We start from the raw sequence: 56,224 nt of genomic DNA, 5'->3' as shown, positions 1-56,224 counted from the left end.
CTGCGTCGACCGGTTGTCCCAGATCGCCACGCTGTTGCGCGTCCACCGCCACCGCACCTGGTACTCGGGGATGGAGGCCTGGCTCTGCAGGTAGCGCAGCAGTTCACCGGCTCCTGGCGCGTAATCGATTCCCCAGCGCACGTTCTCGGCGGTGTGGAAATTCGTCAGGTGGGTGGTGAACGAGTTGACGAACAGGATCTTCTCGCCCGTCTCGGGGTGCGTACGCACCACCGGATGCTCGGCGTCCGGGAAGCGTTCCTTCAGTTCGAGTCGCTGCTCGATCGGCAGCCGCGCTCCGAAGGTCGCCTCGATGCTGTGTCGCGCCCGCAGGCCCTCGATCTGCTCCTTGACGTGCTCGGGCAGCCGGTCGTAGGCCAGCGCCATGTTCACCCACATGGTGTCGCCGCCCACCTCCGGTCCCTCGATGCACCGCAGCACGCAGCCCATCGGCGGGTTCTCCCGCCACGTCGCGTCGCAGTGGTAGGCGTTCTCGAACCGCTCCGGCGGGCTGTCGAGGTCCTTGTAGATCCGCACCAGGCCCGGGTGATCCGGGTCGCTGCCGAGTGCGGGGTGGTCCTCGAGCGACCCGAACCGCTCGGCGAGGGCGACGTGCTCTGCCCGGCTCATGTTCTGGTCACGGAAGAACAGCACCTTGTGCTCGAGCAGCAGCGACTTCAGTTCCGCGAAGCGCTGGTCGTCGCGCGCGACATCGGCGAGATCGACGTTGTGGATCTCCGCGCCGATGCTGCAGGTCAGCGGTCGTGCATCCATCGCCGCGGCGGCGATGTCGGTTCGACCGGTCACGCGGTCGATGGTTGTGGTCATGACGCTCTCCTGTTCGTGTTTCGGGTTCAGACCGAGAAGACCGAAGAGCCGATGCTGATACCGGCCTCCAGGTCGCGATGAGCCTTCTCGGCGTCCTCGAGCCCGTAACGCTGGTTGATCTCGATCGAGATGCGGCCGGCTGCGACATGACCGAAGAGCTCACCCGCGAGCTCCGCCCGCTCGGCCGGATCGGCGATGTAGTCGGCGAGCGCGGGCCGGGTCACGAACAGCGACCCCTTGACCGCGAGCTGCATGGCATCGATCGGCGGGATCGGGCCGGAGGCGGTTCCGAAGGCCACCAGCAGACCCCGGCGGGCCAGCGAGTCGATCGAGGTCTGGAACGTGGACGCCCCGATGCTGTCGTAGACAACAGGCACGCCCGCCCCGCCGGTGAGCTCACGCACCCGCTCGGCGACGTTCTCCCGCGTGTAGACGATGACCTCTCCGCACCCGTGAGCACGCGCGACCGCCGCCTTCTCGTCGGTCGACACGGTGCCGATCACGTTGACGCCCAGCAACTTCGCCCACTGGCAGAAGATCAGCCCGACGCCACCCGCGGCCGCGTGCAGCAGCACCGTGTCGCCTGCCTTCAGCGGGTGGATCCGGCGCAGCAGGTACGAGGTGGTGAGGCCGCGCATGGTCATCGCGGCCGCGGTCTCGAACTCGATCCCATCCGGAAGTGCGATGAGGTGTGCGGCGGGCATCACGCGCTCGGTGCTGTACGCACCGAGCGGGCTACCCGTGTACGTGACGCGGTCACCCTCCTGGAAGTCGGTGACACCGGCACCGACCGCCTCCACCACGCCCGCACCCTCCACACCCATGCCTGCGGGCAGCGGCGCGGGATACATCCCCGTACGGAAGTAGGTGTCGGCGAAGTTCAGGCCGACCGCCCCGTGGCGGATCCGCACCTCACCCGGCCCCGGGTCGCCGACCTCAACGGATTCCCACCGCAGAACCTCCGGGCCGCCGGTTTCGTAGAAGCGGATCGCCTTTGCCATTGCCTTCTCCTTGATCGTGATTCCACCCCTGGTCGGGCATCTCGCTGCGCTGTGGCGCAGCGGTCGATGTGCCCTTCGCGGGGCCCGCAACCGGAGGCGATCGACGCATCCGGTGTGACTCAGCTGACACAACAGTAGCCACGCGATGGGGTTCACACTTATCCTGACGGGACATATTTGTTTCCCGTTCGGGACACCCCACTGCAGGGCGCCGAGCGGGACACCCGAGATGGAAGGCGACGCGAATGGCCAAGCCGCTCGCCCGGTATGCCTCACTGACCGGCTACATCGAATTGAGCCGTGCCCTGTCGCTCGACCCGGTGCAGCTGCTCAGGAGCGCTGGGCTCGACCCGGCCGGGCTGGACCTGCAAGACCGCTGGGTGCCCGCGGCCTCCGTCGCCCGTCTCCTCGAGTTGTCCGCGGCGACCTCGGGTCGCCAGGACTTCGCCCTGAAGCTGGCCGAGCGCCGTCGTCTGTCCACCCTCGGCCCACTGAGCGTCAGCATCCGGGACGAGCCGGACGCCCGAAGCGCGCTCCGGATGCTGATCCGGTACCAGCACACCTACAACGAGTCGCTGAACATCCGGCTGTCCGAGCGCGACGGCCTGGCCACGATCCGCATCAGCATCGATCCCGGCGAACCCGTACCGGTCCGGCAGTCCGTCGAACTGGCGGTCACGGTGACCCACCAGCTGCTGAGGCACCTACTGGGCGAGCGGTGGCATCCGGTGTCCGTCAGCTTCGAACACGACCGACCGGCCGACGACACGACGCACCGCCAGGTCTTCGACGCGCCGCTGCACTTCAACAGCGAGTTCACCGGAATCATCACCTACACAGGCGATCTGGACGAGCCGAACAGGCTGTCCGACCCACTGCTGCGCTCCTACGCGAAACAGTTCCTCGACACGCTCACCACGCCCGAGGAACCCACGCTCACCAATCGCGTACGCGAACTCGTCGAACTCCTGCTGCCGAGCGGACGCTGCTCGATCGAGCAGGTCGCGCGCAGCCTCGGCGTCGACCGTCGCACGGTGCATCGGCACCTCGCGAAGTCAGGACAGACCTTCACCTCGGTCGTCGACTCGACCCGGGCCGAACTCGCGAAACGCATGGTCGCCGGCCGCCGCTACTCGTTCACCGAGATCTCCGAGCTGCTCGCCTTCTCGACACCGAGCAGCTTCTCCCGGTGGTTCCATCAGCAGTTCGGCATGAGCCCCCGCGATTGGCGCAAACAAACCGAGGGTTAGGTCGGTTTCCAACGGCAGGTGCCCCCACCCCGGGAGTATGTCCCGAAATGCAAAGAATTCCGTCCCGCACGGGCAATTATTCGACTCACGAGCGACGTAACGTGATCCAGGCCACTATCGGGCCGGGCCAATAGCCCACATCACACCCGATTCGTTCTCCGTGAAACGAGCAGCCATGACCGCTGAGCCGATACCCACTCCGACGCTCGACCGAATGAAGCAGGCTGGAAGCTGGAATCCACTGTGGGACACCTTGTCCCAGTGGGATCCGGAGTGGACCGAGCAGTTCATGGCGATGAACGCCACGCCCGTGCGGCGTGGGGTGTTCACACCCGAGTTCGTCGAACTGCTGAGCATCGCCATCGATGCCGCCGCCACCCACATGTACGCGCCTGGAGTTCGTCGGCACATCCGAGCCGCACTCGAGCTCGGCGTGTCCAGGGAGGAGATCCTCACCGTCCTCGAGATGGTGAGCGTCCTCGGGATCCACGCCTGCAATCTCGGCGTGCCGATCCTCGCGGAGGAACTCGACGCGTACGAGTCCCGCCGCGCGACCAACTGAGCGCCGGCCCCACACCTTCCCCCTGCCAGCCGCACCCCCAGGAGCATCCATGGGACTGACATCCACCACGCCCGAACTCGAGATCGCAGCAACCGATCCGCCGAGTTCGGTGACAGCCACCGCACGCCGCAGCCGGCGCTCGTACTACCCCTGGCTCGTCTTCGCCCTCACCTTCGCGTTGCTGTTGTCCGACTACATGTCTCGCCAGGTACTCAGTGCCGTCTTTCCTTTCCTGAAGACCGACTGGGACCTGTCGGACTCGCAGCTCGCGTCGCTCACCAGCATCGTCGCGCTGATGGTCGGCCTGCTGACACTGCCGCTCTCCCTCCTGGCGGACCGATGGGGCCGGGTCAAGAGCCTGGTGCTGATGGCCACGCTGTGGAGCATCGCGACGCTGTTGTGTGCGGTCGCATCCAACTACGAGCAGATGCTGGCCGCCCGCTTCCTCGTCGGTGTCGGCGAAGCCGCCTACGGGAGCGTCGGGATCGCCGTCGTGCTCGGAGTCTTCGCGCCGCGAGTCCATTCCACTCTGAGCGGCGCCTTCATGGCCGGAGGCTCCTTCGGCTCGGTTGTCGGCGTGTCACTCGGCGGCGTCATTGCCGTGCATCTGAGCTGGCGTTGGTCCTTCGCCGCGATGGCGGTGCTCGGCCTCCTGCTCGTCGCCCTGTTCCGTGCCCTCGTCACCGAGCGCCGGTTGGCGGAGCACGCCGCCGACCAGAATGTCGCGACGGTCGGAACGACGGGAACCACCATCCGGGTCCCGGTGTCGAGCCTGTTCACCAATTCCGCGGTGTGGTGCGCGTATCTGGGCGGCGGCCTGCAGATGTTCACCGCCGCGGTGCTGCTCGCCTGGACCCCGAGCTTCTTCAACCGGTACTACGGCATGGCTCCCGACAAGGCGGGCGCGATCGCATCGGTGTTCGTGTTGCTCATCGGTACCGGCATGATCGTGTGCGGCATCATCACCGACCGGGTCAGCAGGACCAACCCGGCCATGAAGTGGTCCAGCGCCGTCGCCTTCTGCCTGATCTCGTTCCTCGCGCTCGGAGTGGGACTTCGCCTGGACACCGGGGCCCCGCAGCTGGTCCTGCTGGGAATCGGAGCCTTCTTCGCCGCGGGATCCTCGGGCCCGTCCGCCGCCATGGTGGCCAGCCTGACCCACCCGTCGGTGCGGTCGTCCGCACTCGGCACCCTCACCGTGGCCAACAATGTCCTCGGCCTGGCATTGGGTCCCTTCGTCATCGGCATCCTCGCCGATCGCCTGGGCCTGCTCGAGGCCCTGCAGCTGTCGCCCCTGGTGTACGTCCTCGCCATCGTCGCCCTTGTCGCAGGTAAGCGCCTCTACCCCGCCGGGCTCCAGAAGCTCGCGGCACAGAGCGCAGCCGCGGCGGCCTGAACGCAGCGAGTGGGGTCGGTCACCGAACCGACCCCACTCGCTGCGTTCGCACGTCAATAGACGGTGTCGGCCTGGTCCTCGATCACCGATCCATCGGCCCGGTGGACCGCTCCCTTGCCGCCGTCCGCAGCGGTGTAGGCCTTGGTCGAGCAGGGGTAGGGCTCCTCCGCACGGTCCTTCGGATCGAGGAACATCGGATTGACCAACCACCGGTCGTCGCTGTTGTCGTAGGCATTGCACATGAGCTCGGCATTGTTGCGGTTGATCACCAGGCGCGCCCCGGTCGCGTCCCCGAGGAACGTCACGTCGGTCACCGAGTCGCCTGCCGCGAAGACCTGGCGCCGATCCGCGGGCAACTGATCGAACGCCGCTGGGCCGTTGACCCCGAACACGACCTCGTTGACCTGGCACCGTTTGCCGTCGATGTACGGGATGACCGAGTCCTCGCCGTCGGCCACGCCGCCACAGCCCTGGAGGTGCCTCGTGAGGACACCGTTCTCGACCACCGGACGGACCCCCATCGCCCGTTCGGGCGTCAGGCCCAGTTCCTCCGACCACACCCGCACCACGGGCTCCGCCGACGCCGAGATGATGCGGACATCGAAGCCGTTGGTGCGCAACACCTTCACCAGGTCGGCGATCTGGGGGTAGTACCTGACGTACCCGTCGACCTCGGTGGTCCCCACGGTCTGTTCGGCGCCCTCGGGGGCGGCGAGGTTCTCCGTTCTCGCCGCCCTGGCGTACTCGGTCACCTCGTCGACCGAATGACCACCCATCAACTGAACCGCCCAGGCGTACGCGGGCTTCGTCCGCCGATGGTCGTACCCGGCGAAGGCCGGCTTCCCGGAGGTGGTCTCGTCGTCGAGCACGGCGACGATCTCGTCGGCGCAGTCGAGATCGGAAGCTGTCGGCAGTGGGAGACCGGGCGGCACCTCGTTGCCGCACGCCGCCCCGAGTGCCGCGATCGCATCCGGGGCCAGGAATCGGCTCGTCGACGCCCAATCCGCGCCCTCGGGCTGAAGGATCTTGTCGTTCCTGATCATCCAGTAGGCGGTCGCGCTGCCGATGTCGTTCTTGACCACGGTGTTGTCCCAGTCGAACAGCGCGAGCGGGGCGCCCTTGGCGGCGTCTCCGTCGACGCCACAGGTGCCCTTCTCCGCGATCATGCGGTCCAGCAGCTGCCGGTTCTCGCCGAACCATTCGAGCCCCGCGTCGAGGGCGGCGCAGCTGCTGGTGTCGGGCGCGGCAGCGGCGGCTCCGTCACCGCCGGACGAACAGGATGCGGTCAGCGCGATCACACCGGCCAGGGCACCCACCCAGGCTGCGCGGGTATGGAAAGACTTCACCAGGAATCCTCTTTCTCGAAGGATGCGGGCGCGCGGAAGCACACCGGCACACGAACCACGCCGGTACACACAGCGGCGACGAAGGGAGAACCTCTCGGCCGGAGCCCGAGCAGGTCAGTCGAGGGTCAGGACCTCTCCGGAGGACAACGCGTCGGACCGCGAGGTGTCCTTGAGGTCCACACCGGAGCGTCCGAGCTTGCGGGCACCGGACACCAAGCCCGCCACCACCTTTGCGGCCTGGGCGTAGCCGAGTCCCTCCGGCGGGTGGATGTTGGAGACGCAGTTCCGATCGGCATCGGTGCGGCCGGCTCGGGGCAGGTGCGTCAGGTAGATGCCGAGGCTGTCCGCCACCGACAATCCCGGCCGCTCCCCGATCAACACGATCAGGGTGCGCACCCCCATCGCCTCGGCGATGTGGTCGCCGAGCGCCACCCGCGCCTCCGTCGCGATCACCGGCGGCGCGAGCGAGTACCTGTCCGAGAGTTCCTCGGCCAGCGCCCCCAGCAGCCCGGCCCCGTGATCCATCAGGGCACGGGGTGAAAGCCCGTCCCCGAGAACGAATCCCAGATCGGCACCGCTGTGCGGCACGCCCGCCAGATCGGCAGGCAGTCGTCCGAGATCGGGCCTACGCAGGTACTCGGCGCGGCTGCCTGCCCGGCTCGTCACCCGCACGGGGCTGCCGAGACCGAACGCCTCGACCTGCCGGGCCAGCTCGTCGGCGTCCAACGGTAGGTGCACCGCATCGCGGGCCGCGGCGTGCGCGGCACGGAACTCGAGCACCCGGTCGGTTGGCAGCGAGTCCCCGGCCCTGCCCAGCCCGATCCGTGACTGGGTGCTGAGCCGCAGCTCGTCCCAGAAGTCCGGTGGATCCGTATCGGTCCGTGCGGTGCCCGCACGCTTCTCGAGGCTCACAGCGCCCCCGTCAGTGCGCGCAGCGGTGAGGCCGCCGCATCCACCGGGAGCACCCGGCCCGCCGCGTCGGTCATGCCGAGCCTGTGCAGCCAGGCCTCGAACTCCGGGGCTGGACGCAGCCCCAGCACCTGCCGGACATACAGCGCGTCGTGAAAGCTCAGGCTCTGATAGCCGAGCATCACGTCGTCCGCCCCGGGGACCGCGATGACGAACGCCGTCCCCGCCGCACCCAGCAGGGTGAGCAGGGTGTCCATGTCGTCCTGGTCGGCCTCGGCGTGGTTGGTGTAGCAGACGTCGACGCCCATCGGCAGCCCCAGCAGCTTCCCGCAGAAATGGTCCTCCAGCCCGGCCCTGATGATCTGCTTGCCGTCATACAGGTATTCCGGACCGATGAAACCGACCACCGTGTTGACCAGGAGCGGTTCGAGGTCGCGGGCCACCGCGTACGCGCGCGTCTCCAGCGTCTGCTGGTCCACGGGACGGCCGCCGGTGCCGAGGTGGGCACCGGCACTCAGGGCCGAGCCCTGGCCGGTCTCGAGGTACATGACGTTGTTGCCGACGGTGCCCCTCCCGAGCGAGCGGCCCGCGGCGTTGGCCTCCCGCAGCAGGGGCACGGTGACACCGAAACTCGCGTTCGCGCCCTCGGTGCCCGCGATGGACTGGAACACCAGGTCCACCGGCACGCCCGCCTCGATCAGGTCCATCGTCGTGGTCACGTGGGAGAGCACGCAGGACTGGGTGGGGATCTCGAACCGCTGCCGGATCTCGTCGAGCAGGTGGAGCAGGTCCGAGGTGGCGTGCGGAGAGTCGGTTGCCGGGTTGACCCCGATCACCGCGTCCCCGCAGCCGAGCAGCAGCCCGTCCAGGGTGGCGGCCGCGATGCCGCGCGGGTCGTCGGTCGGATGGTTGGGCTGTAGCCGGGTGCTCAGCCTGCCGGGCAGCCCGACCGTGGTCCGGAACCCGGCGGTGACCACGGCCGCCCGCGCGACCGCGATGAGGTCCTGGTTCCGCATGATCTTGCTGACCGCCGCCACCATCTCCGGCGTCAGGCCCGGCGCCACCGCCCGCAGCGTGGCGGCCGCGCCGTCACCCGCGGCCACCTCGAGCAGCCAGTCCCGCAGACCCCCGACCGTCAGGTGCGAGATCGCCTGGTACGCAGCGCGATCGTGCGAGTCGATGATCAGCCTGGTGACCTCGTCGGTCTCGTACGGCACCAGCAACTCGTGCAGGAACCGGTCGAGTGGGACATCGGCGAGGGCCCACTGCGCGGCCGCCCGCTCGGCATCCGAGGCGGCCGCGCATCCGGCCAGCTCGTCGCCGCTGCGCAGCGGGGTCGCCTTCGCCATCAGCTCGACGAGCCCGTCGAAGGTGTGGGTGGTGCCGCCGATCTGCTGGCTGTAGAGCGTCATTCGAGTTCTTCTTCCGCCTTCGCGAGAATCGCGAACTCCTCATCGGGCGAGTTGGCCACCAGGTGGTGCCGGCTGTAGAAGCCGAAGTAGGCCATAAAGGCGCCGAACGCGACCACGGTCCACATCGCCGCCGTCGGATCGACCAGGAAGGTGGCGATCACCGCCGCGATGGCGATCACCAGCGCGAAGGATGTCGTGACGATGCCGCCCGGGGTTCGGTACGGACGCACCATGCCCGGCTCGCGCTTACGGAGCACGATGTGGCTGACCATCATCAGCACGTAGCTGACCGCCGCACCCAGCACCGCCATGTTGAGCAGCATCGCGCCCTCGCCGGTGAGCGAGAGGATGAAGCCGATGACGCCGGGGACGATCAACGCGAGGGTCGGGGCCTTGCGGGAGTTGGTCACCGAGAGCCTGGTCGGCAGGTACCCTGCGCGCGAGAGCGCGAAGGTCTGGCGGGAGTAGGCGTACATGATCGAGAAGAAGCTGGCGACCAGGCCCGCCAGGCCGATGTAGTTGACGGCCTTGGCCGCTCCGCCGTCGCCGAGCGCTTGCACCAGCGGGTTGCCCGAGGTCGACAGGGCCTCGGCTCCGAGCGCGCCGGTGGCGAGGAAGAGCACGGCCGCCCCGGTGACGATCAGGAGCAGCATGCTGATGATGATGCCCTTCGGCACGTTCTTCTCCGGCTCGCGGGCCTCCTCCGCGGCGAGCGGAACACCCTCCACCGCAAGGAAGAACCAGATGGCGAACGGCACCGCCGCCCAGATTCCGAACCAGCCGAAGGGCAGGAAGCTGGAACTGCCCGCCGCGCCTGGGTCGGCCGCGATATCGGTCAGGTTGCTCGCGTCGAACAGGCCCCAGGCGGACACCGCGAACACCACCAGCCCGACCAGTGCGATCGCGGTGATCACGAACATCGCCTTCAGCGCCTCGCCCGCACCGGTGAGGTGGATGCCGATGAAGATGGCATAGACCGCGAGATAGACCCACCAGCCGTCGGTGATCCCGAACAGGTTCAGCGACTCGACGTAGCCACCGATGAAGGTGGCGATCGCGGCGGGCGCGATCGCATACTCGATGAGAATCGCTGTGCCGGTTGCGAATCCGCCCCATGGCCCGAGCGCTCGCCTGGCAAAGGTGTAGCCACCGCCCGCGGCGGGCAACGCGGAGGACATCTCGGCCATGCCGAGCACCATCGCCAGGTACATGCCTGCGATGACGACGCCCGCGATGAGCAGACCACCGAAGCCGCCCTCGGCCAGCCCGTTGTTCCACCCGGCGTAGTCACCGGAGATCACGTAGCTCACGCCGAGCCCGGCCAGCAGCAACCAGCCGGCGGAGCCCGACTTGAGTGTCCGCTTCGCGAGGTACTCGCTGTCCTCGTTGTGGAAGTCCTCGTGCGAGGCCTTCTTGGTGGTGATCGCCATGGCGACCTCCTTCTCCTAGTGAATGATCACACGACACCGGCGGCGCCACCAGGGGCGGCGCGGCTGCGCATAGTGTTGAAGATCTACGTCATGGATTGATGTCCACGGAGTTACGACTGATCGGCCCTCGGGCCGCCAGGGACGGGACAGGCGTCGACGGCCTCGGCGACCACCTGGGGTTCGGCGGGCGGCTCGGGCCGCCTGCCCTCTTCCCAGCTCTGCCCGGTGACCGGTTCGACCTCGGCGAGCGCGCCGTTCTCCTCGGGGGTGAACGCGCGAGCCCGGCTCAGGAAGCGCACTCCCTCCGGCGTCTCGAGGCTGAACCCCGAGCCGCGCCCCGGGACCACGTCCAGCACCAGCTGGGTGTGCTGCCAGGCCGCGAACTGTGTGCCCGAGATCCACACGGGCACCGCGTCGTCACCGTCGGGAACCGAGCTCGGCACCTCGCCGACACCGAGCCGAAGGTCGAGCAGCCCGACCAGGACGTCACGGTCGCCGACGATGAATTCGCCTGCGGGATAACACATCGGGGCCGAGCCGTCGCAGCATCCGCCGGACTGGTGCATCATCAGGGGTCCGTGGACCACGCCGAGGCGACGGAGCAGATCCATCGCCGCCGCGGTCGCGACGATACGGCCGGGCACCGTCATCGGGTCGGCCATGGGGACCTCCGTCTCGGCGAGAAGTGGAGACACGGCGCCCGCCTCGGGGGGATGAGCGGGCGCCGCGTCATGGTCACGGCGCCCGCCGCAGGGGGGCATTGGCGGGCGCCGTGAGATCGGGGGCTCGGGCCGTGAGAGGCCCCGAGCCTGCGGGTCAGAAGAAGCCCTGTGCCTTCGGGGCGTAGCTGACGAGCAGGTTCTTGGTCTGCTGGTAGTGGTCGAGCATCATGTGGTGGTTCTCGCGGCCGATCCCCGACTGCTTGTAGCCGCCGAACGCCGCGTGCGCGGGGTACTGGTGGTACGTGTTCGTCCACACCCGCCCTGCCTGGATGTCGCGGCCGGCGCGGTAGGCCACCCCACCGTCGCGGGACCAGACCCCGGCACCGAGGCCGTACAGGGTGTCGTTGGCGATCTCGATGGCTTCGTCGTAGTCCTTGAAGGACGTCACCGACACCACCGGCCCGAAGATCTCCTCCTGGAAGATCCGCATCTTGTTGTTGCCGGTGAACACCGTCGGCTGCACGTAGAAGCCGCCGGAAAGGTCGCCACCGAGCTCGGCGCGCTCGCCACCGGTCACCAGCTGGGCGCCCTCGGCCTTGCCGATCTCGATGTAGGACAGGATCTTTTCCAGCTGGTCGTTGCTGGCCTGCGCGCCGATCATGGTCTCGGTGTCGAGCGGATCACCCTGGCGCACCGCCTTGGTACGGACGGCCGCCATCGCGAGGAACTCGTCGAAGATCTCGCCCTGGATGAGCGCGCGGGACGGGCAGGTGCACACCTCGCCCTGGTTGAGCGCGAACATGGTGAAGCCCTCGAGCGCCTTGTCCTGGTAGTCGTCGTTGGCGGCGAGCACGTCGGAGAAGAAGATGTTCGGGCTCTTGCCGCCGAGCTCCAGGGTGACCGGGATCAGGTTCTGCGACGCGTATTGCATGATCAGCCGGCCGGTGGTGGTCTCGCCGGTGAAGGCGATCTTCTTGATCCGCGGGCTCGAGGCGAGCGGCTTGCCCGCCTCGGTGCCGAAGCCGTTGACGATGTTGAGCACGCCTGCGGGCAGCAGGTCGCCGATGATGCCGATCAGGTGCAGGATCGACGCCGGGGTCTGCTCCGCGGGCTTGAGCACGATCGCGTTTCCTGCGGCCAGCGCAGGCGCCAACTTCCACACGGCCATCAGGATCGGGAAGTTCCAGGGGATGATCTGACCGACCACACCGAGCGGCTCGTGGAAGTGGTACGCGACGGTGTCGCTGTTGATCTCCGAGAGCGAGCCCTCCTGCGCCCGGATGGCACCCGCGAAGTACCGGAAGTGGTCGATGGCGAGCGGGATGTCGGCGTTCAGGGTCTCGCGGATCGGCTTGCCGTTGTCCCAGGACTCGGCGAGCGCGATCGACTCGAGATTCTGCTCCATCCGGTCCGCGATCTTGTTCAGGATGACCGCGCGCTCGGCCACCGAGGTCTTGCCCCATGCCGGGGCGGCGGCGTGCGCGGCGTCGAGGGCGAGCTCGATGTCCTCGGCGGTGCCACGGGCGATCTCGCAGAACGGCTGACCGGTGACCGGGGTCGGGTTCTCGAAGTACTGCCCCTTGACGGGCGGCACCCATTGTCCACCGATCCAGTTGTCGTAGCGGGACTGGAAGGACATGACGGAATCGGGTGAACCCGGACGGGCGTACACGGTCATCGAAGGCTCCTCGTGGTGTGCTGTCTCTCCCCTGCCGGCGACGCGAGTGTCGCCATGGGGTGTGATTCAGAACACTAGGATTGCGAGGGTTGCAACAACGTTGCGTCCGATGGAACTCAGACTCCCAGCCGCCGGTCGAGCGTCTCGATCCTCGACTTGACCTGGTCATACATCGGCGATCGGCGGTCCATCGAGGACAGATAGGCGGCCCACGCGCCGGTGTCCTCGCGGCCATCGACCGTGCTCGTCCACTTGGCGAGCAGGCCCTGGTCGCCCGCCCGCAGCAGCGCCGCACGCATGCGGCCGCGCAGGTCCGCCCTGATCTCCTCGACCCCGGGCGCGACCGAGCCGGGCAGGACCGGACCGCGGTAGACCCGCAGAGCGGCCGCGGCGTCACCTCGATCGAGCGCGTGACGGACCTCCTGCACGTCCGAGCCGAGTTCGGTCAACAACCGATACGGACGGGAGCCGAGGCCCGCGGCGCCGAACACCTTCCGCAGGCGCGACATCTCCGCCCGGATGGTCACCGAGTCCAGCTCCGACTCGTCGAGCAGCACCGCGAGGTGGTCGGAACTGAGACCCTCTGGGTGTTCGGCCAGCAGCAGCAGGATCTCGGCGTGCCGCTGCGAGAGGCTCGTCCGGTCGCCGTCCCGCACGAGGGTCGGCCGTTCGGATCCGAGCACCTGGAGACGCGGTGAGGCATTGCCGAGGAGCCGGGGCGAGTTCAGCAGGTGCAGGCGGAGCTCGGACTCCGCCGCGGCGACGGTGGCCCTGATCAACGAGAGCACCTCGGGCACCGCAACCCGCGGTCCGCCGGTGATGTCGATGGCGCCGAGGATCTGCCCGCTCATCGGGTCGTGCACGGGAGCCGCGGAGCAGCTCCAATCGTGGACCGTGCGGCTGAAGTGCTCGGCCTCGAAGATCTGTACGCAGTGGTCGAGCGCGAGCGCGGTGCCGGGGGCATTGGTGCCGACGCGGTCCTCGCTCCAATCGGCACCCTCGACGAAGTTCATCGCGAGCGCCCGGTCCTTGGCCTGCGAGTCGCCCTCCACCCAGAGCAGGCGCCCCTCGGCGTCGCTGATCGCGACGAGCAGGCCGGTGTCGGCGGCATCGTCGACCAACAGCTTGCGGACCACGGGACGGATCAGCGCCATCGGATGCGCGGAGCGGTACCGCTCCAGTTCGATGCCGTCGAGGTCGACGCCGTCGCCGACGGCATCGGGGTTCACGCCCTTGTTCCGGCTGCGCAACCACGAATCGAGCACCACCGACCGGACCGGATCGTGCCCGACGCCCGCGGGATCGACGGAATGTCCCGGTCCACCGTCGACGAACGACCTGTGGGCAGACGACATCAGCCGCGCCAGCTGCGCGACATCATCGCCCGGCCGTACGGCAATCCAGGGGTTGCCGTGCGTTGCTCTGGTCAATCGAGTTCCTCCGTGACGTCCTCACAACTGTAACGCCGGTCACACTCTGCCACTTCCCTGGGCATCATGGGTGGGACTCGTGCCGCCCTCGATCAGCGCGGACACCCGTTCCGCGATCATCACCGCGGTCGCGTGCGGGCCGCGCGAGGTCACCACGGGCATCACCGAGGTGTCGGCGACCAGGACCCCGTCCACGCCGATCACCCGGCAGCGGTCGTCCACGACGGCGTCGCGGTCGGCCTCCGACCCCATCCGGCAGGTTCCGGACAGGTGCAGGGACGTGCCGAGGTTCTCCAATGGCTCGATCGGCGACCCCGCCCCCGGGGCAGCGGCCACCCGCCCGAACGCCGCCGAGGTCAGCAACCCCCGCGCCAGATCGAGGCCGGACCGCATCGCCGCCCGGTCGGCTGCGGACGTCAGGTACCGGTACCGGATGACCGGCGGGTCCGCAGGGTCGGACGACCGCAGGGTGAGCTCGCCCCTGCTGTCCGGGCGCATCAGCGCCACCCCGAGCCGTGGTTCCGCGTCGAGCACGCCGGGAATGATCTCCGCGAAGGGCGCGGTGTACGGGCGGATCTCGATGTCGTCCGCCTCCAACACCGCCTCCAGGACGGCGGTGTGCTCGTTCCTCGGAACGAGCAGGCGAGGGCGGTAGGCGAGCGTCACCTCGGGATGGTCGCCGAAGTCGCGTCCGACGCCGCGCCGATCCGCGACCACCGTTAACCCGAGTCCCGAAAGATGTTGTGCCGGTCCTATTCCGGAGTGCATCAACAGATGGGCGGTACCGATCGCACCCGCACACAGCACCACCTGTCGGGCCCGCAGCAGGCGCCGCTCACCCGCGATCTCGGCCTCGACTCCCACCGCCCGCGCGCGGTCGAACACCACGCGGCGGGCGACGACGCCGGTCCGCACCCGCAGGTTCGGTCTGGCGAGATTCGGTTCGAGGTATGCGGACGCAGTGCTGATCCGACGCCCCGCGACCGCGTTGAGCGGCACCGGACCCGCACCGTCCGCGTTCGGCTCGTTGAGATCCGCGGCATACCCGAACCCCTCAGCCTCACAGGCATCGAGGAAGGCCGAGCTGACGGGATGCATGTCCTCGCGACCGATCCTGGTCACCGGCATCGGACCGTCGTCACCGTGCCAGCGAGGGTCCCCCGCCCGGTCCGTCTCGAGCTTCCGGAAGTACGGCAGCACTTGGGAATACGACCACGTCTGCGGCCAGCTCCGAAAGTCGGATTCGGTGCCGCGGATGAAGTAGCCGCCGTTGACCGCCCCTGACCCGCCGAGCACCCGGCCGCGGGTGATGGTCGTGCTGCGGCCCGGCCGCAATTCGACCGGATAGGTCGCGGCGACATCGCTGCGCGGTCCGACCGGCAGCAGCCCGAGTGGCCCTGGATCGCTCGAACCGGGTCCCGCCTCGATCAACAGCACCGCACGATCGGGGTTCGCGCTCATGCGCGCCGCCACGACGCACCCGCTGGACCCGCCGCCCACCACGATCACATCGGCCACCGGATCGGGGGCCGGCACCGGTCAGCCCCGCAGCCGAGGCTTCAACGCGGCGAGGCTGCGCTCCGCGATCGCCCCACGCCACAGGCCGGTGCCGTAGGCGATGTCGTCCATCCGCTTGAACACGGTGTGCCGCACCGGCCCCAGCCCTCCGGGCTCGCGGTGCGTGTACCAGTCCGCGAGGCCCTCGGCCACGGCCACCGCCAGCAGGGCGCGACGGACTCGGGACGAGACCAAGGCGGCCAGCAGCGTCACCGGCCAATAGTGCCTGCACATCGCGGATGCGAGCTGCCAGACTCCGCCCGCGAAGCCCTGCGCGGTGAGGACGACCGAGATCCGGGTGGGTTGGTCGAGCTCCCGGAACGTCCGGCGCAGGCGGATGACGGTGACGAGCTGCGCGACCAGCGAGCCGGCGAGGCCGAGCCTGGTGCAGGTCGCGGCGAGCAGGACGGCCAGCAGTGTCAAGGGCGACATCGCGACGGGCGGCACCAGCCCCTCGTGCCGGAGCGCGAGCGGAGCCGCACCCGTGCCGTAGAAGAGCTTGCGGCCGAACCACTTCCGGAACGAGACGCGGTGATCATGGGCGACATTGGCGATCGGCTCGTAGCGCAGCCGCCAGCCGGCCGCGTGCAGCCGCCAGCAGAGGTCGACGTCCTCGGCCACATGCATCTCCGCGTCGAAGCCACCGCACTCCTCGAGGGCGCGCCTGCGCACCAGCATCGCCGCACTGGGCACGTAGGACACCGGGCTCCCCGCCCGCACCGCGCCCTCCTTGCGGCCCAGATCGAGGGAGGATCGAGCGTGCTCGTAGCGGCCGATCGAGCCCGCATCCGGCTCGAGAGCGACGATCCGCGGTGCGGTCATCGCGACCGCCGGGTCACTGAAGTGGCCCAGCATCGCCTCGAGCCAGCCGAGCCGGGGTACCACGTCGGAATCCAGGAAGGCTACGTACTCCGTTGTCGCGGCGGCCATTCCGGTGTTGCGAGCGGCAGCAGGCCCGAGCGCTGTCGGGTGCCGGAGAACCCGCACGTCGGCCCGCCCGTCGCAGCACGGCGGAGTCGTCACCGGATCGTCGGAGCCGTCGTCGACGACGATCACCGAGAGTCCGCGCAGCGCGGGCAGCAGTCGGTTCAACCCGGTGATGTTGTTGTGCAGGGGGATGACGACCGTGACGTCGTGATTCGACGGCGAGCTCATCGGCCGGGGGTTCGCCACGCCGGAATCGAGAAGGTGCCGGGCAACCTGTGCGGACTGGGTGTCGACGACCTTCAGGTATCCGTCACCGATCATCGCCGCAGCGGTCGGGGCGAGCTTGAGCATCCGGGTCGGGGAACCCCCGATCAGTACCCGTCCACCCGAGAAGGTGCGCACCTTGGGATCGATTCTCACCCCGAATCCGTCGGGCAGTCGAGCTTGGCGCATCAGGTGATCGTATTCGGATCTGCTCTCACCGCAACATGCCTTTGCCATCTGGTTGCCATCGCAACACCGCCGCAACACAACGCGCCAGCATCTGCTCGAACATCCGTTCACCCTCGGCCGCACTCGCCCCTGTCGGATCGCCGAGCACCCCGTTCGCACTGACGGACGCGATCCCACCGGCCCGCAACCCGTCCATCAGCGCACCGATCGGTTCGGTGATTCCCGGTTGCGCCCTGTCCATCCGCACGTCACCTGGCGAAAGGTGCAGCAGCAGGGAGGTTTCAGTGCGCCCCGCGTGGGCATCGGCCCCCGGCACCGCGCAGGGCAGCCAGGCGACGTCCCTGCCCTCGTAGCGCAGCAACGCGACCGCCTTGGCGAGAGTGGGCGCGTTGCCGCCGTGCCCGTTCACCAGCAACACGCGCGGGGACCAGCGACACGCCGAACGCCCGTATTCGACGACCACCGCCTCGAGCGCGGGCGCGCCCAGCGAGACGGTTCCCGCGAATCCCTCGTGCTCACCGCTGGCCCCGTAGGCGATGGCGGGGGCGACCGTCATGCCGGGCAGCGACCGCGCCACCGCGACCGCGATCCGGGTGTCGGTGTCCAGCGGCAGGTGCGGCCCGTGCTGCTCGACCGAACCGACCGGCACCGCGAGGACGGGTGCGTCGGCGTCGATGTCGGGCCAGGTCGCGCCCGCGAGGTCCAGTGGCATGCACCGATGCTATTCCGACGGGAGTCGCAGACGGTCCGACGACTACCATCGACTCACCCACAGGACCCCTCGGCTGGAGGATGGCGTGACGCTGGACCGGATGCCGCTCAGAGGATTTGGCGTCGTCAACTTCGAACTCATGCTGCTCCGCCGGATGCACGACCATCAGCAGGCCCTGGTCGGGGCCGCCCTCAAGAACCTCGGCAAGAGCGCCACCGACCTGCGCACCGCGCACGCCCAGTGGCAGCGCGGCCTGCGGGGCGGCTTCCCCGGTGGCGCGGCGCGGTATCGGCTCGCCCTCGGCAAGCCCGCCGTGGTGAGCTCGCGCACGGTGCCCGTGGTCGGCGAGCTGGCCGTCGAGGCCTGGCCGATGCCGCTGTGGCCCGGGCTGCAGTTCCAGATCGCCTTCGGGCCGGGCGGGGACGTCGTCGACGAGCGGTTGGCCAGGATGGCCGACTCGACCGCGCCCGCCATCGCCTCGGTGGCGGACCTACGACCGTGGCTACTGGTCATCGACGACGTGGAGGCGGCCTGCTCCCCCGTTCGTTACCGCATGTCCGGCGGTGCAGTCGCCAGCCATGCGGCCGCCGCCTTCACCACTCCTGACGGTGCGGCCTGCGAGGCTCAGTTCTCCTGGGGCCTGCTCCAGTACGCCGCGGATACCGGGAACCAGCGGGCGGACTGACCGGCAGAAGGGCAGGATGACGCCATGGCCGAGGACGAGGCGACGCGCGCGACGACGATCATGCTGATCCGGCATGCGGAACGGCCCGAGGGCGACGAGCCACCCTTCGGCGTGGACCGCGCCGGGTCCCGGTGCGACGAATCGCTCACCCCGGTCGGCTGGCAACGCGCCACCGCCCTCGCCGCACTCTTCGCGCCCGACGGCGGCGAGCCACCCACCGGGCTGGTGCGCCCGCGGGCCCTGTTCGCCTCGACACCGCGCAAGAAAGACGGCAGCAAGCGCTCGCTGCAGACGATCTCGCCGCTCGCCGACAAGCTCGGCCTAGAGGTGGACACCGACTTCGGCCGTTCCGACGTCAAGGCACTCGCCGAGCGGGTACTGCGCACCCCCGGCCCGGTCCTCATCTCCTGGCAGCGCGAGTACCTCCCGGAGATCGTCGATACGCTCGGCGAGGTCGATTCCACACCGCCCGACCCGTGGCCCGAGGACCGCTTCGACGTGATCTGGGTGCTCACCCGGAACGGCGCGCAAGGCTGGGTGTTCAGCCAGCTGCCACAAGGCCTGCTGCCGGGCGACCGCGCCACCGGCATCTGACACGCGTCAGAGCGCGACGGCGACCCGGTGGCCCTCCCGCACCGCCGCGTCCGCGCGCCGCGGGGTCAGCGCGTCACCTATCCGGTGAACCTCGAACTCGCTCCCGGACAACTGCTTCCAGAGTCGGTCCTCGGGCTGCTGGTGCACCGCACACACCACCCAGTCGAACTCCGACTCGGAGGTGATCCCGGTCGGATGATGCAGCAGCGCGACCCTCACCGCCGACCCCGGCGCGTCGGCGACCGCCATCGGCACCAGGTCCGTGAGCTGCGCGATGCCCTTGCGGTGCGCCCTGCGCTGCCAGCCCTCCATGTCCAGCGTGAGGCCAAGGTCCTGGCCGACGATCATGCCGTTGGTCGCGACTGTCACCACACAGCCACGGTCGGCCAGCGATTCGGCGACCGACGTCGCCTGGTGGAAGCCCAGCTCGTCGATCACGAGCACCCGGCCGCCGGGTTCGACCCGGCCCTCGAGCACGTCCCGCACGTCCACCACCCGCGCCGACTCGCCCGCCCACCCCGGCCGTCGCGGCCGGGCCCCGGTCGCGACGATCACCGCGTCGGGCGCCAGTGCCCGGAGCAGGTCCGCGTCCACGTCGACGCCGGTCATGACCTCGACCCCGGACCGCACGCATTCCGCCTCGAGATTCCGGACCAGCTCGCCGAACTCGGCCCGGCCTGCCGCACCCGCCGCGACGCGGACCTGGCCGCCGGTGCGGGCGTCCCGCTCGAACAGCGTCACCCGGTGACCGCTCTGCGCGGCGGTGGCCGCGGCCTGCAACCCGGCCGGTCCGCCGCCGATCACGCACACCCGCAGGCCGAACCGTCGGGGCATCGGCAGCGGCACCGATTCCCTTCCGGCCCTGGGATTCTCGACACAGCCGAGCCAACGGCCCAGACCGACCCTGCCGATGCACTCCTGGTTGCAGGACAGGCAGGTCCGAATCTCACCGGATCGTCCTGCCGCTGCCTTGGCCGCGAAATCAGGGTCTGCGATCTGCCCGCGCACGACCCCGATCAGGTCGCAATGGCCCTCCTCGATCGCGAGATCCGCCTGCTCTGGGTCCGTGAACCGGCCGACGCCGATCACCGGCAGCGTCACCCTCTTGCGGATCGCGTTCGGGATGAACAGGGCGTATCCGCGCGGGACCGCCATGGAGCCCTCGATCAGGTGCAGGGTCTGCGTCGCCATGCCGATCGAGGTGTTGATGTAGTCGACCTGCCCGCAGGCCTCCACCATCGCGGCGACCTCGACCGCCTCGTCGAGATGGATGCCGTTCTCGATCGACTCCTCACCGGTCAGCCGCACGCCCAGCACCGGCTCGGGCCCCAGCGCCGCGCGCACCGACGCCACGATCTCGAGCAGGAATCGGGCACGATTCGCCAGGGCGCCCCCGTACCGATCGGTGCGCCGGTTGGTGTCGGGCGAGAGGAAGGCCCGCACGATCGAGGCCTGTGAGCACTGGATCTCGACACCGTCGAAGCCGCCGCGCCTGCAGTGCTCGGCGGTCGTTGCGAAGCCGGCGACGAGCTCCGCGATCTCGGCCGGGTCGAGCGCCTTCGGCACCTCGCGGAACAGCGGGTCGGCCACCGGGCTCGGCGCCAGAACCGGCCGCCGCGAGTACATCCCGGAGCCCTGCCCGCCGTTGTGGTTGAGCTGGGCCAGGATCACCGAACCGTGGGCGCGCACCGTGTCGGTGAGCGTCCGGTAGTGCGGGATCACCTCGGGTCGGTAACCCTGGATCAGCTTCTCGTACGGCCAGTCCGACGGGTGGGTGCTGTGTTCCTCGGTGATGATCAGTCCCGCGCCGCCCTTGGCGCGCGCCTCGTAGTACGCGATGTGCTGCTCGGTGGGAAGGCCGCCGCGGGCACTGTTGGTCAGATGCGCCGAGAACACCACCCGGTTACGCAGGGTCAGCCGCCCCAGGGCCAACGGGGTCAGCAGGTGCCGGTGGGTCATGGCCGCGTCTCCCGGCGAAAGGCCACCACTGCCGCCGCCCGGCCCTCGCGGATCGCTTCGGCGGCGGTTCGCGGTGCCAGGCAGTCCCCGATCCGGACCGATGCGGGCGACGGCAGGACCAGGGATTCCTCGGGAAGCCGGTGTGTGCAGTCGATCAGGGTGGCGGCGGCCTGCAGCCGCCGCTCGCCGGTGTGGACGTTCTCCAACAGGACACCGCCGGCGGCGATCGAGCGAACGGTCGTGCTCAGGTGGCGCGCGATGCATGCCCGCTGCAGCCGGGCATTGGCGGCGGAGAGGTCACCGGTCCGGCCCAACTGAACGCCGACGACCTGGTCCGGTGTCGCGATGGACACCTCGCGGCCGCGGGCGGCGAGCCATTCGGCGACCCCGACGGCGGCCTGGTCCCCCACCGGGTCGAACACCAGGATCGGGCCGTCCCGCAACGGCTTTCCGGCCAGCACCTCCTGGGGGCCCACGATCTCGACGCTCGCGTGGCGGTCACCGGGCCACGGGCTCGGCACGCTTCCTGTCGCCAGGATCACCGCGCGGCCCGCAGATCTCGCCGCGTCGATCTCCTCGGCCGTGATCGCGCGGCCGGTCTCGACGTGGACGCCCAGCCGGCGGCATTCGGACTCCAGCCAGTCGACCAGGGTCGCGAGCGAGTCGCGACCGGCACCCACCGCGGCCACCCGCAGCATGCCGCCGAGCCGGGAACCGCGCTCGGCGAGGGTGACCCGGTGGCCGCGCAACGCCAGCACTCGCGCGGCCTCGAGACCCGCGGGCCCGCCACCGACGACCAGGACGTCACCCGGATCCGGGGCAGGCAACGCCTCGTCGGGGTCGACGCTCTCGTGCCCGGCCGATGGATTCCCGACGCAGGTGATGATCGGATTGCGCGGGTCGCGGACCTGACAGGTCTGGTTGCAGAGCAGGCACGGCCGGGGCGGGGCCTCCGCCTGCTTCCGGGCCTCGCCGCCGCGGCGCGCCTTGACCACCAGGTCCGGTTCGGCGATCTGCGCGCGGGTCATCTCCACCACATCGGCGACGCCGTCCGCGAGCGCGCGCTCCGCCTGTCCGGCCTCGATCACGCTGCCCTGCAGCACGACCGGCACCGCGCCTGCCACCGCCGAACGGACAGACGAACACAGTTTCACGTTGAACACCGGCGCCGTGTGCGCGTCCGGCCGGTATGCCTCCACCGACATCGGACCGCCGCGGACGACCACCAGCAGGTCGAGCGATTCCGCCAACTCGCGGGCGTGCCGTGCGGCGATCTCGGGGGTGATCCCCGCCCAGGGCGCGAGTTCATCGCAGCTCAGCCGCAGCGACAGCACCCGGTCCGGACCGAGCTCGCCGCGGACCGCCTCGATCACCTCGCGGGTGAGCCTGAGCCGGTCGACGCCGTACCCGTCGCCGCGCAGGTTCGTCAGCCCGGAATGGAACTGCCGCAGCAGTGACCGCGGTCCCGCGTCGAGTTCGACCCCGTCCATCCCGGCATCCCGGGCCGAGACCGCGGCCGACCGGAATCCCGCTATCAGCGAGTCGATCTCAGCCCGTTCCATCTCCATGGGCAGCTCGCGGGTGACGACGTCGGCCACGCGCGAGGGTCCCCACAGCGCCGATTGCGAGTACGCGCTCGAGCCCTGCAGCCCGGTGTGGCCGAGTCCGGCCAACACCAGCGTCCCGTGCGGCCGGCACGCGGCCGCGATGTCCCGCCAGCCGGGAGCGCTGTCCGCGGCCAGCGGCGCCCGCTCGTACGGCCAATCGTCGGCGTGCACCGAGGCGACCTCGGTGACGAGGATGCCCGCGCCACCGCGCGCCCGCCGCTCGTAGTACGCGACGTGGCGCCCGGACAGGGCACGGTCGCTGCCCAGGTTCGTCTCATGGGGCCCGAACAGCACCCTGGACCGGGCGGTGCGCCCGGCCAGGGTGAGTCCTTCGGTCAACCGCTGCGTCACGACCTGCGACGCCTACACCTGGCTCAGAGGCCGAGCGGGCGGGCGAATCCCGGCGGGATGACGATGTCCGCGGCGGTCAGGTCCTGCACGGATGAGTGCCCGAGACCCAGTAGCGCCGAATCGATTCCGCCGCGGAGGATGTCGAGCACGTTCTCGACACCCGCCTGGCCGTTGGCCGACAGGCCCCACAGGTAGCCGCGACCGATCATCACCGCGCGGGCACCGAGGGCGACCGCCTTGACGACATCGCTGCCGCGCCGGATGCCACCGTCGAGCAGGACCTCGATCTCACTTCCGACGGCCTCCGCGATCGCGGGCAGCGCCCGGATCGGCGCGGGGGTGCCGTCGAGGTTGTTGCCGCCGTGGTTCGACACCGAGATCGCGGTGACGCCCGCGTCGGCCGCGCGCTTGGCGTCGTCGACCCGCATGACGCCCTTGAGCATGAACGGACCGCCCCACTGCTCACGCAGCCATGCGACGTCCTCCCAGGACGGCAGCGGCGTGCCCATCCACTCGCCGTACGCGCCGAAGAAGGTCGGGGGCTGCTCGCCGGGCGCGGCGAGGTTGGGGGTGGTCAGGTCCGGCACCCGGCCGGTCTTCGCGAACTCCCACAACCACTTCGGCCGGGTGATGGCCTCGGGCGCGAACCGGACCATGGCCTTGAGGTCCATCTTCTCCGGGATCGCCGGGCTGCCCCAGTCGCGTCCGTGCGAGAACGACCAGTCCAGGGTCATGATCAGCCCGGTCGCCCCGGCCGCTCGCGCCCGCTCCATGCGCTGCAGCAGCACCTCCCGGCTGCCGACCCAGTACATCTGGAAGAAGGTCTGCGGGTTGGCCGCCGTCACCTCTTCGATCGACTTGCTCGCGAACGAGCTCAGCCCCATCGCGATGCCGCGGGCGGCGGCGGCCCTTGCGACCGCGACCTCGCCGTCGGGGTGCACGGCCTGCACGCCGGTCGGCGAGATCAGCACCGGCATCGAGATCGGCTGTCCCATCACGGTGGTCGACAGATCACGCTTGTCCGACAGCCCCGCGACGTGCGGGGCGAATCCGAGCTCACCGAAGGCAGAGGTGTTGTCGTCGAGGGTCAGGCCCTGCTCCGAACCGGCGATCAACGCGCCGTACACCGACTTCGGCAGCCGCTTCTTGGCCCGCCGCTGCGCCTCGGCAACGGTTTCGAACCAGGCATTCTTGGCCATCACTGAACCTTTTCTACTGAGTGAACGAGTCTCGTTAATTCATGCCCGCGAGCGGGTTCTCGTCGCAGACCTTGGCGGGCGGGCGCACCATCAGCTGCAGCGGGACGGGCGCCCGCGGGGTGCGACGGTTCCCGGTGCGGGAGTGGTCGACGCTCGACTTGGGGATCTCGCCGCGGGTGCCCGCGAGCGCGGCCTCGCCGTAGCCCTGCACGCACTCGGGGTCAGGACCGTCCATCGGCAGGCCGGTGAAGAACTTGGCCGCCATGCAGCCGCCGCGGCAGGAGTCGTAGTGGTCGCACTTGCTGCACGCGCCGCCGGTCTGCGGGGAACGCAGCTCGGTGAACAGCTCGGAGTGCTGCCACACGTGCTGGAAACCACCGTCGGCCACGATGTTTCCCGCGAGGAACTGCTCGTGGATCGCGAAGGGACACGCGTACACGTCGCCGACCGGGTCGATCAGGCACACCACCCGTCCGGCGCCACACAGGTTCAGGCCGGGGAGCGCGTCGCCGTAGGCGGACAGGTGGAAGAACGAGTCGCCGGTCAGGACCCCTTCGCCGTTCGCGACGAGCCAGTTGTACAGCTCGCGCTGCTGCGGCTGCGTCGGGTGCAGCTCGTCCCAGACGTCGGCGCCACGGCCGGACGGGCGGAGCCGGGTGATCCGCAGCGTCGCGCCGTACTTGTCGGCGAGCGCCTTGAACTCGTCGAGCTGGCCGACGTTGTGGCGGGTGACGACGACAGAGATCTTGGCGTCCTTGAAGCCCGCCTCGGCGAGATTCTCGAGCGCACGGACCGCCATCGCGAAGGAGCCGGGGCCGCGAACCGCGTCGTTCACCTCCGCGGTCGCGCCGTCGATGGAGATCTGCACATCGACGTAGTCGCTGGCCGCCAGCCGCGCGGCGACCTTCTTGTCGATCTTCACACCGTTCGTGGAGAACTTGACGCCGACCTGGTGCTCGGTGGCGTAGTCCACGAGCTCCCAGAAATCGGACCGGACGGTGGGCTCGCCGCCGCCGATGTTCACGTAGAACACCTGCATCCGCTGCAGCTCGTCGATGATGGACTTGCACTGCTCGGTGCTCAGCTCGCGCGGATCGCGCCTGCCGGACGACGACAGGCAGTGCACGCAGGAGAGGTTGCAGGCGTAGGTGAGCTCCCAGGTGAGGCAGATGGGCGCGTCGAGTCCGAGTTCGAACTGGTCGACGAGCCGGCCGACCGGGGCGGGTGCGGGGCGATCGAGCATGGAGGTCATGGGCTGTGTCCTCGAGGAGTGGGGTGGCGGATCAGGCGAGCTCAGGCCGCGGACGCGCCGGGCACGATCATCTTCGAATCGGCCAGCGTGGCGAGCGCGCGGGCGTAGGTGTCCACCTGCGCCTCGTCGATACCCGCCGCGCGGATGGCGGTCCTGGCGTCGGAATGGTCGGGCAGGGCCCGCACGATCTCGACGATGGTGCGGTTCTTCAGGAACGAGAGCTTCCTGGTCCCAAAGTGGTAGAGCAACGCCCCGAAAGGTTCGGGGCGAAGCGCCACCTGCGGGTGAAGCTTCCACCCGGTGTCGAGATCCACGGTCAGTACACGCCGCACATGCCGTCGATCGAGACCTCTTCGACCAAGGCCTCCTCGACGAGCTCGGTCCCGGCAACGACGCTTTCGCGATGCTCAGACATCTACATACCTCCTGTGTCAGGGTTGGCGTCAGTCACGGCGATCAGTTCGCTGTGACTCGGCTCACCACACTAATGGCATCGAGTGCACAATGAAAGGTCCGGAGGGGAAATTGACGCAGGCCGGTAGCAAACCCGCAGGTCGCATAGGTCGTCGGCCGTCGACGACGCGCGATCGGATCAGCAATATCGGCATCGAACTGTTCGCCGAGCACGGTTTCGAGGAGACCAGCGTCGATCAGATCGCGGAGGCAGCCGGTATCGCCAGGCGCACCTTCTTCCGCTACTTCCCCTCCAAGAACGCAGTGCCGTGGGGCGACTTCGACCTACATCTGGCGAACATGCGCGAGCAGCTCGCGGAACTCCCCCGCGACATCCCGCTGGCGGAGGGACTCGCCTCGGCGCTGCTCGAGTTCAACAGCTTCTCGCCCACCGTGGCCGCGCTGCACCGCAAGCGGATGGAGATAATCCTGCAAGCCCCGGCGCTGCAGGCGTATTCGATGGTGATGTACGACGGCTGGCGCGGCGTGATCGCCGACTACGTGGCCGACCGGATGGGCTGCCGACCCGGCGATCACCTGCCCCGCACGATCGGCTGGATGGTCCTCGGCATCGCCCTCTCGGCCTATGAGCAGTGGCTCACCGACGACTCCCTCGAGCTGCCCGATCTGCTCCGCGCGGGGAGCGAGGTCCTCTCACACGGGCTCGGCACCTCCGCTGCCGGACGCGACTGACCAGCCCGATCGCCGCCGCCGGGTGGCGCGGCCGACCATCCCTGAGCTGCCGCATCCCGATTATCGGGATCGCCACTCTGCAATTTACGATCCACCTGGTTGCATGTTTTCCTGCTACATTTGAAAACTAGAACACGTTCCAGATTCACCCCCGAGAGGATCCGCCGCGATGACCACCGTTGACATGCCGCACAGCTCCAGGTCGGTTGTCCTCACCGTCTCCGGGGTCGTCGAGGAGACCTCCGACGCCAGGTCGCTGGTCTTCACCGTCCCGGACGAGCATCGCGGCAAGTTCGACTACAAGCCCGGCCAGTTCCTCACCCTGCGCATTCCCAGCGATCAGACCGGTTCCGTGGCCCGCTGCTACTCCCTCGCCAGCTCGCCGTTCAGCGACTCCGAGCCGAAGGTCACCGTGAAGCGGACCATCGACGGATACGGCTCCAACTGGCTGTGCGACAACGTCAAGGCAGGCGACACCATCGAGGTGCTGCCCCCGTCCGGTGTGTTCACCCCCAAGTCGCTCGACCACGACTTCCTGCTCTGGGGCGCGGGCAGCGGGATCACCCCGGTGATCTCGATCCTCAAGTCCGCGCTCACCGAGGGCACCGGCAAGGTGGTTCTGGTCTACGCCAACCGCGACGAGAAGTCGGTCATCTTCGCCGACGAGCTGCGCGGCCTCGCGGCCCAGTACCCGACCCGCCTGACCGTCGTGCACTGGCTCGAGTCCCTGCAGGGCCTGCCGACGCCGGACCAGTTCGCCACCCTCGCCAAGCCGTTCGGCGGCTTCGAGTCCTTCATGTGCGGGCCCGGCCCGTTCATGGACACGGTGCACAAGGCGCTCGCCGAGGCGGGCGTCCCGCGCAACTCCGTGCACGCCGAGGTGTTCAACTCGCTCGCGGGTGACCCGTTCCAGGACGTGGCGCTCGAAGAGGTCACCGAGGAGGAGGCCGCGGACGCCGCCACCGTCGAGGTGCAGCTCGACGGTGAGACCCACACGATGAGCTGGCCGCGCAAGCAGACCCTCGTCGACATCATGCTGTCGAAGGGTCTCGACGTGCCGTACTCCTGCCAGGAGGGCGAGTGCGGCTCCTGCGCCTGCACCGTGCTCGAGGGCAAGGTCGAGATGGAGAACAGCGAGATCCTCGACCCCGAGGACATCGCAGCCGGCTACATCCTCGGCTGCCAGGCCCGCCCGGTCACCGACCACCTCAAGATCGAGTTCTAGGCGGCTTCGCCGCCCGTGCGCGGTTACCGAGTCCCCACACTCGTCGAGCGCTCACGGGCGGCGTAGCCGCCTGTACCGCGCGCGGGTGTCCGCGTCCAGGTGCTCGGTGGCGTAGCTGAGCGCGGTCGCGCCCATCGCGGCGGCGTGCTCGTCGAGGAACCCCGTGAGCAGCTGCCGGTCCACCTGTTTGCCGACCTCGCGCAGCATCCAGCCGAGCGCCTTCTGGGTGAGGTCGCGCCGGTCCTCGAGCAGACGCGGCGCCAGCTCCAGTGTGGTGGTCGCGTCGCCTCGGCGGATGAACCCGAACGTGGTCAGCAGCGCCACCCGGCGCCGCCACAGGTCGGGGTCCGCGCCGAGCTCGTGGACCAGGTCCCGCGGCCGGTCGAACAGCCACCCGCCGAGCACCGTCACCGCCGAGGTGTCGACCAGGTCCCAGTTGTTCACCCGACCCCGGAGCACGGCGGCCAGATAGAAATCGGCGATCCGCTCGCGCTCGGCCTCGTCGCGCGTCCGCGCTCCGGAGGCCCGCGTGAACCGGCCGTTCAGTATGACCAGCGCGGCCAGGCGGTGCTCGTGCACCTCGCTGTCGAGCAGCGCGTCGACCTCGGCCAACGGCAGGTCCGCGAACCGCTTCGCCACCGTTCGGGTGGCGGGCACCCGAACACCCATGAAGACGTCACCCTCGCCGTACTCGCCAGGGCCGGTCTTGAAGAACCGCTGCAGCTCGACGACATCGGCCGGGCTCGACACCAGTGCCAACGCCCTGGTCACCGCCGCCGCATCGTCCATGCCCCGACCTTGCCAGACGGCGGGGCCGGGCGAATCAGAACCGACGTCGCGCAGCTATTGATCGGCCGGTCAATCAGGGTTATACCTGAGGTAGCGGGGTTCCCTCGTCGAGGAGGCAGGAAATGAAGGCAGCAATGGCTCGGTGGCAGGATTGGGCCGCCGTGGTGATCGGCGTGGTCGTGGCGCTGTCCCCGCTGTGGATGGACACGAACGACGCCGCGATGTGGTCGATGATCGTGCTGGGTGCACTGGTGGCGGTCGCGGGGTTGGCGCACATGATGTCGGCAGAGATGCCGGCGCTCCCGTGGGCGATGGGCGTTCTCGGCGTGCTGATGTTCCTCTCTCCGTGGGTGATGGGCTTCGCCGACATGGCAGGCGCCGCCTGGACCTCATGGATCGGCGGAGTGCTGACGGTGCTCACGGCGATGGCCGCGATGCCGGAGGGCTCGAGGCTGCACATCGGACACGGCGGCGGATTGGCGACGCATCACTGACGGACCGTCGATCCCTGACAGAATCGAACAACAGTCCCGTGCTGGAGCGAAGGCCGTCGGCCTCGCTCCAGCCGGTCGGACATCCGGGCTCGGTCAGATGATCGCGCCTGACGAAACACGTGTGGAGGCAACCGAATGCCAGGTCCGCGCCAACGCCGGACCGCCAGCGTGGATGGTGACGCGAGGGAGCTGATCCTCGACGCCGCCGAGGAGTTGATCGCCGAGTCGGGCTTCGACGCGACCTCGACCGCGGCCATCGCGAAGCAGGCGGGCGTGCCGAAGGGCCTGGTTTTCTACTATTTCCCGACCAAGTCGGCGATCCTCACCACGCTCATAGCCGAGCGACTGCCCGCGGAACCGCTGGCCGACGTCGCCGGGCTGGTGGTCACCGGCGAACCGGAGTCCACCCTGGTCAACCTCGAGGCCGCGCTCAACCTCAGGGACCACCACTCCTCGGTGATGCGGGTGATCATCTGGCGCGAGGCGGAGACCCACCCCGCCGTCCGCGCGCACCTGCGGCGATTCCGCACCTACCTGCACGATGCGACCGTCGAGGTCCTGCGCGCGAGCTCGCCGGTGGCGGTGTCCGCGCGGGTACTCGATTCCTGCGCGACGATCTGGGTGGCCGCGATGTTCTCCGTCGCCAGCATCGACCGGCTCCGCGATCTCGACGGCACCCGCGAGCACCGCGAGGACCTGGGCGGCGTCGCTCGCGTGGTGGCCGCGGGCCTCGAACAGCTCGGCACCGCCGGGGCCTAGCGACGTGCGTCAGCCGAGCAGGCGGCCGGCCTCGAACGCCGCAGCACCTGCGGGCAGCTCCCCCGGCCTGCCACTGAGCAGCACCTTCACCGAGCCGCTTCCGCTCGCGTCCCGGCCGAGCGCGTCGATGCGCCGGAGCGTCTGGGCCGCGACGGCCTCCGCGCTGTCGAAGAGGGTGACCCCGGCGGGCAACTGGTCCGCGATCTCCTCGGCCATCAGCGGATAGTGCGTGCAGCCGAGGACCACCCCGTCGCAGTCGACCGGGGTGCGAGCCACGGCGTCCGCGATCGCCCGCTTCGCCAGGTCGGTGTCGCCAAGGTCGATCGCCTCGGCCAGCCCGTGACACGCCACCCCGACCACGGCGGTGCCGTTGGCGAACCGCTCGATCAGGTCGGCCTGGTACCGACTGGCGGTGGTGGCCGCGGTGGCCCAGATCGCGACCGAGCGACTGGCCGCGGCCGCCGGCTTGATCGCGGGCACGGTCCCGATCACCGGGATCGCGTCGCCCAGCCGGTCCCGGACATGGTCGAGGGCGGTCACGCTGGCGGTGTTGCAGGGCAGCACGACGACCTCGGCACCCAGGTCCACGGCGTGCTCGGCCGCCCCGACCACGCGATCGATCACCCACTGCTCGGGCTTGGGCCCCCAGTGCGCGCCGTCCGGGTCGAGTGAGAGCAGCAGGTCCAGTTCGGGGCGGAGACGCCGCAGCCAGGCCGACGTCGGCAGCAGCCCCAGGCCGGAGTCGATGAGCGCAACAATCACCCGACAAATCTATCCCGACGCCGCGGCCGGGCCGTCCCCCCGTCCCCCCGTCCCGCCGACCCGCGCTACCCGGTCCTCCCACGCTCCTCGCTGAGGCGTCGGAACATCGCGTTGACTCCGACCTTCCCCGCGATCCGCTCCGCTAGACGGGGGGCCAGCGCGGCAAACGACAGCAGCGGGCGGATCGGGGCGCCACTCTCGATGACCTCGGGCAGGTCGCGTCGGATGGCCGTCACCACCCTGTCCGCCACCTTCGACGTGGTGGTCTCGCCGATCACCCGATTGGACCGGAAACCGCGCTCGACCATCCGCTGGTACATGCCGTCGCCGCCGATGAATCCCGGACACACCACGGAGAATCCGACCGGCGACTGCCCGTACTCGGCACGTAGCGACTGGGCGAGCCCGATCAGGGCCGCCTTGGTCGCGGCATACGGCCCACAGAACGCCGGCCCGTACTTGCCCGCCATCGAGCTGATGAACACGACATGGCCGCGGCCGCGCGCCAGCATGCCCGGCAGCACGTGCCTGGTGAGCAACATCGGCGCCGAGAGGTTGACCTCGACCATCGCCGTCAGCTCCTCGGGAGTGAGCGCGGTGAACGCCGCAACATTCTCGACACCGGCATTGTTGACCAGGACGTCGATCGGGCCGAAGGATCGCTCGACGTGCTCGATCAGGGCCCCGGTCGCATCCAGGTCCGCGAGGTCGGCCGGCACCGAGTCCGCCCGCGCTCCGGTCGCCCGCAGGGCCGCCGCCGTGGCGTCGAGGGCGTCCACCCGCCTGCCGGTGACCACCAGGTCCATGCCCTCACGTGCGAGCGCGCGGGCGATGACGGGGCCGAGCCCACCGGTCGCCCCGGTCACCAGCGCGACGCGGCCGCGCAGCGATTCCATGGACCCGAGCCTTCTCCGGCCACGGACCGGATGTCAACGACTCCCGTCGGTGCCGCCCGCCGCGGATCCGACCGCCTCGTTCATCACTCCGAGAAATCGGGTCACCGCGGCCAGCTCGGCCTCGTCGAACTCCCCGATCGAGGCGATCATGCGCCCGATCAGCGGTCCGAAGAACGACCAGCCCAGGTACTTCGCCTGTTCCTGCACCCGCAGCAGCACCCGGCGGCGGTCGCCGGGGTCCGGTGTCCTGCCGATGTGGCCCGCCCGTTCCAACCGGTCGAGCAGGGCGGTGGTCGCCGCCGAGCCAAGACCCAGCTGCCCGCCCAGCCAGCCCGGCGTCGCGGCGATCCCGGCCCGGTCGGCATCGAGCAGTGCGATGAGCGCGCGGAGGTCGGTCGCGTGCAGGCCGTTGCGGCTCGCGAACGCGGCACCGAACCGGTCCAGTTCGACGGTCAGCCTGCGCAGCTCGTGCACGAGCTGCAGTGCCGCGCCGGGGTCGTCGGTCGCGCTCACTGCCCTGCTCCCACGATCACTCCTTGATTCATATCTCTCGATGAACAATTATCTCTATCATCGAGATTATCTGATGCCGAGAGAACCAGGGGGCGGTCCATGGACGACGACACGCAGATCCGCACGAAAGGCCGGTTCGACGCCGCCTACGACGCAGTTCTCGCCCGCTGGGGCGGGGTGACCGCCCTGGAGACCACCTCCGAATTCGGCCTCACCCGCGTCCACGCCTGCGGACCGACCGGGGCGCCGCCGGTTCTCCTGCTCCACGGCGGCGGTGCCACCTCGACCGCCTGGTCCACGGTCGCGACCGCGCTCGGCCGGACGCACCGGGTGTACGCCTCGGACCTGATCGGGGACGTCGGACGCAGCGTGCCCGGCGACCGCCGGCCACGCACCCCCGCGGACCTGATGACATGGCTCGATGCAGTGCGCGCCGAACTCGGCCTACAGCGGGCCACGCTGATCGGACACTCCTACGGCGCGTGGATGGCCCTCGCCTACACGCTCGGCCACCCGGATCGGGTGGACCGGCTCGCACTACTCGACCCGTCGGACTGCTTCTCCGGATTTCGGGCCGGATATCTGCTGCGGGCACTCCCGATGTTGCTGCGCCCCAATGAGAACCGGGCACGGCGCTTCATCGAGTGGGAGACGGGCGGGCGGGCGCTCGACCCGGACTGGCTGACCGTGTACGCGCTCGGCGCCGCGGGGTCCCCGCGGCCGCGGATCGTGCTACCGAAGCGGCCGTCGAGGACCGCGCTCGGCGAGCTGCACGTCCCGACCCTCGTTGCGCTCGCCCAGGATTCGCGGGCGATCGATGTCGACCGGGTGGCCGCGGCGGCGCGCGGCGCCCTCCCGGACGTCCGGATCGAGGTCCTGCCGGACAGCAGTCACCACAGCCTGCCCGGACACGAGCCGGGCGAGCTGACCACGATCCTCGCGGATTTCCTTTCCTAGCAGCGCTTCTCGCGTCAGCGCACCAGCAGCATGCAGCCGGCGACGGTCGCGCCGCCGACGCCGACGACGGCGACCTCGGGCGGGCCGTCGAGCTGGGCGGTCGACTCGCCCCGCAGCTGTGACGCCGCCTCCGCGACGAGCTCCAGCGCGGCCGATCGTCCCAGCCCCAGTTGGCCGCCGTGTGGGTTGAGCGGCAGCGCGCCCGCTCTCGAGATCCGCTGTCCCCCGGCGACGAACGCGCCCGCCGTCCCCGGCCCACAGAACCCGAGCGCCTCCAGCCACATCAGCGCCAGAATACTGAACTCGTCCTCGAACAGTGCGACGTCCACATTCTCGGGGACGAGTTCGGTGCCCTCCCAGAGCCTTTCGCCGGCATCGTGGATCGCCATTCCCGTCAGGTCGGCACGCTGTTCCCACAGCGGGCTCACGTTCCGCGCCGCCGCGACGGCCTCGACGGTGACCGCGGGGCCGGGCAGATCTTCCGCCAGGTCGCCGGGACTGATCAGCACGGCGACCGCCCCTCCCGCGGGGAGCGCGCGGTCGTACTCGCAGAGCGGATCGGCCAGCATCGGGGCGTCCAGGTACTCCCGAAGCCCGAGGCCCCGCCCGCTGTTTCGGCCCGCGGTCAGCGCGATCTGGGCCAACTCGACCCGGGTGAGCCCGAACGCCTCGATGTAACTGCGCGCCGCGAGCGCCGTCGTCACCAGTTCCGTTCCGGCCCCGTATGGTGCGTGCCACTGTGCCCACCCGGACACCGACGGCCGGCCGGCGAAACGCCGTGCAACCCGCGCGGGCGACGGCGGGTCGCACGCCTCGATACACAGCACGTGGGTGGCCAGGCCGGAGATCACCGCCGCCACCGCGGCCGAGACCGCGGTCAGCACGCCGAGCCGATTTGATTCCGCTGTGCGCCAGGCGAGTTCGAGACCGAGGGCGTCCGCGACATCGACCACGTCCGGCAGCCCGCAGGTGACGAGCCCGTCGACGGCGCCACCGGTCAGGCCCGCATCTGCCAGCGCGCCGCGGGCGGCCATGGCTGCGACTCGAACATCGGCGGACCCGGGTCCGCGTGGCACCCGGCCGATCCCGCTCACCACGGCCCCCCTGGTGATCACGACACGGCCTCCAGCCGGTCCTCCGGCAGCTCCAGCTCCTCGATCTCGGCGAACGGAAGCCAGAAGTCGCCGCCGAGGTGCTCGAAATACAACCGGATCGGCGTGTCCACGCGCAGGGCGCCCGGCTCGGTCCCGGTCAGGCCCAGCAACAGCCGGATCCCCTCCTCGAGCTCGACCACGGCGACGAGGTAGGGCTGCGCTGCCGGGTCGCTCCGCGGGCTCCGCTCTTGGTCGTTCACCTCGGTCCAGGTGAGCAGCACGCCCTTTCCCGTGACCGGCTCGATGGTGAAGTCGGCCGACCAGCAGTGCCTGCAGCATCGCGACGGCGGGAACGACCAACGCAGGCAGTGCTCGCACCGCCGCACCGACAACCGTCCGGACGCGCCCGACGTCCAGTGCGCTGCGGTCAGATCCGTCAGCTCAGGCAGCGCCCGCTGGTCATGGACCATACATTCACGTTAGACGCCCGCGGCCTCGATCACCTCGGTGATCGGCACGCCACTCGCGATCTTCGCCCTGGTCTTCATCACCGCTCCCGCGAGACCGCCGCCGACCACGGCGACGAGAACGCCGTCGCGCTCGTAGTACGCGAGGAACTTGCGGCCGTCGTCGCGGACCAGGTGCACGGTGTCCGTGGCGGACGGCTCGCCGAGCGCCTGGATCTTGATGTCGTACTGGTCGCTCCAGAAGTACGGGACCTGGCCGGGTCCGGTGGGCGCGTCGGCGCCGACCAGCGCCAGTGCCAGCGCCTTTGCCTGGTCGCCCGCGCTGGTCCAGTGCTCGACCCGCCGATGGCCCTCGGGATGGCGCCAGGCGGCGACGTCACCGACCGCCCACACGTTCGGGTCACTGGTCCGGCCGCACTCGTCGGCGAGCACGCCGCCGCCCGCGCGCGGCTCGGCGACCTGCACGCCCGAGCCGTCCAGCAACTCGGTGACCGGGACGGAGCCGATGCCGATGACCACCAGGTCGGCCGCGACCTCGGTGCCGTCGGAGAGCACGGCACCGGTGACCCTGTCCTCGCCGAGCAGGGCGGCGAGGCCGACGCCGGTGCGCAGGTCGACACCCTCCTCGCGGTGCAGTCGGGCCACGAGGCCACCGATCCGCTCGCCGAGCACGGAGGCCAGCGGGGTGGGCTGCGGCTCGATCAGGATGACCTTCATGCCGCGTGCGCGCATGCTCGCGGCGAGTTCGCACCCGATGAACCCGGCCCCGACGATGAGGGCGGTCCGATCGGCGGCGAGCTCGGAACGCAGCGCCATCGCATCCTCGAACGAACGCAGCACGTGCACGCCACCCAGTTCGGCCAGTCCGGGGATCCGGCGCGGGACGAGCCCGGTGGCCACCACCAGGTGGTCGTAGTCGACGGTCGATCCGTCGGCGAGGGTCACCGTGCGGGCGCCGGTGTCGACACCGGTCGCGGCCGCGCCGAGCCGCAGCTCGATGCGCTGCTCCTCGAAGAATTCGGCCGGCTTGAGGGTGACGTCGTCGCGCTCACCGCGGACGACCTCCTTGGACAGCGGGGGCCGGTCGTAGGGCAGGTGTGGTTCCGCGCCGATCAGCGTCAGTTCGCCGTCGAAGCCCGCCCGCCGCAGTTCCTCGGCGGTCCGCAGACCGGCCAACCCGGCACCGACGACGACGACCCGTCCAACGCTCATCCCGCTCAACCTCTCACCCGATGGATCGTTGTGCGCCCAGGTGGGCCACGCACACTTCATACCAAACTGACACGTGTTCTAGATAGCGTGCCCTAAGGAGCCGAGGAATGCCACACCCCGGGATCGCGACGGGCGACGGGAACGGTGCGAAGGCGCTCAGCCGACCCCGGGAACCGGGACCTGGGCGCCGGTCATCGCGGCCGAGGACTCGCCGATCAGGAACGCGATCACCTCGGCGATCGCCTCGGGTGCGACCCAGCCCTTGCGGCTCGACCCTGGCTGGCTCGCCCGGTTGCCGGGGGTATCGATCACCGAGGGCAGCACCGCGTTCGCCCGGATGCCCTCGTCGCGGTACTCCACCGCCAGTGCGCTGATGAACGCCAAGACCGCGGCCTTCGACGTGACGTAGCCCGACGCACCCGAGAAGGGTGCGAAGACCGCCTTGGTGGACATCGCGACCACCGACCCGCCACCGGCGTCGATCATGAACGGCAGCGCGGCCTGGGTGCACAGGTACAGCGGGCGCAGGTTCAGCCGCAACATGGCCTCGAAGTCCTCGATCGGGCTCTCGTGGACCCGCGCGCCGCTGGCGAAGCCGCCGACCAGGTTCACCACCGCGCGCAACGGCGCCTGTTCGTCGCCTCCCGCCAGGGCCGCCACCTCGGCGACACCCGCCGGGTCGAACAGGTCGGCGCGCGCGAGGACGAGCCTCGGGTGCGAATCCAGACGCTCGAGTTCCTTCTCCGTGATCCACGGAACCACCACGCGCCACCCGTCCGCGAGCAGCCTCTTGGTGACCGCGACCCCTAGCCCGCCGGTGCCGCCGGTCAGGAGCACGCTCCGTCCTGATTCGGTCATGATCCGCTTCCTTCCAGAGTTGTTGTCGAGGTTGAACTCTCGCGCGCGGGCCCGATCACCTCGCGTCGAACTCGGAGATCAGCCAGCGACCGTCCACCTTCCGCAGCGCCACCTCGGCACCGACGGTCCTGTCGACCGGCGCCTGCTCCGCCGCTGACGTCGTCGACTGCTCGACGAACACCAGCACCTCGGCGCTGTCGTCGGTCAGGGAGGTCAGTCCGGTCCCGGTGACCGTGGCGGTCGCGGTGATCTTCTTGTCCGTCGCCGCGGGCACGATCACCCCCTGCGCGAGCCGGTCGTGGTAGTCCCTGAACTCCCCCGTCAGCAACTCGCGCGCGGCGGCCATGTCCGCGAAGACGGTCTCCGGCGTGTAGGTCAGGAGAGCCTTCGCGCCGTCCGCCGCAGCCTGCTGGACCTCGGCCCTTGCCCGATCGTCCACCCGCTGGTCCGGCCGGTACTGGGCGAAGTACAGGAACCCGGCAAGCGCCGCCAGCACCAGGACCGCTGCGGTCAGTCCGACCATCAGCCTTCGCTGCGCACTCACGACAGGTACTCCACCCTCGAGATCTTCGACTGTTCCCGATCGACGGTCACCCGGAGCCGCTGGACGCGCTGCTGGTCCTGTGCCCCCGTTCCGTTGCTGACCCGCGACGCTACCTGCACAAGAACCGTGGCGGAATCCGCCGCCTCCGTCTCGATTCCGGCGGCTGCCGACTCACCGACCGTGGTCACCTTGGCGTCCCGCACCACCGTGATGAAACCCTGCGATCGCCGATCGAAATCGTCGTAGAACTCGCCGGTCGCGCCGTCGAGCACCCGTTGCACGTCGGCCTCGGCATTGTTGTGGTCGATGGTTGTCAGGTTGAGCGCACCCTCCCTGGCGACCCGCAGATAGGTTTCCCGTTCGGACTGCAGCTCCGATGCCGAACGGTGTTGCCAGACCATGACTCCGCACGCGGTCGCCAGCAGCACGGCGACCACGGCGAGCAGCGCCGGTCCCGCCACGAGCGCTCCCCGCGGCCGGGATCCGGTCGCGACGGCGGGCGACGCGGCCCCCGCGGGATCCGCATCCTGAACTCCTGCCATCGGGTCAATTCCTTCGTCGACGGTGCGGTGGACTGCTCCACGTTAGGTGAATCGGCGCACGGGCGTCGCAGCGCGCCCACACTCACTAGAGTTGAGTGCGTGACCACCGATCCGAACAGGGGCATCGCCCCAGTGCACTACGGCACCTCCACCACCGAGCTGGTGAGCTCGCAGGGGCGCACGATCATCGCCGACGCGGTCGTGGCGAAGATCGCCGGTATCGCCACCCGGGAGATCAGCGGCGTGTTCGATGTCGGCGGCGGCACCGCCCGCGTTGTCGGCGCGCTGCGCGACCGCATCCCGGGCGCCCGCGTCAACCACGGCCAGGGCGTCGCCGTCGAGGTCGGCGAGAAGCAGGCCGCCATCGACATCGGCATCGTCGCCGAATACGGCGTCGCGCTGCACGAGCTGGCGGCCGGCATCCGGCGCAACGTGATCGCGGCCGTGGAGCGGATGACCGGACTGGAGGTCACCGAGGTCAACATCACCGTCTACGACGTCGTCCTGTTCGACGAGAACGAGCAACCGGGCGAGACCGACGGCAGACCGAGAGTCCAGTGACACCGGAGCGGAGCCCGCGCAGCGACCCGGGAGCACAGGAGCGGAGCAGCGACCCGGAGGTGGAGCCCGCCGAGCTGATCGCGGACGCGGTGCTCGCGGTACCGGGAGTCGCGGGGCTGCACGGCGGGATGTTCGGCGAGGTCGCGACGTACCTGCCGGGCCGGCGGGTGCTCGGTGTCGCGCTCGGCGACGACTCCTGCGCCATCCACATCAGCGTGCGCTATCCGGCGCACGTCATCGAGACGGCGGAGCGGGTCCGCGCGGCACTCGTCCCGATGCTCGACGTCCCGGTCGATGTCACGGTCGAAGACGTACTCACGGAGAGGACAGCGCCATGAACAGCACAGTCGTCGGTCTGATCGCCGGCCTGCTGCTGGCGATCGCCGTAATCCTCGGTGGTTTCAGCGGTTTCGTGTTCGCCGTGCTGTTGGGCGGCTTCGGTATGGCCATCGGGGCCCACCGTGACGGGCACGTCGATCTGGGCGCGCTGTTGCGGAGCCGGGGCCGTGGCTGACGGCACGAGCGAGGCGGGCGGAGCGACCCGGCAACGCACCGCGGAAGCCGACCTGGACGAGGAGCGCAGCACCAGGGGCCAGCTGATCATCAAGGATCGCGCGGTTTCACGGATCGCCGTGGCGGCTGCCCTCCAGGTGCCGGGTGTGGTCCGCCAGCGCGGCGGCCTGTCCCGGCTCACCGGCCGCGACCTGCCGCGAGCAGAGGTGTCGATGGGAACCGAGTCGGTGGCCGTCACGCTGTACATCGCGGTGGCATGGCCGTGCCCGATCGCCCTGCTCTCCCGCGAGGTGCACCGCGAGGTGGGCGATCGTATCGCCGCCCTCAGCGGCCTGCCCATGGACCAGCTGCACGTCGTCGTCGCCGCTGCGGTGCCAACCGCGGCACCGGAGGGGGCCGAGGTCGACAGTCAGCAGTTCGCGGCGCCCGGCGCCGCCCTTGCACCCCTGGTCCCGTCGCGGGCACCGATCACCCGGCCCGCGGCGGCCCCGGTCGCGCTGCTCTTCGCCTGCGCCCTGCTGGTGCTCGCGGTGCTGACCGGACGCGAGTTCCTGATCGCGCACGAGGTCATCGCTCCCGCCGCGTGGCTGCGCAATTCGATCGAGTGGTCCGCACGCCAGCACTGGGAGCCGTGGATGGTGCCTGCCGCGGCCGCGGCCGTGTTCGCCGGCCTGGTGCTGATCTTCGTGGCGGTCAAGCCGCGGATCCGCACCCATCTGCCGCTCGGCGACGCGGGATCTGCGGTGGTGTGGGTGCGTCCAACCGATGTGGCGAGGATGTGCAGCGCGCAGGCACGCACGGTGGCGAGTGTCCGGTCGGTGCAGACCATCGTCGACGGCAAGCGGACCACCGTCCGCATCTCCCCCGACGGTGAGGTCGCGGCCCCCGCGCTCGAATCGGCCGTGCGCGACGCGGTGGAGCCGGGGCTGGCGACGCTCGCAACGCCCCGTCCGCTGCGCGTCCGGATCGGCAAGGTGCGAGGGTGAGGCGCCGCACGTCGGTCATCGACAGGTCGATAGCGCTCGGCGCCGGCCTCGCCCTGGTTGCTGCGGGCGCACTGGCCCTGACCTGGAACATGGACCTCGATGTGTCCCAGGAGTTCTGGCGACGATTCGACCGGGCCGAGTACGCGGCGATCCCGACCAGGGACTGGTGGCCGACGCTGCTCGGCGTCGCCTGCGTCGCCAGCCTCGTGGCCGGGGTCACGCTGCTGGTGATCAACCTCCGGCGCGGCCGGACCTCGACGGTGCAGATCGGGGACGTCCTCGGCGACTCCGACCTGTCGGTCGACCTCGGGCCGATGGCGGTCGGGCTGGCCTCGGAGCTGTCCACCCTGGAGGGGGTCCGCTCCGTGCGGGCCGCCGCCGTGGACGATCGCGGTCTGCTGACCCTGCGGGTGACGGTGATCGCCGACCCCGCGGTCGATATCGCCGAGTTCACCCGCGACGCCGAGTCCCTGGCCAGGTCCATGGCCGCGGCTCTGCCCGATGCCCCCGTCGCCACGCAGGTGCTGCTTCACCTCGACCGCGCCGATCTACCGGGCTGACCAGCCCTCTTCGCCATCCCGGGGGTGCCCCGGCCCCGAGCCAGCGCCGGGCCGTACATGCACGCCCGGGGCGAGCAGGAAACTCCGTCCTGGCCCGGCTCAGGTCCCCGGAAACGCCGAATGGCGCCCACTCCCGAGGGAGTGAACGCCATTCGGCTTTGGTACTGCTAGATCAACAGGTGAACTAAATCACTTGTTGATCTTGGTGACGCGACCGGCGCCAACGGTGCGGCCACCCTCACGGATGGCGAACCGCAGGCCCTCGTCCATGGCGACCGGCTGGATCAGCTTGACGGACATCTCGGTGTTGTCACCGGGCATGACCATCTCGGTGCCCTCGGGCAGGGTCACGACGCCCGTAACGTCCGTGGTACGGAAGTAGAACTGCGGGCGGTAGTTGTTGAAGAACGGCGTGTGGCGGCCGCCCTCGTCCTTGGACAGGATGTAGGCGTTGCCCTCGAACTCGGTGTGCGGGGTGGTGGTGCCCGGCTTCACGACGACCTGGCCACGCTCGACATCTTCGCGCTTGATGCCACGAACCAGCAGACCGACGTTGTCGCCCGCCTGGCCGGAGTCGAGCAGCTTGCGGAACATCTCGATGCCGGTGACGGTGGTCTTGGTGACCGTCTCCTTGATGCCGACGATCTCGACCTCTTCGTTGACGTTGACCACGCCACGCTCGATACGACCGGTGACAACGGTGCCACGACCGGTGATCGTGAAGACGTCCTCGACGGGCATGAGGAACGGCTTGTCGGTCTCACGGACGGGGTCCGGGATCGAGTCGTCGACGGCCTGCATGAGCTCGAGAACGCTCTCGCCCCACTTGGCGTCGCCCTCGAGCGCCTTGAGCGCCGAGACCTTCACGACGGGTGCGTTGTCGCCGTCGAACTCCTGCGACGACAGCAGCTCGCGGACCTCCATCTCGACGAGCTCGAGGATTTCCTCGTCGTCGACCATGTCGGACTTGTTGAGCGCGACCAGGATGTAGGGAACACCAACCTGGCGGGCGAGCAGCACGTGCTCGCGGGTCTGCGGCATCGGGCCATCGGTGGCCGCGACCACGAGGATGGCGCCGTCCATCTGCGCCGCACCCGTGATCATGTTCTTGATGTAGTCCGCGTGGCCCGGGGCGTCGACGTGCGCGTAGTGGCGCTTCTCCGTCTGGTACTCGACGTGGGAGATGTTGATCGTGATACCACGAGCCTTCTCCTCCGGCGCCTTGTCGATCTGATCGAAGGCCGAGGCCTCGTTCAGGTCCGGGAACTTGTCGTGCAGGACCTTGGTGATCGCCGCCGTCAGCGTGGTCTTGCCGTGGTCAACGTGACCGATGGTCCCGATGTTGACGTGCGGCTTCGTCCGCTCGAACTTCGCCTTCGCCACTTGATGGCCTCCTGTATTCGTGCTTGCGCTATGCAGCAGTGCGGTTGGTTATTACTTGGTCGTGCTCAGCTGGTGAAACTCGCCAGCGGTCGTGCTCCCAGCTGGTGTTACTCGCCGGTCGCCTTGGCGATGATTTCCTTCGAGACGTTCGCGGGAACCTCTGCGTAGGAATCAAACACCATGGAGAAGTTCGCCCGACCCTGGGTCTTCGACCGAAGGTCTCCGATGTAGCCGAACATCTCCGAGAGCGGAACCAGCGCCTTCACGACACGGGCACCACTGCGTTCCTCCATGGCCTGGATCTGGCCACGGCGGGAGTTGAGGTCGCCGATCACGTCGCCCATGTACTCCTCGGGCGTGGTCACCTCGACAGCCATGAGCGGCTCGAGGATGACCGGACCGGCCTTGCGGGCGGCTTCCTTCAGTGCCTGCGAACCGGCAACCTTGAAGGCCATTTCGGACGAGTCGACGTCGTGGTACGCACCGTCGAGCAGCGTCAGCTTGAGGTTCACCAGCGGGTAGCCGGCGAGCACGCCGTACTGCATGGCGTCGCGCGCACCGTGGTCGACGGAGGGGATGTACTCACGCGGAACGCGGCCACCGGAGACCTTATTCTCGAAGGTGTAGGGCTCGCCTTCCTCGCCGATGTACGGCTCGAGCGCGATGATCACCTTGGCGAACTGACCCGAACCACCGGTCTGCTTCTTGTGGGTGAACTCGTGCTTGTCGACCGTCTTGGTGATGGTCTCGCGGTACGCGACCTGCGGCTTGCCGACGTTGGCCTCGACCTTGAACTCGCGACGCATGCGGTCGACGAGGATGTCGAGGTGGAGCTCGCCCATGCCGCCGATGACGGTCTGGCCGGTCTCCTCGTCGAGCTCGACGGAGAAGGTCGGGTCCTCTTCGGCCAGCTTCTGGATCGCGGTGCCCAGCTTCTCCTGGTCGGACTTGGTCTTGGGCTCGATCGAGACCTGGATGACCGGGTCCGGGAAGCTCATGGACTCGAGCACGATCGGGTCGGCCTGATCGCAGAGGGTGTCACCGGTGGTGGTGTCCTTCAGACCGATCATCGCGTAGATGTGGCCGGCCACGGCCTCGTCGACCGGGTTCTCCTTGTTGGCGTGCATCTGGAAGAGCTTTCCGATGCGCTCCTTCTTGCCCTTGGTGGCGTTGAGCACCTGGGCGCCCGGATCGATCCGGCCGGAGTAGACGCGAACGAAGGTCAGCTTGCCGAAGAACGGGTGCGACGCGATCTTGAAGGCCAGCGCCGAGAACGGCTCGTCCTTGCTCGGCTTACGCGTGATGATCTCGTCCTCTTTGTTGAGGACGTGACCCTCGACCTCGCCGATGTCCAGCGGGGTCGGCAGGTAGTCGATGACCGCATCGAGCATGGGCTGAACACCCTTGTTCTTGAACGCGGAGCCACAGAGAACCGGGTAGATCTCGGAGTTGACCGTCAGCTTGCGGATGGCGCCCTTGATCTCCTCGACCGTGAGCTCCTCACCGCCGAAGTACTTCTCCATGAGCGCGTCGTCGGTCTCGGCGACCGTCTCGAGCAGCTTGGTGCGGTACTCGTTGGCCTTCTCGACGAGATCCGCGGGGATCTCCTCGATGGTCGGCTCGGCACCGGTCGGCACCACGCCGCGCCAGGTGACGGCACGCATCTCGACCAGGTCGACGACACCGTCGAAGTCGTCCTCGGCACCGATCGGCAGCTGGATGACCAGCGGCTTCGCGCCGAGACGATCGATGATGGTCTGGACCGTGAAGTAGAAGTCCGCGCCCATCTTGTCCATCTTGTTGACGAAACAGATGCGCGGAACGTCGTACTTGGCGGCCTGACGCCAGACCTGCTCGGACTGGGGCTCGACGCCCTCCTTGCCGTCGAAGACGGCGACGGCGCCATCGAGCACGCGCAGCGAGCGCTCGACCTCGACCGTGAAGTCGACGTGGCCCGGGGTGTCGATGATGTTGATCTGGTTGTTGTTCCAGAAGCAGGTCACGGCGGCAGACGTGATCGTGATGCCGCGTTCCTTCTCCTGCTCCATCCAGTCCGTCGTCGACGCACCGTCGTGCGTCTCACCGATCTTGTAGTTGACACCGGTGTAGAACAGGATGCGCTCGGTGGTGGTGGTCTTGCCGGCATCGATGTGCGCCATGATGCCGATGTTGCGGACCTTGTTCAGGTCGGTCAGCACTTCCTGTGCCACAGGATTCTTCCCCGCTCGTAGCTCGTGTCGGTCCTTCGCGGACCACGTCTTTTTGTGTTGTCAGCCGGCCCGTGAGGAACCGACACATAGTGGCAACGCCGGTGCGGCACATTAAGTGCCGCCCCGGCGCCAGATCACCAGCGGTAGTGCGCGAACGCCTTGTTGGCTTCAGCCATCTTGTGGGTGTCCTCGCGACGCTTCACGGCTGCACCGAGGCCATTGCTGGCATCCATGAGCTCGTTGGCGAGACGCTCGACCATGGTCTTCTCACGACGTGCACGCGAGAAGGTCACCAGCCAGCGCAGGGCCAGCGTGGTGGAGCGGCCGGGGCGAACCTCGACCGGCACCTGGTAGGTGGCGCCACCGACACGGCGGCTGCGCACCTCGAGGGCGGGCTTGACGTTGTCCAGCGCGCGCTTGAGGGTGACGACCGGATCGGTGCCGGTCTTCTCACGCGCCTGCTCGAGGGCTTCGTAGACGATGCGCTCGGCGGTGGACTTCTTGCCGTCCAGCAGGATCTTGTTCACGAGCTGCGTGACCAGCGGCGACCCGTAAACGGGGTCGTTGATCAGCGGGCGCTTGGGAGCGGGGCCCTTACGTGGCATTAGCTCTTCTCCTTCTTGGCGCCGTAGCGGCTGCGTGCCTGCTTGCGACCCTTGACACCCTGGGTGTCGAGGGAGCCGCGGATGATCTTGTAGCGAACACCCGGGAGGTCCTTCACACGACCGCCACGGACGAGCACCATCGAGTGCTCCTGGAGGTTGTGGCCCTCACCGGGGATGTACGCCGTGACCTCGACCGAGCTGGTCAGGCGGACACGCGCGACCTTACGGAGCGCGGAGTTCGGCTTCTTCGGGGTGGTGGTGTACACGCGGGTGCACACACCACGACGCTGCGGGCTTCCCTTCAGGGCAGCGGTCTTGAGCTTCGCGACCTTGTCGCGACGCCCCTTTCGGACCAGCTGGTTGATGGTTGGCATATACCGGCTTTCTTCTGTCGACCGATCTGCGCTTGGCAGGTCTGGTCGTTGTGTAATTAGGGATCTAGCAGTTGGAGCAAGAAAACGCTGCTCCTCACCCGTCCCTCGACCCCGAGGTCGGGCGTGTCGCATACCCCCACACAGGCAGCCGAATGCTCGTCTCTGAGGAGAGCGCGCGCGCGGCCTTACCTTGCTAGGCACACAAATCGACCCGGGCAGGCCGGGCACGACCCACAACGATACCCGGCGGCGCGCCTTCAGGTCAAAGCGAGTCGATCGGTGGTAACGGCCCGCGCCGGGTCACGACAGGGCCACCGGTTGCTGGTCCCCCGACCGCCTGCGGTGCAGGACCGAATCGAGATCCGCGGCCCACTGCTTGATCAGCTCGGCCCGCCGTTTGGAGTCGTCGGTGAGGACATCGGCCAGGCCGAGCCCGCGCGCCAGGTCGAGCGTGAGCTGCACCCACCGGTGCGCGATGAGGTCGCCGTCCTCCACCCCGAGCATGGCGACGGCCGTCCGGTGCGCGACCCGGCCGAACTTCTCCTCGAGCGGCAGCACCCGCTCGCGCAGCGCCGGGTCCGAGGCGGCGGCGGTCCACACCTGCAGGGCCGCCTTGAACAGGGTGCCGGTGTAGTACTCCACGAGGCGGGTGACGATCGCCTCGGTGCGGCCGGGGCCGGCGGGCAGGCCGGTGGCCTCCAGTCGGGCGGCCTCCATCCGGCTGTCGAACATGAACTCGAGCGCGGCCGTGATCAGGTCCTCGCGCGTCGGGAAGTGGTGCTGGGCCGCGCCGCGGGAGACCCCCGCGCGCTTGGCGACCACACCGACAGTGGTCGCGGCCCAGCCCTGGTCGGCCAGGCAATCGATGGTCGCCTCGAGCAACCGCTGCCGCGTCAGCCGGCTTCGATCCTGCTGCGGTTCACGCATTCGGCACCTCCCGCCCCCATGTAAATTTCCGTTATCTTTACGTTATCTTCGCCACAAAGGCCTTGCCTCAGCCGTTACCTGCCGGTACGAAGGTTCCCGGTGCACCTGATGCGCCCCTATGAGAATCACCGAACACAACCAAGGAGCACATCATGGGTTCTGCAGAATTCGCTTCCGCATTCGACGCCATCAGCACCTTCGCCGGCGCGATCGGCGACCTCACCGGTGGACTGGGCACCCTCGTCGGTTCCGTCGACGGGCTCGTCAACCCGAAGGCCTGATCGCCTTTACGTAACACCCGACAGGACCCGCGCTCGACTCCTCGAGCGCGGGTCCTGTCGTATCCGGCCACCACGTACTCCTCGACGTCCTTGCTATTCGCTGGGTACCCAGGCAGGCGGGCGGCGCTGGAAGAAGGCGGTCATGCCCTCGACGGCCTCCGGCGATCCGAACAGTCTCGCCGACTGGGCGGCGAGCTCCTCACCGTAACGGTCGAAGTCGGCGAGCATCCGCGCGGTGGTCAGCCTCTTCGACTCCGCCAGTCCCTGAGGGGACGCCAGCGCGAGCTCCGCGCAGACCTCCGCGACGGTCACCGCGGCGTCCTCGGACGCGATGGTGATCAGGCCGAGGCGTTCGGCCTCCGCCGGACCGAACTTCTCCCCGGTCAGGAAATACCGGCCCGCTGCCCGGGAGGTCATCCTGGGCAGCACCGTGAGCGAGATGATCGACGCCGCCAGCCCCAGCCGCGCCTCGGTGAGCGCGAAGGTGCTCGACGGACCGGCGATCGCGATGTCGCACGCGCCGACCAGCCCCATGCCGCCTGCCCGGACGTGACCGTCGATGCGGGCGACGATCGGCTTCGGCAGTTCGAGGAACTCCCGAAGCAGCTCGGTCATCTGAGCCGTGCGCCCCGCCGCCAGCTCCGCCGGGTCGGCATCCGATGCCCCGCCCGCCTCCGACAGATCCGCGCCGGCGCAGAAGGTGCCGCCGGTGTGGGTGAGCACCACCGCGCGGACCGAGTCGTCGGCCGCCGCGTCCGCCAGCGCCTGCCGGAGTTCGCCGACCAACCGCGAGGAGATCGCGTTGCGGTTGCGCGGCGAGTCCAGGGTGACGGTGGCGAACCCGCCCGCGACCTCGGAGCGGACGTACGGCGCGCTCGTCTCGGGAACCGTCATGGTCAGTACGACCTCGGCAGCCCGAGCGAGTGCTGGGAGACGAAGTTGAGGATCATCTCCCGGCTCACCGGCGCCACCCGCGCGATCCGGGCGGCCCCGAGCATGGCGGCCAGTCCGTACTCCTTGCTCAACCCGGCGCCACCGTGCGTCTGGATGGCCTGGTCGAGCGCCTTGATGCTCGCCTCGGCCGCCGCGTACTTCGCCATGTTCGCGGCCTCGGCCGCGCCGAAGTCGTCGCCGCTGTCGTAGAGGAACGCGGCCTTCTGCATCATCACCTTGGCCAGCTCGAGCTCGATCTTCGCCTGGGCGAGCGGATGCGCGATGCCCTGGTGCGCCCCGATCGGGGTCTTCCAGACGGTGCGCTCCTTCGCGTACTTCACCGCGGCGTCGATCGCGTACCGGCCCACGCCGATCGCCATCGACGCACCGAGGATCCGCTCCGGGTTCAGGCCGGCGAACAGCTGCATGAGTGCGGCGTCCTCCGATCCGACCAACGCCTCACCCGGCACCCGGACCTCGTCGAGGAACAGCGTGAACTGGTGGTCCGGCTCGATGATGTCCATTTCCATCGGCGTCTTGACGAAGTTCTCGGTGTCGGTCGGCACGATGAACAGCGCAGGCTTGAGCTTGCCGGTCTTGTGGTCCTCGGTCCGCGCCACGATCAACACCGCGTCCGCCTGGTCCACACCCGAGATGAAGATCTTGCTCCCGGTCAGGATCCAGTCGGCGCCGTCGCGGCGGGCGGTGGTCGAGATCTGGTGCGAGTTGGAGCCCGCATCGGCCTCGGTGATCCCGAACGCCATGATCTTGCTGCCGTCGGCGAGGCCAGGGAGCCACTGCTGCTTCTGCTCATCGGTGCCGTACTTGCCGATGATCGTGCCGCAGATCGCGGGCGAGACCACGACGAGCAGCAGCCCCGCGCCGTGCGCGGCCAGCTCCTCCTGCACCAGGGCGAGCTCGTAGATGCCCGCTCCCCCGCCGCCGTACTCCTCCGGCAGGTTGACCCCGAGGAAGCCGAGCTTGCCCGCCTCGTTCCACAGCTCGGTCAGCGGCTCGCCCCTGCGCGACCGCGGCAGCACGTAGTCGACGTAGTTGAAGCGCTCGCCGAGCTTGGACACCGCCGCGCGCAGTGCCTTCTGCTCGTCGCTCTCGATAAAACTCATGCCGATTCCTCTTCCGTCTCTTCAGGTTCAACAATGGCAAGGACAGACCCGACGTCGACCTGCTGGCCGACCGAAACCGGGAGCTCCACGAGCACACCCGACGCGGGGGCGGTGATGGTGTGCTCCATCTTCATCGCCTCGAGCCAGACGATCGGCTGGCCGAGCGTGACCGAATCGCCCTGCGCGGCGCCGAGGCGGATGACCGCGCCCGGCATCGGCGCGAGCAGCGAACCCGCCGCGACGATCGTCGCCGGATCCACGAACCGTGGGGTCGCGGTCAGGGCGACCGGTCCGAGCGGCGAGTCGACGAACACCTCGTCGCCGTACCTGGCGACGTCGAAGGTCCGGCGCAGGCCTGCGACCTCCAGCACCACCACGTCCGGGGTCGAGGACACCAGCGAGACGTGCTCGAAGCCCTCGGCCCGAAGGCCGCCCCGCCCGAGCAGGTATCGGATGTCGTACTCCCCCGACGCGCTGGTGTACTGCTTGAACTGCGGCTGCGACGTCAGGTTCCGCCATCCGCTCGGGATCTGGCCGTCGACGCGAGCCGCCGCCCGGTTCGCCGCGGCATCGGCCAACGCCGCCGCCAGCGCGGACAGCGCCTCGGCATCCGGATCGGCCAGCGGCCGCGCCAGGGTGTCGAGCCCGTGGGTGTCGAAGAAGGCGGTGTCGGTGTCCCCGGCCAGGAAGGCCGGGTGCCGCAGGATGTTCACCAGCAGATCCCGGTTCGTCCGCAGGCCGTGCAGCGCGGTGCGGGCCAGCGTCGAGGCGAGCAGCTGCGCGGCCTGTCCTCGGGTCGGCGCGAACGAGATGACCTTGGCGAGCATCGGGTCGTAGTGCACCCCGACCACCGAGCCGGCCACCACGCCGGAGTCCAGTCGCACGCCCTGCCGGTCCAGGACCGCGAATTCCTCCACCGTGCCGGGGAGCTCGATGCGGTGCACGGTCCCGCTCTGCGGCTGCCAGTTCTTCGCCGGGTCCTCGGCGTAGAGACGGACCTCGATCGAGTGTCCGCGCAGCGCCGGGGGTTCGGCAGGCAGCGCGACGCCTGCGGCGACCTGCAGCTGCAGGTCCACCAGGTCGAGTCCGGTGGTGCACTCGGTGACCGGGTGCTCGACCTGCAGCCGGGTGTTCATCTCGAGGAAGAAGAACTCGCCGCGCTCGTCCGCCAGGAACTCGACGGTGCCCGCACCCTCATAGCCGATGGCGTTCGCCGCCAGCCGCGATGCCTCGAAGAGCCGCTCACGCATGCCGGGGGTCCGCTCGACCAGAGGCGACGGGGCCTCCTCCACGACCTTCTGGTGCCTGCGCTGGATGGAGCACTCGCGCTCGCCCACCGCCCACACCGTGCCGTGCTTGTCGGCCATCACCTGGACCTCGATGTGCCTGCCGGTCTCGAGGTAGCGCTCACAGAACACCGTCGGATCGCCGAAGGCGGACTGCGCCTCGCGCCGGGCCGCCTCCAGTTCGCCTGCCAGCGCTGACAACTCGCGCACCACGCGCATGCCGCGGCCGCCGCCACCGGCCGACGCCTTGATCAGCACGGGCAGGTGTGCCTCGGTGACCTCGTCGGGCGCGAGCTCGACCAGGACGGGAACGCCCGCGGCGTCCATCAGCTTCTTGGACTCGACCTTGGAGCCCATCGACTCGATGGACTTGACCGGCGGACCGACCCAGGTGAGGCCCGCGTCTTCGACCGCCTGCGCGAATCCCGCATTCTCCGAGAGGAATCCGTAACCGGGGTGGATCGCGTCGGCGCCCGCGGCACGCGCCGCGTCGATGATGAGGTCGGCCCGAAGGTAGGTCTCGGCCGGGGTGTTGCCGGGGAGCCGGATGGCGGCGTCGGCCTCGGCCACGTGCGGGCTTGCCGTGTCCGCGTCGGAGAACACCGCGACGGTGCCGACGCCGGTCCGACGCGCGGTCGCGAACACCCGCCGCGCGATCTCGCCGCGGTTTGCCACAAGAACGGACTGGATCGCCGGTCCGAGCGAAGCGTTAGGGGAAGTCATCACGGTCTGCCTCACATGCGGAAGACGCCGAAGTTCTCGGTGCCTTGGATCGGGGCGGAGGCAATGGCCGAAAGGCACATTCCCACCACCGTGCGGGTGTCACGCGGATCGATGACGCCGTCGTCGTACAGCCGGCCGGACAGGAACATCGGCAACGACTCGGCCTCGATCTGGTTCTCGATCATGGCGCGGATGCCGGCGTCGGCTTCCTCGTCGAACGCCTGTCCGCGGGCCTCCGCGGAGGCCCTGCTGACGATGGAGATGACGCCCGCCAACTGTGCGCCACCCATGACCGCGGACTTCGAACTCGGCCAGGCGAACAGGAATCGGGGATCGAAGGCCCTGCCGCACATTCCGTAGTGGCCGGCTCCGTACGAGGCGCCGAGCAGGATCGAGATGTGCGGCACCTTCGAGTTCGCCACGGCGTTGATCATCATCGAGCCGTGCTTGATCATCCCGCCCTCCTCGTACTCCTTGCCGACCATGTACCCGGTCGTGTTGTGCAGGAACAGCAGAGGGGTGTTGGAACGGTTCGCCAACTGGATGAACTGGGTGGCCTTCTGGGACTCCTCGCTGAACAACACGCCTCGGGCGTTCGCGAGGATGCCGACCGGGTAGCCGTGCAGCTCCGCCCACCCGGTGACCAGCGAGGAGCCGTACATCGGCTTGAACTCGTCGAAATCGGATCCGTCGACGATGCGGGCGATCACCTCGCGCGGGTCGAACGGGATCTTCAGGTCCGCCGGGACGATGCCGAGGAGTTCCTCCGGGTCCGCCAGCGGCTCGATCACCTCGGCCCGGGGCGCCGGCCCCTCCTTCTTCCAGTTCAACCGCTTGACGATGCTTCGGCCGATGCGGATCGCATCCTGCTCGTCGACGGCGAAGTAGTCGGCCAGACCCGACTTGCGCGCGTGCATCTCGGCGCCGCCGAGCGACTCGTCGTCCGACTCCTCGCCGGTGGCCATCTTCACCAGCGGTGGGCCGGCGAGGAACACCTTGGAGCGCTCCTTGATCATCACCACGTGATCGGACATGCCCGGGATGTAGGCACCACCCGCGGTCGAGTTACCGAACACCAGGGCGATCGTGGGGATCCCGGCCGCGGAGAGCTGGGTGAGGTCGCGGAACATCCGACCGCCCGGGATGAACACCTCCTTCTGGGTCGGTAGGTCCGCGCCACCGGACTCGACGAGCGAGATCACCGGCAGTCGGTTCTGCATCGCGATGTCGTTGGCCCGGAAGCCCTTCCGCAGCGTCCACGGGTTGCTGGTGCCGCCACGGACGGTCGGGTCGTTCGCGACGATCAGGCACTCGATCCCCTCCACGACGCCGATGCCAACCACCGTGCTCGCGCCGACCGGGAAGTCGCTTCCCCACGCCGCGAGCGGGCACAGCTCCAGGAACGGCGAATCCGCATCGATCAGCAGCTCGATCCGCTCACGGGCGAGCAGCTTGCCTCGCTTATGGTGCCGCTCCACGTACTTCTCACCGCCGCCTGCCAGCGCCTTGGCGTGCTCGGTCTCGAGCTCGGCGAGTTTGGCGTTCATCGTCTCCACCGCGGTCGCGTACACCTCCGACCCGGTGTCGAGGGTGGACCTGAGAACCGTCATGACTGATACCCCAATCGCTTTGCCGCCAATCCGGTGAGGATCTCGGTGGTGCCACCGCCGATCCCCAGGATTCGCATGTCCCGGTATTGCCTTTCGACTTCGCTTTCCCGCATGTAGCCGAGCCCGCCGAACAACTGCACCGCCTGATTCGCCACCCACTCGCCCGCCTCAACGGCGGTGTTCTTCGCGAAGCAGACCTCGGCGATGAAATCCTGATCCGATTCCAGCGAGCGCTCGACGAGGGCGCGGGTGTACACCCGCGCCACGTCGACCCGACGAGCCATCTCGGTGACGGTGTTCTGCACCGGCTGCCTGCTGATCAGCGGCCTGCCGAACGTCTCCCGGTCCCGGCACCATTGCAGGGTCAGGTCCAGGCATCGCTTGGCGCTCGAGTACGCCTGGGCGGCAAGCGCGATCCGTTCGGTGAGGAAGGCCTGCGCGATCTGCTGGAACCCGCTGTTCTCGCCACCGACCAGGTTCTCCGCAGGAACCCGGGCGTCCACGAAGGACAGCTCCGCGGTGTCTGAGGCCAGCCAGCCCATCTTCTCGAGCTTGCGCGTGACCTCGAAGCCGGGCGTGCCCTTCTCGATGACGAGAAGCGACACCCCGGCCGCCCCTTCCCCACCGGTGCGGACCGCGGTGACCACGAAGTCGGCGCGGCAGCCGGAGGTGATGAACGTCTTTGCCCCGTTGACGACGAAGTGGTCGCCGTCCCGAACGGCCTTGGTCCGCAGGTGCCCCACGTCCGAGCCGCCACCGGGCTCGGTGATCGCCAGTGAGCCGATCAGCTCGCCCGCGAGGGTGGGCCGCACCCAGCGGTCGATCTGCCGCTCGTCGCCGGCCGCGACGAGGTGCGGCAACGCGATGCCCGAGGTGAACAGGGAGGCGAACAGGCCACCCGACCCGCCCGCGTAGTGCATCTCCTCGCAGATGGTCACGGCGTCGACGAGGTCGCCGCCGGACCCGCCGACCGACTCGGGGAACCCTGCGCCGAGCAACCCGAGCGCGCCCGCCTTCTTGTGCAGCTCACGCGGCAGCTCGCCGTGTCGCTCCCACTCGTCGAGGTGGGGCAGCACGTCCTGCTCGGCGAATCGGCGAACCGTCTCGCGCAACGCCTTTCGCTCGTCGGTGGTCCACACGCTCACAGTGTTCCTCCCAGGGGTTCGCTACCGAGCAGAAGTTCTTCCGGAATGTCGATGTGCCTGGCGCGTAGCCACTCCCCGAGGCCCTTGGCCTGCGGATCGAATCGGGCCTGCGAGGCGACGCCCGCCCCGAGGATGCCCTCGATGACGAAGTTCACCGCGCGCAGCTTCGGGAACAGGTGGCGAGTCACCGGCAGCCCCGCCGCCTCAGGGAGCAGCCGCCCGAGCTCCTCGACCGTGAGAGTGTTGGCCAGCCAGCGCCACTGTTCGTCGGTGCGAACCCAGACTCCGACGTTCGCGTTGCCGCCCTTGTCGCCACTGCGGGCGGCCGCGATCGTACCGAGCGGGACACGGATCGTCGGCGTCGTCGGCAATGCTTGCGGCAGTTCGGGATCGGCCGCAGGCGCCAGTTCCAGCGTCGGCCCGCTCGGGGCGATCGGGATCCTGGTGCCGTCGGGCAGGACCGCGGTGTGCGGCACCTCGGCGGCGTCGACGTAGCCGGGGGTGAACACGGCGTACGGCTGTCCGTTCGACGGCGGCGCCGTCAGGCTGAAGCCCGGGTAGCTGGCCAGCGCGAGCTCGACCGACACCGACGAGAAGGCTCGACCGACGACGTTCGGATCCGGATCGCGAACGACGCAGCGCAGCAACGCGCTCGCCGTCTCCTCGGTGTCCGCATCCGGGTGGTCGGTGCGCGCGAGGGTCCACGTCATCTCGGCCGGCTTCGTGGTCATCCACGCCTCGAACTGCGTGCGGGCGAGCTCGGCCTTCGCCGCGATGTCCAGGCCGGTGAGGATCATCGTGAACTCGTTGCGGAACCCGGCCAGGGCGTTGAGGGAGACCTTCAGCGTCGGCGGCGGCGCCTCACCCCGCACCCCGCTGATGCGGACCCGGTCGGGTCCGTCGGAGGAGAGTTCGAGGGAATCCATCCGGGTGGTGACGTCCGGTCCGGCATAGCGGCCGCCGGTGATCTCGTAGAGCAGCTGAGCGGTGACGGTGCCGACGCTGACCGCACCCCCGGTGCCCGCGTGCTTGGTGATGACCGAGGATCCGTCCGCGTGGATCTCCGCGATCGGGAATCCGGGTCGCCCCATGTCGGCGATCTCGGTGAAGAAGGAGTAGTTGCCCCCGGTCGCCTGCGTGCCGCACTCGATCACGTGCCCGGCCGCGACTGCTCCGGCCAGCTGATCGAAATCCGTTCGCTCCCAGCCGAAGTGCGCCGCCGCGGGTCCGACGATCACCGACGCGTCGGTGACCCGGCCGGTGACCACGACATCCGCGCCCGCGCCGAGGCATTCGACTATGCCCCACGCGCCGAGATAGGCGTTGGCGGTCAGCGGAGCGGGCGCGCCCGACGCACCGGCGAGCCCCAACTCCGCCGCCCTGGCGATCAGGTCATCGCCCTCGACATGGGCGATGACCGCGCCGAGACCGAGCCGCTCGTTCACCTCGCGCAGCGCCCGCGCCAGCCCGCCCGGATTCAGCCCTCCCGCATTGGCGACGATCTTGACGCCCTTGTCCAGCGCCAGCCCCAGGCAGTCCTCGGCCTGGCGGAGGAACGTCTTGGCATATCCCCGGGAGGGATCCTTCATCCGGTCGCGACCGAGGATCAGCATCGTCAGCTCGGCGAGGTAGTCGCCGGTGAGGTAGTCGAGTTCGCCGCCCTCGAGCATCTCGCGCATCGCCGAGATGCGGTCTCCGTAGAAGCCGGAACAGTTTCCGATCCGGACCGGGTTTGTCATGCGTCCACCTTCGGGTCACGGCCCGCGCCGGGAGGACCGGCGAAGACCTGGGCGATTGCGATCCACGCGGTGGCATCGGGTCCCACCGCGGTCAGGTCCAGATCCGCCGGGTTCGCTCGCTGGGTGACCAGCAGGCAGAAGTCCGCGGCGGGGCCGGTGACGCGCTGCGCGGCGTCTTCGGGGCCCCAGGTCCAGACCTCGTCGCCCTCAGGGGCCGTCAGCTCGAACCGGAACTCCCCCGCGGGCGGGGTCAGTTCGTTCACCGCGTACGCGAAGTCACGGGTGCGCACACCGAGATGGGCGATGCTGCGCAGGCGGTTGGTCGGCGGGACGTCGACGCCGAGCGCCGCGGCGACGTCCTGCCCATGCGCCCAGGTCTCCATCAGCCGGGCGGTGGCCATCGACATCGCACTCATCGGCGGGCCATACCAGGGCAGCTTGGTACCGCTCGGCACCGCAGCGAGCGCTTCGGCCAGTGTGGACCGACCGGTGCGCCAGTCCGCCAACAGTTCGGCGGGCGGCCGGGCGGCCTCGATCTCGGCGGCCTCGTCGACGAAACCGAGGGGGTTCTTCCATGCCTCGGCCAGCGACTCGGCGAAGGCCTCTGGATCGATGACCGCCATCAGCGAGGCGCGATCGGTCCAGGCCAGGTGCCCTATCTGGTGGGCGATCGACCAGCCCTTGGCGGGCGTCGGGCCCGCCCATTGTTCGTCGGTCAGGCTCGCGACCAGCGCGTCGAGCTGATCACCCTCCACCCGCAGGTCCCCGATGGTGGTACCCAGATCGGCCATGAATGCTCCCTTGAGAAGTGCTGCGACCAGCATCACACCGCGAGCCATAAAAATCAAGCACGCTTGCTTGTTATTGGCTCCCAGCCTGCCCGTCATGAACGCCCAGAGATTTTCCCGCGATTCTCGCACCCTGCGCGCGCCGATGGGGTTTGATGCTCGGAAAGCAAGGCGAGCGTCCAGTTTGCTTGTGGCCGGCCGCCACCCCTCGGCGATTCGCGGCTGCCGCACCCCGCCGCCCCACCCTGCGCACCGACGGACATACGATCCACGAACCCCTTTGCGCCACAATCGATTACGCCAAAGAATGGTCATCCGATTCCGCTACACCGGAGGCATCCCGTGCGGTAGAACTGGTGCGCGCCGAGCTCTGGGGTGCACTTTCCATCCATCGACACGAGGAGACATCTATGCCCGCGTTCGACTTACCGACCCTGTTCTCCCTGCCGGCGCAGGACATCTTCGCCGGCATCATCATCGGCCTGCCCTTCGGCATCGAGCTCCCGATCGGCAGCTGATCCGCTAACACCGGCGCCCCATTGGACGAGGCTGAACCCAAAGAAATGAGATGTAGGTCACGACAGTTGCCGGTTTGTGACCTGACCGAGATCTCGTGCGGTAGAACTACAACACGCGCGCAATTCTCGGCGCATCACCATCGAGAAAACAGGGAGCACTCATGCCGTCTTCGTCCGAACTCTCCACCCTCTTCGGCGCCCTCAGCACCGTCTTCGGCATCCTCGGGTCCTCGGAGACCTCGGGTGGCGGCTCCAGCGAGTAGTCATGTGAGCACACTGTGGGGGCTGCCGGCGACTCGGCGGCCCCCACAGTGCTGCCCGGGGTCGATCATTTCGATGTCGAATTCACTCCACAGCAACGCATTTCGGCGCAGCGGAGGTGGATTGCGGAATCGAACCCACGCCCGCGGCGCGTGCGGTAGAACTGGACGCGCGCCCGGTCCGAGGGCGCATCTCCAGCACATGAGAAATCACCAGGAGCCGAAGCTATGAACCTGAGCGCG

Annotated in this window: 56 protein-coding genes (1 of these 56 only partly in view); 16 read left to right on the top strand and 40 right to left on the bottom strand. The window is 69.1% G+C overall.

The genetic code is table 11. The features are described from left to right. Together JOE46_RS24080 and JOE46_RS24075 are read right to left on the bottom strand one after the other, a co-directional pair. Positions 1-771 carry the 5' portion of a TauD/TfdA family dioxygenase gene (locus JOE46_RS24080; RefSeq protein WP_097211099.1) on the bottom strand. 78 nt of this gene lie to the left of the window's left edge, so only the first 771 of its 849 coding nucleotides appear in the window; the start codon lies at positions 769-771; its stop codon lies off the left edge, out of view. Between the two features lie 80 nt (positions 772-851). Next, positions 852-1,826, bottom strand: a complete 975-nt coding sequence (locus tag JOE46_RS24075; protein WP_097211019.1) for a quinone oxidoreductase — start codon at positions 1,824-1,826, stop codon at positions 852-854. A 245-nt stretch (positions 1,827-2,071) separates the two neighbouring features. On the opposite strand from JOE46_RS24075, the gene JOE46_RS24070 reads away from it, so the two are divergent. From JOE46_RS24070 to JOE46_RS24060, 3 genes are all read left to right on the top strand, one after another. Continuing rightward, the gene (locus JOE46_RS24070; RefSeq protein ID WP_097211018.1) at positions 2,072-3,076 is read left to right on the top strand and encodes an AraC family transcriptional regulator; all 1,005 of its coding nucleotides are present in this window, start codon (positions 2,072-2,074) and stop codon (positions 3,074-3,076) included. Positions 3,077-3,251: 175 nt separating this feature from the next. After that, complete coding sequence (locus JOE46_RS24065; RefSeq protein ID WP_097211017.1) at positions 3,252-3,638, top strand: carboxymuconolactone decarboxylase family protein; 387 nt, start codon at positions 3,252-3,254, stop codon at positions 3,636-3,638. A gap of 49 nt (positions 3,639-3,687) precedes the next feature. Next, the gene (locus JOE46_RS24060) at positions 3,688-5,034 is read left to right on the top strand and encodes an MFS transporter (protein WP_097211016.1); all 1,347 of its coding nucleotides are present in this window, start codon (positions 3,688-3,690) and stop codon (positions 5,032-5,034) included. Positions 5,035-5,087: 53 nt separating this feature from the next. On the opposite strand, the gene JOE46_RS24055 is transcribed toward JOE46_RS24060, so the two are convergent. From JOE46_RS24055 to mftE, 10 genes are all read right to left on the bottom strand, one after another. Beyond that, the gene (locus JOE46_RS24055; protein ID WP_373560238.1) at positions 5,088-6,383 is read right to left on the bottom strand and encodes a haloacid dehalogenase-like hydrolase; all 1,296 of its coding nucleotides are present in this window, start codon (positions 6,381-6,383) and stop codon (positions 5,088-5,090) included. 111 nt (positions 6,384-6,494) lie between these two features. Next, entirely contained in the window at positions 6,495-7,292 is a 798-nt protein-coding gene (gene eutC / locus JOE46_RS24050) for an ethanolamine ammonia-lyase subunit EutC (RefSeq protein WP_209928687.1), read from the bottom strand. Beyond that, the gene (locus tag JOE46_RS24045) at positions 7,289-8,701 is read right to left on the bottom strand and encodes an ethanolamine ammonia-lyase subunit EutB (RefSeq protein WP_209928686.1); all 1,413 of its coding nucleotides are present in this window, start codon (positions 8,699-8,701) and stop codon (positions 7,289-7,291) included. The genes eutC and JOE46_RS24045 overlap by 4 nt, the downstream gene beginning before the upstream one ends. Beyond that, positions 8,698-10,131 carry an ethanolamine permease gene (gene eat, locus JOE46_RS24040; RefSeq protein WP_209928684.1) on the bottom strand — a complete coding sequence of 478 codons (1,434 nt, stop codon included), beginning with the start codon at positions 10,129-10,131 and terminating at the stop codon, positions 8,698-8,700. The genes JOE46_RS24045 and eat overlap by 4 nt, the downstream gene beginning before the upstream one ends. 110 nt (positions 10,132-10,241) lie before the next feature. Further along, complete coding sequence (locus tag JOE46_RS24035) at positions 10,242-10,793, bottom strand: DUF779 domain-containing protein (protein ID WP_245221160.1); 552 nt, start codon at positions 10,791-10,793, stop codon at positions 10,242-10,244. Between the two features lie 154 nt (positions 10,794-10,947). Further along, complete coding sequence (adh, locus tag JOE46_RS24030; protein ID WP_027500587.1) at positions 10,948-12,471, bottom strand: aldehyde dehydrogenase; 1,524 nt, start codon at positions 12,469-12,471, stop codon at positions 10,948-10,950. A 116-nt stretch (positions 12,472-12,587) separates the two neighbouring features. Continuing rightward, positions 12,588-13,826, bottom strand: coding sequence for a transcriptional regulator (locus JOE46_RS24025; protein WP_245222301.1), 1,239 nt, complete (start codon positions 13,824-13,826; stop codon positions 12,588-12,590). 114 nt (positions 13,827-13,940) lie between these two features. Beyond that, positions 13,941-15,437, bottom strand: a complete 1,497-nt coding sequence (mftG, locus tag JOE46_RS24020) for a mycofactocin system GMC family oxidoreductase MftG (protein ID WP_209928682.1) — start codon at positions 15,435-15,437, stop codon at positions 13,941-13,943. A gap of 3 nt (positions 15,438-15,440) precedes the next feature. Beyond that, a complete protein-coding gene (gene mftF, locus JOE46_RS24015; protein ID WP_097211010.1) occupies positions 15,441-16,838 on the bottom strand; it encodes a mycofactocin biosynthesis glycosyltransferase MftF in 1,398 nt (465 codons plus the stop codon). A 25-nt stretch (positions 16,839-16,863) separates the two neighbouring features. Next, positions 16,864-17,550 carry a mycofactocin biosynthesis peptidyl-dipeptidase MftE gene (mftE, locus tag JOE46_RS24010; protein ID WP_209928680.1) on the bottom strand — a complete coding sequence of 229 codons (687 nt, stop codon included), beginning with the start codon at positions 17,548-17,550 and terminating at the stop codon, positions 16,864-16,866. Between the two features lie 100 nt (positions 17,551-17,650). Here mftE and JOE46_RS24005 point away from each other — a divergent pair, with 100 nt between their 5' ends. Continuing rightward, positions 17,651-18,235 carry a hypothetical protein gene (locus JOE46_RS24005; protein ID WP_209928679.1) on the top strand — a complete coding sequence of 195 codons (585 nt, stop codon included), beginning with the start codon at positions 17,651-17,653 and terminating at the stop codon, positions 18,233-18,235. Between the two features lie 24 nt (positions 18,236-18,259). Then, positions 18,260-18,829 carry a histidine phosphatase family protein gene (locus JOE46_RS24000; RefSeq protein ID WP_097211007.1) on the top strand — a complete coding sequence of 190 codons (570 nt, stop codon included), beginning with the start codon at positions 18,260-18,262 and terminating at the stop codon, positions 18,827-18,829. 6 nt (positions 18,830-18,835) lie between these two features. Here the strand turns inward: JOE46_RS24000 and JOE46_RS23995 are convergent, their stop codons facing one another. From JOE46_RS23995 to mftA, 6 genes are read right to left on the bottom strand one after another with little or no spacing between them, the layout of a single operon-like run. Then, positions 18,836-20,788 carry a mycofactocin system FadH/OYE family oxidoreductase 2 gene (locus JOE46_RS23995; RefSeq protein ID WP_097211006.1) on the bottom strand — a complete coding sequence of 651 codons (1,953 nt, stop codon included), beginning with the start codon at positions 20,786-20,788 and terminating at the stop codon, positions 18,836-18,838. Next, positions 20,785-22,746, bottom strand: coding sequence for a mycofactocin system FadH/OYE family oxidoreductase 1 (locus JOE46_RS23990; protein ID WP_097211005.1), 1,962 nt, complete (start codon positions 22,744-22,746; stop codon positions 20,785-20,787). The genes JOE46_RS23995 and JOE46_RS23990 overlap by 4 nt, the downstream gene beginning before the upstream one ends. 23 nt (positions 22,747-22,769) lie before the next feature. Beyond that, positions 22,770-23,945 (bottom strand): pre-mycofactocin synthase MftD, encoded by a 1,176-nt coding sequence (gene mftD / locus JOE46_RS23985; protein ID WP_077040772.1) that lies wholly within the window; start codon positions 23,943-23,945, stop codon positions 22,770-22,772. 34 nt (positions 23,946-23,979) lie between these two features. Beyond that, positions 23,980-25,197, bottom strand: a complete 1,218-nt coding sequence (gene mftC / locus JOE46_RS23980) for a mycofactocin radical SAM maturase (RefSeq protein WP_097211004.1) — start codon at positions 25,195-25,197, stop codon at positions 23,980-23,982. Positions 25,198-25,238: 41 nt separating this feature from the next. After that, a complete protein-coding gene (gene mftB / locus JOE46_RS23975) occupies positions 25,239-25,529 on the bottom strand; it encodes a mycofactocin biosynthesis chaperone MftB (protein ID WP_097211003.1) in 291 nt (96 codons plus the stop codon). Then, positions 25,514-25,612 (bottom strand): mycofactocin precursor MftA, encoded by a 99-nt coding sequence (gene mftA, locus JOE46_RS23970; RefSeq protein ID WP_072750957.1) that lies wholly within the window; start codon positions 25,610-25,612, stop codon positions 25,514-25,516. The genes mftB and mftA overlap by 16 nt, the downstream gene beginning before the upstream one ends. An 89-nt stretch (positions 25,613-25,701) precedes the next feature. Between mftA and mftR the strand changes: the two genes are divergently transcribed. Continuing rightward, positions 25,702-26,343 (top strand): mycofactocin system transcriptional regulator, encoded by a 642-nt coding sequence (gene mftR, locus JOE46_RS23965; RefSeq protein ID WP_097211002.1) that lies wholly within the window; start codon positions 25,702-25,704, stop codon positions 26,341-26,343. 169 nt (positions 26,344-26,512) lie between these two features. Continuing rightward, entirely contained in the window at positions 26,513-27,568 is a 1,056-nt protein-coding gene (locus tag JOE46_RS23960; protein WP_097211001.1) for a ferredoxin--NADP reductase, read from the top strand. Positions 27,569-27,619: 51 nt separating this feature from the next. Here JOE46_RS23960 and JOE46_RS23955 read toward each other — a convergent pair whose 3' ends face one another. After that, complete coding sequence (locus tag JOE46_RS23955) at positions 27,620-28,357, bottom strand: DNA alkylation repair protein (RefSeq protein WP_097211000.1); 738 nt, start codon at positions 28,355-28,357, stop codon at positions 27,620-27,622. Between the two features lie 122 nt (positions 28,358-28,479). On the opposite strand from JOE46_RS23955, the gene JOE46_RS23950 reads away from it, so the two are divergent. Together JOE46_RS23950 and JOE46_RS23945 are read left to right on the top strand one after the other, a co-directional pair. Further along, a complete protein-coding gene (locus JOE46_RS23950) occupies positions 28,480-28,851 on the top strand; it encodes an SPW repeat protein (protein WP_027500601.1) in 372 nt (123 codons plus the stop codon). A 135-nt stretch (positions 28,852-28,986) separates the two neighbouring features. Continuing rightward, entirely contained in the window at positions 28,987-29,610 is a 624-nt protein-coding gene (locus tag JOE46_RS23945; RefSeq protein ID WP_097210999.1) for a TetR/AcrR family transcriptional regulator, read from the top strand. 9 nt (positions 29,611-29,619) lie between these two features. Here the strand turns inward: JOE46_RS23945 and JOE46_RS23940 are convergent, their stop codons facing one another. The 3 genes from JOE46_RS23940 to JOE46_RS23930 form a co-directional block, all read right to left on the bottom strand. Beyond that, the gene (locus JOE46_RS23940; RefSeq protein WP_097210998.1) at positions 29,620-30,372 is read right to left on the bottom strand and encodes a glutamate racemase; all 753 of its coding nucleotides are present in this window, start codon (positions 30,370-30,372) and stop codon (positions 29,620-29,622) included. Positions 30,373-30,437: 65 nt separating this feature from the next. Continuing rightward, the gene (locus JOE46_RS23935) at positions 30,438-31,268 is read right to left on the bottom strand and encodes an SDR family oxidoreductase (protein ID WP_097210997.1); all 831 of its coding nucleotides are present in this window, start codon (positions 31,266-31,268) and stop codon (positions 30,438-30,440) included. Positions 31,269-31,301: 33 nt separating this feature from the next. Continuing rightward, positions 31,302-31,781, bottom strand: a complete 480-nt coding sequence (locus tag JOE46_RS23930) for a MarR family winged helix-turn-helix transcriptional regulator (RefSeq protein WP_269588620.1) — start codon at positions 31,779-31,781, stop codon at positions 31,302-31,304. A gap of 99 nt (positions 31,782-31,880) precedes the next feature. On the opposite strand from JOE46_RS23930, the gene JOE46_RS23925 reads away from it, so the two are divergent. Continuing rightward, on the top strand, positions 31,881-32,738 hold the full coding sequence (locus JOE46_RS23925; RefSeq protein WP_097210995.1) for an alpha/beta fold hydrolase: 858 nt from the start codon (positions 31,881-31,883) through the stop codon (positions 32,736-32,738). A 14-nt stretch (positions 32,739-32,752) separates the two neighbouring features. Here the strand turns inward: JOE46_RS23925 and JOE46_RS23920 are convergent, their stop codons facing one another. The 6 genes from JOE46_RS23920 to JOE46_RS23895 all read right to left on the bottom strand — a co-directional run bounded on the left by JOE46_RS23920 (position 32,753) and on the right by JOE46_RS23895 (position 37,455). After that, positions 32,753-33,853 (bottom strand): thiolase family protein, encoded by a 1,101-nt coding sequence (locus tag JOE46_RS23920; RefSeq protein ID WP_143548408.1) that lies wholly within the window; start codon positions 33,851-33,853, stop codon positions 32,753-32,755. Continuing rightward, the gene (locus tag JOE46_RS23915) at positions 33,850-34,302 is read right to left on the bottom strand and encodes a Zn-ribbon domain-containing OB-fold protein (RefSeq protein ID WP_097210993.1); all 453 of its coding nucleotides are present in this window, start codon (positions 34,300-34,302) and stop codon (positions 33,850-33,852) included. The genes JOE46_RS23920 and JOE46_RS23915 overlap by 4 nt, the downstream gene beginning before the upstream one ends. A 9-nt stretch (positions 34,303-34,311) precedes the next feature. Then, entirely contained in the window at positions 34,312-35,511 is a 1,200-nt protein-coding gene (locus tag JOE46_RS23910) for an NAD(P)/FAD-dependent oxidoreductase (protein ID WP_097210992.1), read from the bottom strand. Positions 35,512-35,667: 156 nt separating this feature from the next. Further along, a complete protein-coding gene (locus tag JOE46_RS23905) occupies positions 35,668-36,369 on the bottom strand; it encodes an SDR family NAD(P)-dependent oxidoreductase (protein WP_209928678.1) in 702 nt (233 codons plus the stop codon). A 55-nt stretch (positions 36,370-36,424) separates the two neighbouring features. After that, positions 36,425-36,913 carry a twin-arginine translocation pathway signal gene (locus tag JOE46_RS23900; protein ID WP_097210990.1) on the bottom strand — a complete coding sequence of 163 codons (489 nt, stop codon included), beginning with the start codon at positions 36,911-36,913 and terminating at the stop codon, positions 36,425-36,427. Beyond that, a complete protein-coding gene (locus JOE46_RS23895; protein WP_209928677.1) occupies positions 36,910-37,455 on the bottom strand; it encodes a mammalian cell entry protein in 546 nt (181 codons plus the stop codon). The genes JOE46_RS23900 and JOE46_RS23895 overlap by 4 nt, the downstream gene beginning before the upstream one ends. 99 nt (positions 37,456-37,554) lie before the next feature. Here JOE46_RS23895 and JOE46_RS23890 point away from each other — a divergent pair, with 99 nt between their 5' ends. The 5 genes from JOE46_RS23890 to JOE46_RS23870 are packed head-to-tail and all read left to right on the top strand — an operon-like array spanning position 37,555 to position 40,075. Beyond that, positions 37,555-38,016: an Asp23/Gls24 family envelope stress response protein gene (locus JOE46_RS23890; protein WP_027500612.1), complete on the top strand. Its 462-nt coding sequence runs from the start codon at positions 37,555-37,557 to the stop codon at positions 38,014-38,016. Between the two features lie 59 nt (positions 38,017-38,075). Further along, a complete protein-coding gene (locus JOE46_RS23885; RefSeq protein WP_097211096.1) occupies positions 38,076-38,354 on the top strand; it encodes an Asp23/Gls24 family envelope stress response protein in 279 nt (92 codons plus the stop codon). Continuing rightward, a complete protein-coding gene (locus JOE46_RS23880; RefSeq protein WP_072750969.1) occupies positions 38,351-38,530 on the top strand; it encodes a DUF2273 domain-containing protein in 180 nt (59 codons plus the stop codon). Before JOE46_RS23885 ends, JOE46_RS23880 begins: the two co-directional genes overlap by 4 nt. Further along, positions 38,523-39,515: a DUF6286 domain-containing protein gene (locus JOE46_RS23875; protein WP_307861329.1), complete on the top strand. Its 993-nt coding sequence runs from the start codon at positions 38,523-38,525 to the stop codon at positions 39,513-39,515. The genes JOE46_RS23880 and JOE46_RS23875 overlap by 8 nt, the downstream gene beginning before the upstream one ends. After that, positions 39,512-40,075 (top strand): hypothetical protein, encoded by a 564-nt coding sequence (locus tag JOE46_RS23870; RefSeq protein WP_097210987.1) that lies wholly within the window; start codon positions 39,512-39,514, stop codon positions 40,073-40,075. Before JOE46_RS23875 ends, JOE46_RS23870 begins: the two co-directional genes overlap by 4 nt. Before the next feature lie 189 nt (positions 40,076-40,264). Here JOE46_RS23870 and tuf read toward each other — a convergent pair whose 3' ends face one another. The 5 genes from tuf to JOE46_RS23845 all read right to left on the bottom strand — a co-directional run bounded on the left by tuf (position 40,265) and on the right by JOE46_RS23845 (position 45,574). Then, positions 40,265-41,458, bottom strand: a complete 1,194-nt coding sequence (tuf, locus tag JOE46_RS23865; RefSeq protein WP_077040759.1) for an elongation factor Tu — start codon at positions 41,456-41,458, stop codon at positions 40,265-40,267. A 107-nt stretch (positions 41,459-41,565) separates the two neighbouring features. Continuing rightward, a complete protein-coding gene (gene fusA, locus JOE46_RS23860; protein ID WP_097210986.1) occupies positions 41,566-43,668 on the bottom strand; it encodes an elongation factor G in 2,103 nt (700 codons plus the stop codon). 134 nt (positions 43,669-43,802) lie between these two features. Further along, on the bottom strand, positions 43,803-44,273 hold the full coding sequence (gene rpsG / locus JOE46_RS23855) for a 30S ribosomal protein S7 (protein ID WP_027500619.1): 471 nt from the start codon (positions 44,271-44,273) through the stop codon (positions 43,803-43,805). Next, on the bottom strand, positions 44,273-44,647 hold the full coding sequence (gene rpsL, locus JOE46_RS23850; protein WP_027500620.1) for a 30S ribosomal protein S12: 375 nt from the start codon (positions 44,645-44,647) through the stop codon (positions 44,273-44,275). The genes rpsG and rpsL overlap by 1 nt, the downstream gene beginning before the upstream one ends. A 300-nt stretch (positions 44,648-44,947) precedes the next feature. Then, complete coding sequence (locus JOE46_RS23845; protein WP_097210985.1) at positions 44,948-45,574, bottom strand: TetR/AcrR family transcriptional regulator; 627 nt, start codon at positions 45,572-45,574, stop codon at positions 44,948-44,950. 152 nt (positions 45,575-45,726) lie between these two features. On the opposite strand from JOE46_RS23845, the gene JOE46_RS26885 reads away from it, so the two are divergent. Continuing rightward, positions 45,727-45,855, top strand: coding sequence for a hypothetical protein (locus JOE46_RS26885; protein WP_257017258.1), 129 nt, complete (start codon positions 45,727-45,729; stop codon positions 45,853-45,855). Between the two features lie 93 nt (positions 45,856-45,948). On the opposite strand, the gene JOE46_RS23840 is transcribed toward JOE46_RS26885, so the two are convergent. From JOE46_RS23840 to JOE46_RS23810, 7 genes are read right to left on the bottom strand one after another with little or no spacing between them, the layout of a single operon-like run. Beyond that, a complete protein-coding gene (locus tag JOE46_RS23840) occupies positions 45,949-46,749 on the bottom strand; it encodes an enoyl-CoA hydratase family protein (protein WP_209928675.1) in 801 nt (266 codons plus the stop codon). Positions 46,750-46,751: 2 nt separating this feature from the next. Then, entirely contained in the window at positions 46,752-47,912 is a 1,161-nt protein-coding gene (locus tag JOE46_RS23835) for an acyl-CoA dehydrogenase family protein (RefSeq protein WP_097210983.1), read from the bottom strand. Then, a complete protein-coding gene (locus JOE46_RS23830; RefSeq protein ID WP_097211095.1) occupies positions 47,909-49,921 on the bottom strand; it encodes a biotin carboxylase N-terminal domain-containing protein in 2,013 nt (670 codons plus the stop codon). The genes JOE46_RS23835 and JOE46_RS23830 overlap by 4 nt, the downstream gene beginning before the upstream one ends. An 11-nt stretch (positions 49,922-49,932) precedes the next feature. Beyond that, positions 49,933-51,531: an acyl-CoA carboxylase subunit beta gene (locus tag JOE46_RS23825; protein ID WP_097210982.1), complete on the bottom strand. Its 1,599-nt coding sequence runs from the start codon at positions 51,529-51,531 to the stop codon at positions 49,933-49,935. Continuing rightward, a complete protein-coding gene (locus tag JOE46_RS23820; protein ID WP_209928673.1) occupies positions 51,528-52,676 on the bottom strand; it encodes an acyl-CoA dehydrogenase family protein in 1,149 nt (382 codons plus the stop codon). The genes JOE46_RS23825 and JOE46_RS23820 overlap by 4 nt, the downstream gene beginning before the upstream one ends. Further along, the gene (locus JOE46_RS23815) at positions 52,673-54,415 is read right to left on the bottom strand and encodes an acyclic terpene utilization AtuA family protein (protein ID WP_209928671.1); all 1,743 of its coding nucleotides are present in this window, start codon (positions 54,413-54,415) and stop codon (positions 52,673-52,675) included. Before JOE46_RS23815 ends, JOE46_RS23820 begins: the two co-directional genes overlap by 4 nt. Next, a complete protein-coding gene (locus JOE46_RS23810; RefSeq protein ID WP_209928670.1) occupies positions 54,412-55,206 on the bottom strand; it encodes a TIGR03084 family metal-binding protein in 795 nt (264 codons plus the stop codon). Before JOE46_RS23810 ends, JOE46_RS23815 begins: the two co-directional genes overlap by 4 nt. Positions 55,207-56,224: the final 1,018 nt, after the last annotated feature.

Source organism: Rhodococcus sp. PvR099 (assembly GCF_017833315.1).
GTDB lineage: Bacteria > Actinomycetota > Actinomycetes > Mycobacteriales > Mycobacteriaceae > Rhodococcus_G > Rhodococcus_G oryzae.
This window is presented reverse-complemented; position numbering and strand designations above follow the sequence as displayed.

Coding starts and splice junctions, on each gene's coding strand:
- JOE46_RS24075 (WP_097211019.1), bottom strand. CDS start 1,826: ATGGCAAAGGCGATCCGCTTCTACGAAACCGGCGGCCCGGAGGTTCTG.
- JOE46_RS24070 (WP_097211018.1), top strand. CDS start 2,072: ATGGCCAAGCCGCTCGCCCGGTATGCCTCACTGACCGGCTACATCGAA.
- JOE46_RS24065 (WP_097211017.1), top strand. CDS start 3,252: ATGACCGCTGAGCCGATACCCACTCCGACGCTCGACCGAATGAAGCAG.
- JOE46_RS24060 (WP_097211016.1), top strand. CDS start 3,688: ATGGGACTGACATCCACCACGCCCGAACTCGAGATCGCAGCAACCGAT.
- JOE46_RS24045 (WP_209928686.1), bottom strand. CDS start 8,701: ATGACGCTCTACAGCCAGCAGATCGGCGGCACCACCCACACCTTCGAC.
- eat (WP_209928684.1), bottom strand. CDS start 10,131: ATGGCGATCACCACCAAGAAGGCCTCGCACGAGGACTTCCACAACGAG.
- JOE46_RS24035 (WP_245221160.1), bottom strand. CDS start 10,793: ATGGCCGACCCGATGACGGTGCCCGGCCGTATCGTCGCGACCGCGGCG.
- adh (WP_027500587.1), bottom strand. CDS start 12,471: ATGACCGTGTACGCCCGTCCGGGTTCACCCGATTCCGTCATGTCCTTC.
- JOE46_RS24025 (WP_245222301.1), bottom strand. CDS start 13,826: ATGTCGTCTGCCCACAGGTCGTTCGTCGACGGTGGACCGGGACATTCC.
- mftF (WP_097211010.1), bottom strand. CDS start 16,838: ATGCGCCAAGCTCGACTGCCCGACGGATTCGGGGTGAGAATCGATCCC.
- mftE (WP_209928680.1), bottom strand. CDS start 17,550: ATGCCACTGGACCTCGCGGGCGCGACCTGGCCCGACATCGACGCCGAC.
- JOE46_RS24005 (WP_209928679.1), top strand. CDS start 17,651: ATGCCGCTCAGAGGATTTGGCGTCGTCAACTTCGAACTCATGCTGCTC.
- JOE46_RS24000 (WP_097211007.1), top strand. CDS start 18,260: ATGGCCGAGGACGAGGCGACGCGCGCGACGACGATCATGCTGATCCGG.
- JOE46_RS23995 (WP_097211006.1), bottom strand. CDS start 20,788: ATGACCCACCGGCACCTGCTGACCCCGTTGGCCCTGGGGCGGCTGACC.
- mftD (WP_077040772.1), bottom strand. CDS start 23,945: ATGGCCAAGAATGCCTGGTTCGAAACCGTTGCCGAGGCGCAGCGGCGG.
- mftC (WP_097211004.1), bottom strand. CDS start 25,197: ATGACCTCCATGCTCGATCGCCCCGCACCCGCCCCGGTCGGCCGGCTC.
- mftA (WP_072750957.1), bottom strand. CDS start 25,612: ATGTCTGAGCATCGCGAAAGCGTCGTTGCCGGGACCGAGCTCGTCGAG.
- mftR (WP_097211002.1), top strand. CDS start 25,702: ATGAAAGGTCCGGAGGGGAAATTGACGCAGGCCGGTAGCAAACCCGCA.
- JOE46_RS23960 (WP_097211001.1), top strand. CDS start 26,513: ATGACCACCGTTGACATGCCGCACAGCTCCAGGTCGGTTGTCCTCACC.
- JOE46_RS23955 (WP_097211000.1), bottom strand. CDS start 28,357: ATGGACGATGCGGCGGCGGTGACCAGGGCGTTGGCACTGGTGTCGAGC.
- JOE46_RS23950 (WP_027500601.1), top strand. CDS start 28,480: ATGAAGGCAGCAATGGCTCGGTGGCAGGATTGGGCCGCCGTGGTGATC.
- JOE46_RS23945 (WP_097210999.1), top strand. CDS start 28,987: ATGCCAGGTCCGCGCCAACGCCGGACCGCCAGCGTGGATGGTGACGCG.
- JOE46_RS23935 (WP_097210997.1), bottom strand. CDS start 31,268: ATGGAATCGCTGCGCGGCCGCGTCGCGCTGGTGACCGGGGCGACCGGT.
- JOE46_RS23925 (WP_097210995.1), top strand. CDS start 31,881: ATGGACGACGACACGCAGATCCGCACGAAAGGCCGGTTCGACGCCGCC.
- JOE46_RS23915 (WP_097210993.1), bottom strand. CDS start 34,302: ATGGTCCATGACCAGCGGGCGCTGCCTGAGCTGACGGATCTGACCGCA.
- JOE46_RS23910 (WP_097210992.1), bottom strand. CDS start 35,511: ATGAGCGTTGGACGGGTCGTCGTCGTCGGTGCCGGGTTGGCCGGTCTG.
- JOE46_RS23905 (WP_209928678.1), bottom strand. CDS start 36,369: ATGACCGAATCAGGACGGAGCGTGCTCCTGACCGGCGGCACCGGCGGG.
- JOE46_RS23895 (WP_209928677.1), bottom strand. CDS start 37,455: ATGGCAGGAGTTCAGGATGCGGATCCCGCGGGGGCCGCGTCGCCCGCC.
- JOE46_RS23880 (WP_072750969.1), top strand. CDS start 38,351: ATGAACAGCACAGTCGTCGGTCTGATCGCCGGCCTGCTGCTGGCGATC.
- rpsG (WP_027500619.1), bottom strand. CDS start 44,273: ATGCCACGTAAGGGCCCCGCTCCCAAGCGCCCGCTGATCAACGACCCC.
- rpsL (WP_027500620.1), bottom strand. CDS start 44,647: ATGCCAACCATCAACCAGCTGGTCCGAAAGGGGCGTCGCGACAAGGTC.
- JOE46_RS23845 (WP_097210985.1), bottom strand. CDS start 45,574: ATGCGTGAACCGCAGCAGGATCGAAGCCGGCTGACGCGGCAGCGGTTG.
- JOE46_RS26885 (WP_257017258.1), top strand. CDS start 45,727: ATGGGTTCTGCAGAATTCGCTTCCGCATTCGACGCCATCAGCACCTTC.
- JOE46_RS23840 (WP_209928675.1), bottom strand. CDS start 46,749: ATGACGGTTCCCGAGACGAGCGCGCCGTACGTCCGCTCCGAGGTCGCG.
- JOE46_RS23835 (WP_097210983.1), bottom strand. CDS start 47,912: ATGAGTTTTATCGAGAGCGACGAGCAGAAGGCACTGCGCGCGGCGGTG.
- JOE46_RS23830 (WP_097211095.1), bottom strand. CDS start 49,921: ATGACTTCCCCTAACGCTTCGCTCGGACCGGCGATCCAGTCCGTTCTT.
- JOE46_RS23825 (WP_097210982.1), bottom strand. CDS start 51,531: ATGACGGTTCTCAGGTCCACCCTCGACACCGGGTCGGAGGTGTACGCG.
- JOE46_RS23815 (WP_209928671.1), bottom strand. CDS start 54,415: ATGACAAACCCGGTCCGGATCGGAAACTGTTCCGGCTTCTACGGAGAC.
- JOE46_RS23810 (WP_209928670.1), bottom strand. CDS start 55,206: ATGGCCGATCTGGGTACCACCATCGGGGACCTGCGGGTGGAGGGTGAT.